The organism is Pseudomonas sp. LM13, from assembly GCF_041381355.1.
GTDB lineage: Bacteria > Pseudomonadota > Gammaproteobacteria > Pseudomonadales > Pseudomonadaceae > Stutzerimonas > Stutzerimonas frequens.
Map to the genome: position 1 here is coordinate 1 of NZ_JACBXH010000035.1, position 47,289 is coordinate 47,289.

47 protein-coding genes and 4 tRNA genes are annotated in these 47,289 nt (G+C 62.3%); 38 read left to right on the plus strand and 13 right to left on the minus strand.

Annotation, left to right across the window (positions count from 1 at the left end):
- Nucleotides 1-296 precede the first annotated feature (296 nt).
- Both HZR81_RS18315 and HZR81_RS18320 read left to right on the plus strand, forming a co-directional pair.
- Nucleotides 297-719, plus strand: a complete 423-nt coding sequence (locus HZR81_RS18315; protein WP_108242083.1) for an HIT family protein — start codon at nucleotides 297-299, stop codon at nucleotides 717-719.
- Nucleotides 720-721: 2 nt separating this feature from the next.
- Nucleotides 722-928, plus strand: a complete 207-nt coding sequence (locus HZR81_RS18320; protein WP_014597223.1) for a SlyX family protein — start codon at nucleotides 722-724, stop codon at nucleotides 926-928.
- Nucleotides 929-971: 43 nt separating this feature from the next.
- Here HZR81_RS18320 and HZR81_RS18325 read toward each other — a convergent pair whose 3' ends face one another.
- On the minus strand, nucleotides 972-1,580 hold the full coding sequence (locus HZR81_RS18325; RefSeq protein ID WP_272878167.1) for a cold-shock protein: 609 nt from the start codon (nucleotides 1,578-1,580) through the stop codon (nucleotides 972-974).
- Nucleotides 1,581-1,824: 244 nt separating this feature from the next.
- Nucleotides 1,825-2,295, minus strand: a complete 471-nt coding sequence (locus HZR81_RS18330; protein ID WP_011913917.1) for a Dps family protein — start codon at nucleotides 2,293-2,295, stop codon at nucleotides 1,825-1,827.
- A gap of 346 nt (nucleotides 2,296-2,641) precedes the next feature.
- Between HZR81_RS18330 and aspS the strand changes: the two genes are divergently transcribed.
- The 17 genes from aspS (at nucleotide 2,642) to nadA (ending at nucleotide 17,685) form a co-directional block, all read left to right on the plus strand.
- A complete protein-coding gene (gene aspS, locus HZR81_RS18335) occupies nucleotides 2,642-4,417 on the plus strand; it encodes an aspartate--tRNA ligase (protein WP_500128914.1) in 1,776 nt (591 codons plus the stop codon).
- 149 nt (nucleotides 4,418-4,566) lie between these two features.
- Nucleotides 4,567-5,316: a YebC/PmpR family DNA-binding transcriptional regulator gene (locus HZR81_RS18340; RefSeq protein ID WP_152481535.1), complete on the plus strand. Its 750-nt coding sequence runs from the start codon at nucleotides 4,567-4,569 to the stop codon at nucleotides 5,314-5,316.
- Nucleotides 5,317-5,478: 162 nt separating this feature from the next.
- Nucleotides 5,479-6,003, plus strand: coding sequence for a crossover junction endodeoxyribonuclease RuvC (gene ruvC, locus HZR81_RS18345; RefSeq protein ID WP_011913913.1), 525 nt, complete (start codon nucleotides 5,479-5,481; stop codon nucleotides 6,001-6,003).
- A 66-nt stretch (nucleotides 6,004-6,069) separates the two neighbouring features.
- Nucleotides 6,070-6,675 carry a Holliday junction branch migration protein RuvA gene (ruvA, locus tag HZR81_RS18350; RefSeq protein ID WP_500128928.1) on the plus strand — a complete coding sequence of 202 codons (606 nt, stop codon included), beginning with the start codon at nucleotides 6,070-6,072 and terminating at the stop codon, nucleotides 6,673-6,675.
- Between the two features lie 3 nt (nucleotides 6,676-6,678).
- Nucleotides 6,679-7,731 (plus strand): Holliday junction branch migration DNA helicase RuvB, encoded by a 1,053-nt coding sequence (gene ruvB / locus HZR81_RS18355; protein ID WP_063539761.1) that lies wholly within the window; start codon nucleotides 6,679-6,681, stop codon nucleotides 7,729-7,731.
- Between the two features lie 51 nt (nucleotides 7,732-7,782).
- Nucleotides 7,783-8,226: a tol-pal system-associated acyl-CoA thioesterase gene (gene ybgC, locus HZR81_RS18360; RefSeq protein WP_458992653.1), complete on the plus strand. Its 444-nt coding sequence runs from the start codon at nucleotides 7,783-7,785 to the stop codon at nucleotides 8,224-8,226.
- A gap of 2 nt (nucleotides 8,227-8,228) precedes the next feature.
- Entirely contained in the window at nucleotides 8,229-8,921 is a 693-nt protein-coding gene (gene tolQ, locus HZR81_RS18365; RefSeq protein ID WP_045632329.1) for a protein TolQ, read from the plus strand.
- Nucleotides 8,922-8,932: 11 nt separating this feature from the next.
- Nucleotides 8,933-9,373, plus strand: coding sequence for a protein TolR (gene tolR / locus HZR81_RS18370; RefSeq protein ID WP_011913908.1), 441 nt, complete (start codon nucleotides 8,933-8,935; stop codon nucleotides 9,371-9,373).
- Nucleotides 9,373-10,371: a cell envelope integrity protein TolA gene (tolA, locus tag HZR81_RS18375; protein ID WP_500128915.1), complete on the plus strand. Its 999-nt coding sequence runs from the start codon at nucleotides 9,373-9,375 to the stop codon at nucleotides 10,369-10,371. Before tolR ends, tolA begins: the two co-directional genes overlap by 1 nt.
- Nucleotides 10,372-10,418: 47 nt before the next feature.
- Nucleotides 10,419-11,669 carry a Tol-Pal system beta propeller repeat protein TolB gene (tolB, locus tag HZR81_RS18380; protein ID WP_156244066.1) on the plus strand — a complete coding sequence of 417 codons (1,251 nt, stop codon included), beginning with the start codon at nucleotides 10,419-10,421 and terminating at the stop codon, nucleotides 11,667-11,669.
- Between the two features lie 46 nt (nucleotides 11,670-11,715).
- The gene (gene pal / locus HZR81_RS18385; RefSeq protein WP_003292831.1) at nucleotides 11,716-12,219 is read left to right on the plus strand and encodes a peptidoglycan-associated lipoprotein Pal; all 504 of its coding nucleotides are present in this window, start codon (nucleotides 11,716-11,718) and stop codon (nucleotides 12,217-12,219) included.
- A 6-nt stretch (nucleotides 12,220-12,225) separates the two neighbouring features.
- Nucleotides 12,226-13,038: a tol-pal system protein YbgF gene (ybgF, locus tag HZR81_RS18390; protein WP_253748645.1), complete on the plus strand. Its 813-nt coding sequence runs from the start codon at nucleotides 12,226-12,228 to the stop codon at nucleotides 13,036-13,038.
- 119 nt (nucleotides 13,039-13,157) lie between these two features.
- On the plus strand, nucleotides 13,158-13,799 hold the full coding sequence (gene queE, locus HZR81_RS18395) for a 7-carboxy-7-deazaguanine synthase QueE (protein WP_500128916.1): 642 nt from the start codon (nucleotides 13,158-13,160) through the stop codon (nucleotides 13,797-13,799).
- Nucleotides 13,800-13,839: 40 nt separating this feature from the next.
- Nucleotides 13,840-14,514, plus strand: a complete 675-nt coding sequence (gene queC / locus HZR81_RS18400; protein WP_063539779.1) for a 7-cyano-7-deazaguanine synthase QueC — start codon at nucleotides 13,840-13,842, stop codon at nucleotides 14,512-14,514.
- 106 nt (nucleotides 14,515-14,620) lie between these two features.
- Nucleotides 14,621-14,696, plus strand: a tRNA-Lys gene (locus HZR81_RS18405).
- Nucleotides 14,697-14,896: 200 nt separating this feature from the next.
- Nucleotides 14,897-16,393, plus strand: coding sequence for a succinyl-CoA:acetate CoA-transferase ScpC (gene scpC / locus HZR81_RS18410; protein WP_500128917.1), 1,497 nt, complete (start codon nucleotides 14,897-14,899; stop codon nucleotides 16,391-16,393).
- A gap of 233 nt (nucleotides 16,394-16,626) precedes the next feature.
- A complete protein-coding gene (nadA, locus tag HZR81_RS18415) occupies nucleotides 16,627-17,685 on the plus strand; it encodes a quinolinate synthase NadA (protein WP_267934872.1) in 1,059 nt (352 codons plus the stop codon).
- Nucleotides 17,686-17,774: 89 nt separating this feature from the next.
- Here nadA and HZR81_RS18420 read toward each other — a convergent pair whose 3' ends face one another.
- Nucleotides 17,775-19,205 (minus strand): M48 family metalloprotease, encoded by a 1,431-nt coding sequence (locus HZR81_RS18420; protein ID WP_326428609.1) that lies wholly within the window; start codon nucleotides 19,203-19,205, stop codon nucleotides 17,775-17,777.
- Nucleotides 19,206-19,315: 110 nt separating this feature from the next.
- Between HZR81_RS18420 and HZR81_RS18425 the strand changes: the two genes are divergently transcribed.
- Nucleotides 19,316-19,567 (plus strand): sulfurtransferase TusA family protein, encoded by a 252-nt coding sequence (locus HZR81_RS18425; protein WP_270053494.1) that lies wholly within the window; start codon nucleotides 19,316-19,318, stop codon nucleotides 19,565-19,567.
- 20 nt (nucleotides 19,568-19,587) lie between these two features.
- Nucleotides 19,588-20,664, plus strand: coding sequence for an AI-2E family transporter (locus tag HZR81_RS18430; RefSeq protein ID WP_102840062.1), 1,077 nt, complete (start codon nucleotides 19,588-19,590; stop codon nucleotides 20,662-20,664).
- 33 nt (nucleotides 20,665-20,697) lie between these two features.
- On the opposite strand, the gene HZR81_RS18435 is transcribed toward HZR81_RS18430, so the two are convergent.
- On the minus strand, nucleotides 20,698-21,171 hold the full coding sequence (locus HZR81_RS18435) for a peroxiredoxin (protein ID WP_125868028.1): 474 nt from the start codon (nucleotides 21,169-21,171) through the stop codon (nucleotides 20,698-20,700).
- Nucleotides 21,172-21,192: 21 nt separating this feature from the next.
- Nucleotides 21,193-21,753, minus strand: a complete 561-nt coding sequence (locus HZR81_RS18440) for a glycine cleavage system transcriptional repressor (protein ID WP_102840064.1) — start codon at nucleotides 21,751-21,753, stop codon at nucleotides 21,193-21,195.
- A gap of 213 nt (nucleotides 21,754-21,966) precedes the next feature.
- Here HZR81_RS18440 and dapA point away from each other — a divergent pair, with 213 nt between their 5' ends.
- From dapA to HZR81_RS18470, 6 genes are all read left to right on the plus strand, one after another.
- Nucleotides 21,967-22,845 (plus strand): 4-hydroxy-tetrahydrodipicolinate synthase, encoded by an 879-nt coding sequence (gene dapA, locus HZR81_RS18445; protein ID WP_500128918.1) that lies wholly within the window; start codon nucleotides 21,967-21,969, stop codon nucleotides 22,843-22,845.
- 16 nt (nucleotides 22,846-22,861) lie between these two features.
- On the plus strand, nucleotides 22,862-23,962 hold the full coding sequence (bamC, locus tag HZR81_RS18450; RefSeq protein WP_500128919.1) for an NlpB/DapX family lipoprotein: 1,101 nt from the start codon (nucleotides 22,862-22,864) through the stop codon (nucleotides 23,960-23,962).
- A gap of 94 nt (nucleotides 23,963-24,056) precedes the next feature.
- Complete coding sequence (locus HZR81_RS18455) at nucleotides 24,057-24,926, plus strand: phosphoribosylaminoimidazolesuccinocarboxamide synthase (RefSeq protein WP_500128920.1); 870 nt, start codon at nucleotides 24,057-24,059, stop codon at nucleotides 24,924-24,926.
- A gap of 116 nt (nucleotides 24,927-25,042) precedes the next feature.
- Nucleotides 25,043-25,132 (plus strand) — tRNA-Ser (locus HZR81_RS18460).
- 147 nt (nucleotides 25,133-25,279) lie between these two features.
- Complete coding sequence (locus tag HZR81_RS18465) at nucleotides 25,280-27,643, plus strand: DNA polymerase II (RefSeq protein ID WP_500128929.1); 2,364 nt, start codon at nucleotides 25,280-25,282, stop codon at nucleotides 27,641-27,643.
- A gap of 70 nt (nucleotides 27,644-27,713) precedes the next feature.
- Nucleotides 27,714-28,022, plus strand: coding sequence for a hypothetical protein (locus HZR81_RS18470; protein ID WP_500128921.1), 309 nt, complete (start codon nucleotides 27,714-27,716; stop codon nucleotides 28,020-28,022).
- A gap of 53 nt (nucleotides 28,023-28,075) precedes the next feature.
- Here the strand turns inward: HZR81_RS18470 and HZR81_RS18475 are convergent, their stop codons facing one another.
- From HZR81_RS18475 to HZR81_RS18485, 3 genes are read right to left on the minus strand one after another with little or no spacing between them, the layout of a single operon-like run.
- Nucleotides 28,076-28,420 carry a YdbL family probable chaperone protein gene (locus HZR81_RS18475; protein WP_063540005.1) on the minus strand — a complete coding sequence of 115 codons (345 nt, stop codon included), beginning with the start codon at nucleotides 28,418-28,420 and terminating at the stop codon, nucleotides 28,076-28,078.
- An 8-nt stretch (nucleotides 28,421-28,428) separates the two neighbouring features.
- The gene (locus HZR81_RS18480; RefSeq protein ID WP_013983382.1) at nucleotides 28,429-28,620 is read right to left on the minus strand and encodes a YnbE family lipoprotein; all 192 of its coding nucleotides are present in this window, start codon (nucleotides 28,618-28,620) and stop codon (nucleotides 28,429-28,431) included.
- A gap of 17 nt (nucleotides 28,621-28,637) precedes the next feature.
- The gene (locus tag HZR81_RS18485; protein ID WP_500128922.1) at nucleotides 28,638-31,223 is read right to left on the minus strand and encodes an intermembrane phospholipid transport YdbH family protein; all 2,586 of its coding nucleotides are present in this window, start codon (nucleotides 31,221-31,223) and stop codon (nucleotides 28,638-28,640) included.
- A 544-nt stretch (nucleotides 31,224-31,767) separates the two neighbouring features.
- Here HZR81_RS18485 and HZR81_RS18490 point away from each other — a divergent pair.
- Nucleotides 31,768-32,115, plus strand: a complete 348-nt coding sequence (locus HZR81_RS18490) for a tetratricopeptide repeat protein (protein ID WP_208218696.1) — start codon at nucleotides 31,768-31,770, stop codon at nucleotides 32,113-32,115.
- 63 nt (nucleotides 32,116-32,178) lie between these two features.
- Nucleotides 32,179-33,651: a DNA recombination protein RmuC gene (locus HZR81_RS18495; RefSeq protein ID WP_500128923.1), complete on the plus strand. Its 1,473-nt coding sequence runs from the start codon at nucleotides 32,179-32,181 to the stop codon at nucleotides 33,649-33,651.
- A 12-nt stretch (nucleotides 33,652-33,663) separates the two neighbouring features.
- On the opposite strand, the gene HZR81_RS18500 is transcribed toward HZR81_RS18495, so the two are convergent.
- Both HZR81_RS18500 and HZR81_RS18505 read right to left on the minus strand, forming a co-directional pair.
- Nucleotides 33,664-34,911 carry an MgtC/SapB family protein gene (locus tag HZR81_RS18500; protein ID WP_500128924.1) on the minus strand — a complete coding sequence of 416 codons (1,248 nt, stop codon included), beginning with the start codon at nucleotides 34,909-34,911 and terminating at the stop codon, nucleotides 33,664-33,666.
- Nucleotides 34,912-35,016: 105 nt separating this feature from the next.
- Nucleotides 35,017-38,484 (minus strand): hybrid sensor histidine kinase/response regulator, encoded by a 3,468-nt coding sequence (locus HZR81_RS18505; RefSeq protein WP_500128925.1) that lies wholly within the window; start codon nucleotides 38,482-38,484, stop codon nucleotides 35,017-35,019.
- A 259-nt stretch (nucleotides 38,485-38,743) separates the two neighbouring features.
- Between HZR81_RS18505 and HZR81_RS18510 the strand changes: the two genes are divergently transcribed.
- The 4 genes from HZR81_RS18510 to HZR81_RS18525 all read left to right on the plus strand — a co-directional run bounded on the left by HZR81_RS18510 (nucleotide 38,744) and on the right by HZR81_RS18525 (nucleotide 41,913).
- Complete coding sequence (locus HZR81_RS18510) at nucleotides 38,744-39,304, plus strand: GNAT family N-acetyltransferase (RefSeq protein WP_063539999.1); 561 nt, start codon at nucleotides 38,744-38,746, stop codon at nucleotides 39,302-39,304.
- Between the two features lie 163 nt (nucleotides 39,305-39,467).
- The gene (locus tag HZR81_RS18515; RefSeq protein ID WP_102840072.1) at nucleotides 39,468-40,184 is read left to right on the plus strand and encodes an AzlC family ABC transporter permease; all 717 of its coding nucleotides are present in this window, start codon (nucleotides 39,468-39,470) and stop codon (nucleotides 40,182-40,184) included.
- The gene (locus HZR81_RS18520; RefSeq protein WP_102840073.1) at nucleotides 40,181-40,507 is read left to right on the plus strand and encodes an AzlD domain-containing protein; all 327 of its coding nucleotides are present in this window, start codon (nucleotides 40,181-40,183) and stop codon (nucleotides 40,505-40,507) included. The genes HZR81_RS18515 and HZR81_RS18520 overlap by 4 nt, the downstream gene beginning before the upstream one ends.
- The gene (locus HZR81_RS18525) at nucleotides 40,504-41,913 is read left to right on the plus strand and encodes an MFS transporter (protein WP_133456583.1); all 1,410 of its coding nucleotides are present in this window, start codon (nucleotides 40,504-40,506) and stop codon (nucleotides 41,911-41,913) included. The genes HZR81_RS18520 and HZR81_RS18525 overlap by 4 nt, the downstream gene beginning before the upstream one ends.
- A gap of 37 nt (nucleotides 41,914-41,950) precedes the next feature.
- On the opposite strand, the gene rdgC is transcribed toward HZR81_RS18525, so the two are convergent.
- Nucleotides 41,951-42,871: a recombination-associated protein RdgC gene (gene rdgC, locus HZR81_RS18530; RefSeq protein ID WP_102840075.1), complete on the minus strand. Its 921-nt coding sequence runs from the start codon at nucleotides 42,869-42,871 to the stop codon at nucleotides 41,951-41,953.
- A 214-nt stretch (nucleotides 42,872-43,085) separates the two neighbouring features.
- Between rdgC and HZR81_RS18535 the strand changes: the two genes are divergently transcribed.
- The 3 genes from HZR81_RS18535 to bamJ all read left to right on the plus strand — a co-directional run bounded on the left by HZR81_RS18535 (nucleotide 43,086) and on the right by bamJ (nucleotide 44,259).
- Nucleotides 43,086-43,161, plus strand: a tRNA-Val gene (locus tag HZR81_RS18535).
- A 13-nt stretch (nucleotides 43,162-43,174) separates the two neighbouring features.
- A tRNA-Asp gene (locus HZR81_RS18540) sits at nucleotides 43,175-43,251 on the plus strand.
- A 264-nt stretch (nucleotides 43,252-43,515) separates the two neighbouring features.
- On the plus strand, nucleotides 43,516-44,259 hold the full coding sequence (bamJ, locus tag HZR81_RS18545; protein ID WP_409520337.1) for a BamJ family beta-barrel-assembly machinery protein: 744 nt from the start codon (nucleotides 43,516-43,518) through the stop codon (nucleotides 44,257-44,259).
- A gap of 70 nt (nucleotides 44,260-44,329) precedes the next feature.
- Here the strand turns inward: bamJ and bfr are convergent, their stop codons facing one another.
- Nucleotides 44,330-44,800: a bacterioferritin gene (gene bfr, locus HZR81_RS18550; protein ID WP_011913876.1), complete on the minus strand. Its 471-nt coding sequence runs from the start codon at nucleotides 44,798-44,800 to the stop codon at nucleotides 44,330-44,332.
- Nucleotides 44,801-45,003: 203 nt separating this feature from the next.
- The gene (locus HZR81_RS18555) at nucleotides 45,004-45,222 is read right to left on the minus strand and encodes a bacterioferritin-associated ferredoxin (protein ID WP_063539993.1); all 219 of its coding nucleotides are present in this window, start codon (nucleotides 45,220-45,222) and stop codon (nucleotides 45,004-45,006) included.
- A gap of 267 nt (nucleotides 45,223-45,489) precedes the next feature.
- Between HZR81_RS18555 and HZR81_RS18560 the strand changes: the two genes are divergently transcribed.
- Together HZR81_RS18560 and HZR81_RS18565 are read left to right on the plus strand one after the other, a co-directional pair.
- Entirely contained in the window at nucleotides 45,490-46,683 is a 1,194-nt protein-coding gene (locus tag HZR81_RS18560; RefSeq protein ID WP_500128926.1) for a GGDEF domain-containing protein, read from the plus strand.
- A gap of 41 nt (nucleotides 46,684-46,724) precedes the next feature.
- Nucleotides 46,725-47,264 carry a YaeQ family protein gene (locus HZR81_RS18565; RefSeq protein ID WP_500128927.1) on the plus strand — a complete coding sequence of 180 codons (540 nt, stop codon included), beginning with the start codon at nucleotides 46,725-46,727 and terminating at the stop codon, nucleotides 47,262-47,264.
- Nucleotides 47,265-47,289 lie beyond the last annotated feature (25 nt).

The window sequence follows — 47,289 nt, forward strand, 5'->3', positions numbered from 1 at the left end:
CTAGTGCAGCGCTAGAGCAAGCTGTGTGACGCCTATTGCGGCGTTTTGAAGCCATTGCAGCGCCCGCTGCTCGATCTTTTGCAAAAAGCGGACCCAAATGCGTTTTTGAGGCTTTTGCGACGCTTCATGGCATCCAGTGCAGCGCTGTTGCACTCTCAGAGTGCATGTTCTGATGGTGCGGCCCCATCTTCGCGCAGGCAGGTCAGGGTTGTTAGCTTTCCTGTCTGGAGTATGCTTCTGAGTGTTCGGGTAGTGCAGTCCCGCACTGCTTCACAATCAGGTCGAAGGGGAGTGTCATGTTCGTTCTCGATTCACGTTTGGAGCAGGACACCCTGCCGCTCGGGGACTTCCCGCTGTGCCGGCTGCTGTTGATGAACGATGCTCATTATCTGTGGTTCATTCTGGTTCCGCGGCGCGAGGAGATAAGCGAGTTGTTTCAGCTCGATCCGGTCGACCAGCAGGCGCTGTGGCGAGAAACCACCGCGCTGGCCGAAACCGTCAAGGATACCTTCGGTGCGGACAAAATGAATGTCGCCGCGCTCGGTAATGTGGTTGCACAACTACATATGCACGTCATCGCCAGGCGTCGGGACGATGCGGCCTGGCCGGCGCCTGTTTGGGGCAAGCAGCCGGCGCAACCCTATACCGAGGGTCAGGTAGCGGTGATCAGGGAAAAGCTGCGGTTGGTACTTACCGGCGATTTTCGTTTCGAGGAATGATGATGGATCTGGAGTCCCGTGTAACAGACCTGGAGGCGCGGTTGGCCTTTCAGGATGACACCATTCAGACGCTCAACGATGTGCTGGTCGAGCAGCAGCGACTGGTGGAGCGTCTGCAACTACAGTTGGGTGCGCTGGCGAGACGACAGGAGGAAATGCAGAGCTCGCTGGATGCGGGCGAAGATGAGGCACCGCCGCCTCACTATTAATTATTGCGAGCGAGATTGGCTGGTCTCGCTCGCGGGGACCGTCTCAGCGGGCCGAATCTACGGTGACGACATCCTCGGCCTGCAGGCCCTTGTCACGCATCATGATAGTGAATTCCACGCGCTGGCCTTCCACGAGAATGCGGTGGCCCTCGCCGCGAATTGCGCGAAAGTGCACGAATACATCGTCACCGCTATCCCGGGAAATAAAGCCGAATCCCTTCGATGTGTTGAACCACTTCACGGTGCCCGATTCGCGCCCGGCTGCCGGCAGGGGGCTCGCTTTCTGGTGCGCGGGTTTTACCTTTGTCGGGCGTTCCTGAGGCGTGGCAAGGTGGAGCAGGACGGCAATCAGGGCGAGCAAGAGGCTGGCGAGGGTGGCCGGCTGGCCTGCGATCTGCGGAAAGGGGGCGAGCAGGATGGTTGCTTGCAGGGCAATGGCGACCAGTAGGAGTGCCGATGTGGCGATGATGACCGGGCGGGTTCGGCTGTCGTCCAGTTTGGCAGAAGGAGCGAACTGGGCGTTCAGCAGGCCGAGCATCAGCAGGCACAAGGCGTCGGGCTGCAGGAGAAGCGGCATTCCGCCGCGTAGACTGGGTACAAATGACAAAAGCAGGGCAATGACGCCCGCCAGGACATGAACGATCTTAAGCATTCTTGGTATGGCTCACGGTTAATAACACGACAGGAAGAAGCCGCAGGCCAGGATGCTCGTGGTAAACGTTGTTCGCTCAGGGCTGAAACTGCTCTGGAGGAACCGCGCGGGCTGGCTTGCAGCGCGGCGTATTTAACAGCAAAGGCGAAGGGGGCTCAAATGAGCGTGCGGCGCGGGGCTGCGTCGCATAGAGAGCGCATGTCGGATGTGGGGACAGGGCACGCAGGTGCCCTGTCGTGAAAAATTATGCCGACAGGAGGCTGCGCAGCATCCAGGCCGTCTTTTCGTGGCTTTGCATGCGCTGGGTCAGCAGGTCCGCGGTGGGCTCGTCATTGACCTTGTCCAGCAGCGGGAAAATGCCTCGCGCGGTGCGGACTACCGCTTCCTGGCCTTCAACCAGCAGTTTGATCATTTCCTCGGCCGACGGAACGCCTTCCTCTTCCTTGATCGAGCTCAGGCGGGCGTAGGCGGCATAGGTGCCGGGCGCCGGAAAGCCGAGGGTGCGGATGCGCTCGGCGATATCGTCGACCGCGACAGCCAGTTCGGTGTACTGGGTCTCGAACATGGTATGAAGCGTGTTGAACATCGGCCCCGTCACGTTCCAGTGAAAGTTGTGGGTCTTCAGGTAAAGCGTGTAGGTGTCGGCAAGCAGGCGGGACAGCCCTTCGGCGATAGCTGCACGATCCTGTTCGGCGATGCCAATGTTGATTTCCATGTGTTTCTCCTGGTGGATGGTTCAGGCCTTAGTTATGCCAGAAAACGACGCGCTGTTGTGAAGCGATAGGTTTCTGGTCCGATGCTCATGGTTGGAAGGCGTCGACCGATTCTGGGTTCCATGACCGGCCTGATGGGCTGCCGGTGAGGGCAACGGCTGCGCCGCGGTGATTATGTCGATATAATCCCGCGCTTGTGCCTGGCAGCATCAGCATGTGCTGCAGCGCCTGGCGCCCTAGGCGGTATCGCATACGGTACAGCCGCTTGCGCAGAGCAGTGACGGCGCCATTAGCCGGTCCCAGCTCTGGCGCCCCATCGAATTCAAGATACGAGAAGCGAACCTCACCATGATGCGCAGCCACTATTGCGGCCAATTGAACGAAAGCCTGGACGGTCAGGAAATCACTCTTTGCGGCTGGGTACATCGCCGTCGTGACCATGGCGGGGTGATCTTCCTCGACGTTCGCGATCGTGAGGGTCTGGCCCAGGTGGTCCTCGATCCGGATCGTGCCGAGACCTTCGCCGCGGCAGACCGCGTGCGCAGCGAGTACGTGATCAAGGTGACCGGCAAGGTGCGCCTGCGTCCGGCCGGTGCGGTGAACCCGAACATCGCTTCCGGCGCCATCGAGGTGTTGGGTTACGAGCTGGAAGTGCTGAACGATGCGGAGACTCCGCCGTTCCCGCTCAACGAGTACAGCGATGTCGGTGAAGAAACTCGTCTGCGCTACCGCTTCATTGACCTGCGTCGCCCGGAGATGGCCGAGAAGCTGAAGCTGCGCTCGCGCATCACCGCCAGCATCCGTCGCTACCTGGACGAGAACGGCTTCCTCGATGTCGAAACGCCGATCCTCGGTCGCCCGACGCCCGAGGGTGCTCGCGACTATCTGGTGCCGAGCCGCACCCATGCCGGCAACTTCTTCGCCCTGCCGCAATCGCCGCAGCTGTTCAAGCAGCTGCTCATGGTGGCCGGCTTCGATCGCTACTATCAGATCGCCAAGTGTTTCCGCGACGAAGACCTGCGTGCCGATCGTCAGCCCGAGTTCACTCAGATCGATATCGAGACCAGCTTCCTCGACGAGGCGGACATCATCGGTATCACCGAAGGGATGATCCGCAAGCTGTTCAAGGAAGTGCTGGATCTGGAATTCGGCGAATTCCCGCACATGCCGTTCGAAGAGGCCATGCGCCGCTATGGCTCGGACAAGCCGGACCTGCGCATCCCGCTCGAGCTGGTGGATGTTGCCGATCAGCTCAGTACAGTCGAGTTCAAGGTATTCTCCGGTCCGGCCAATGATCCGAAAGGTCGCGTGGCCGCCCTTCGGGTGCCGGGTGCCGCAAGCATGCCGCGCAGCCAGATCGACGACTACACCAAGTTCGTCGGTATCTATGGCGCCAAGGGCCTGGCCTACATCAAGGTCAACGAGCGCGCCAAGGGCGTCGAGGGCCTGCAGTCGCCGATCGTCAAGTTCATTCCGGAAGACAACCTCAACGTCATCCTCGATCGCGTCGGTGCGGTCGATGGCGATATCGTCTTCTTTGGTGCCGACAAGGCCAAGATCGTCTCCGAGGCGCTGGGCGCGCTGCGCATCAAGCTCGGCCATGACCTCAAGCTGCTGACCTGCGACTGGGCGCCGCTGTGGGTGGTCGACTTCCCGATGTTCGAGGAAAATGACGACGGCTCGCTGTCCGCGCTGCATCATCCGTTCACGGCGCCGAAGTGCTCGCCGCAGGAGCTGGAAGCCAACCCCAGCGCTGCGCTGTCGCGCGCCTACGACATGGTGCTCAACGGTACCGAGCTGGGCGGCGGCTCCATCCGCATCCATCGCAAGGAAATGCAGCAGGCGGTATTCCGCATTCTCGGCATCGACGAGACCGAGCAGGAAGAGAAGTTCGGCTTTCTGCTCGATGCGCTGAAGTTCGGTGCGCCGCCGCATGGCGGTCTGGCCTTCGGCCTGGATCGTCTGGTCATGCTGATGACCGGCGCGCAGTCGATTCGCGAAGTCATCGCCTTCCCGAAAACCCAGAGTGCTGCGGACGTCATGACCCAGGCGCCGGGTGCGGTGGACAACAAGGCATTGCGCGACCTGCACATCCGTCTGCGCGAGCAGCCAAAGGCGGAATAAGCGCTACCCGAAGCCTGGTCATGCCAGGCTTCTTCGTCTTGCGGCTCCGGCCGTGCAGACGTTACGGCGATAGCCGTTCCCGGCCAGCGATACAGCGGCGGGCGTGATGGCTATCGGATTTCTGATTCAGTCGAAGAATGGAGTGAGTTATGGCTGGTCATTCCAAATGGGCCAATATCAAGCACCGCAAAGAGCGCCAGGACGCCAAGCGGGGCAAGATCTTCACCAAGCTGATCCGCGAACTGACCGTGGCGGCCAAGCACGGCGGCGGTGTGCCGGCGGATAATCCGCGCCTGCGCCTGGCTGTGGACAAGGCGCTGACGGCCAACATGTCGCGCGACGTCATCGATCGCGCAATCGCTCGCGGTGCCGGCTCGAACGAAGCCGACAACATGACCGAGCTGAGCTACGAGGGATACGCACCGAGTGGTGTGGCAATCATCATCGAGGCCATGACCGACAACCGCAACCGCACCGCTGCCGAAGTGCGCCATGCCTTTAGCAAGAACGGTGGCAACCTCGGTACTGACGGTTCGGTGGCCTACATGTTCGATCGAAAGGGACAGATCAGCTATGCGCCGGATGTCGACGAGGACGCGCTGATGGAAGCGGCGCTGGAAGCCGGTGCCGACGACGTGGTCGCTCAGGAAGACGGCTCGGTCGAGGTCTATACCAGCTTTTCCGACTTCCTTTCGGTCAACGAGGCACTGACCGAGGCCGGCTTCAAGGGTGACGAGGCGGAGGTGGCGATGATCCCGTCGATCACGGCGCCGATCACCGATGTCGAGACCGCGCAGAAGGTTCTGCGCCTGATCGATGCGCTGGAAGATCTGGATGACGTGCAGAACGTTTATCACAACGCCGAAATTTCCGACGAGATCATGCAGCAATTGGGCTGAGTCGCATCGGCGAATGAAAACCGGAGGTCGCAGCCGCACTTCCGGTTTTTTTATGGTCCGGGGCAATGCCAGTCGAGCATCTGGATGTGATGCCGCCGGTGGCGTCGCGGCAGGTGCCTCCGTATACTCGCCACTGGATAAATAGACAGCACGGCCAAGGGCATGACGCTGATTTTGGGTATCGATCCCGGCTCTCGGATTACCGGTTACGGCGTCGTGCGCGACACCGGCCGCGGTTGCGAGTACGTCGCCTCGGGCTGCATTCGAACGGGTAGTGGAGAGCTGTCTGAGCGCTTGCGTGCCGTGTTTAGTGGGGTGAGCGAGGTGATTCGCACCTACGGGCCGGTGACCATGGGCATCGAGCAGGTGTTCATGGCCCGTAATGCCGATTCGGCGCTCAAGCTGGGTCAGGCCCGGGGTGCTGCCATCGTTGCGGGAGCCGAGGCGGGCCTGCAGATCGCCGAGTACACTGCGACGCAGGTCAAACAGGCCATCGCCGGCACTGGCGGCGCGGACAAACAGCAGGTGCAGATGATGGTCATGCACCTGCTCAAGCTGCTGGAGAAGCCGCAGATCGATGCGTCGGACGCCTTGGCCATTGCCCTGTGCCATGCGCACCACCGGCAAAGCCTGGTCCCGCACGGGTTGATCGGTGCCAAGCGGCGAGGCGGGCGGCTGCGGCTGTAGCCGTATTTTGCTGGCGGGAATAATTCGATGGCTTCGGCACTCGACGAAGACGTGGAGGAAACGAGTTTGATCGGACGATTGCGCGGCACCTTGGCGGAGAAGCAACCGCCCCACATGATTCTCGACGTCAACGGCATCGGCTATGAAGTCGAAGTCGCTATGACCACTCTGTATCGCCTGCCGGCGGTCGGCGAGCCAGTGACCCTGCACACCCATCTGGTGGTGCGCGAGGATGCGCAGCTGCTTTACGGGTTCGCCGAGAAGCGCGAGCGTGAGCTGTTCCGCGAGCTGATCCGTTTGAATGGGGTCGGACCCAAGCTGGCGTTGGCGTTGATGTCGGGGTTGGAAGTCGACGAGCTGGTGCGTTGCGTCCAGGCGCAGGATACCTCGGTGCTGGTGCGCATTCCTGGCGTAGGCAAGAAGACCGCCGAGCGACTGCTGGTCGAACTGAAGGACCGTTTCAAGGCCTGGGAAAGCATGCCGGCAATTGCCCCGTTGGTAGTTGAACCTGGCAGCAAAACGGCAGTCTCAAGCGCCGAGAATGATGCGGTCAGCGCTTTGATCTCCCTGGGCTTCAAACCTCAGGAGGCCAGCCGGGCAGTGGCCGCCATACAGGAAGAGAATTTGAGCAGTGAAGAAATGATCCGCCGCGCCCTCAAGGGGATGGTGTAAATCATGATCGAAGCGGATCGTATCGTCACGGCCAGCAGTCGCGAGCGTGATGAGCAGCTGGATCGCGCCATTCGCCCCCTGCGGCTGGCGGAATACATCGGCCAGCCGGTCGTGCGCGAGCAGATGGATCTATTCATCCGCGCCGCGAAAGGGCGCCAGGAGGCGCTCGACCATACTCTGATCTTCGGTCCGCCCGGGTTGGGCAAGACCACCCTGGCGAACATCATTGCCGAAGAAATGGGCGTGTCGATCAAGAGTACTTCTGGTCCTGTCCTCGAGCGGCCGGGCGACCTGGCCGCTTTGCTGACGAACCTGGAAGCCGGTGACGTGCTGTTCGTCGACGAGATCCATCGCCTCTCGCCGATCGTCGAAGAGGTGTTGTACCCGGCGATGGAAGACTTTCAGCTCGACATCATGATCGGCGAGGGGCCGGCGGCGCGTTCGATCAAGCTCGATCTGCCGCCCTTCACCCTTGTCGGCGCCACGACCCGTGCCGGCATGCTGACCAACCCACTGCGCGACCGCTTCGGTATCGTCCAGCGCCTGGAGTTCTACTCCACCGAGGATTTGGCGACGATCGTCAGCCGGTCGGCCGGTATCCTCGGCCTGCCTACCGAGCCGGAGGGCGCTTTCGAAATCGCCCGTCGTGCGCGCGGCACGCCACGGATCGCCAATCGCCTGCTACGCCGTGTCCGCGACTTCGCGCAGGTGCGCGGCAAGGGCGAGATCACCCGGCAGATCGCCGACCTGGCGCTGAACATGCTGGACGTCGACGAGCGAGGCTTCGATCATCAGGACCGGCGCCTGCTGCTGACGCTGATCGAGAAGTTCGACGGCGGTCCGGTGGGCATCGACAGCCTTGCTGCGGCAATCAGCGAGGAGCGACACACCATCGAGGATGTGCTCGAGCCGTACCTGATCCAGCAGGGCTACATCATGCGCACGCCGCGCGGTCGCGTAGTGACACGCCATGCCTACCTGCACTTCGGCCTCAATCTGCCCAAACGCATGAATGAGACGCCGACGCCGGACTTGTTCGACGGCGACATGGTTTGAAGAAAATATTGTTCTGTTACCCGATTGGCATTTACAGGGCCGAGCACTAGTATGCGCGCGCAAGCCGGAGCTGAAATCTTCACCCACCGCTGTCGAGTCTATTACGAGGACACCGATGCGGGCGGTATCGTCTATTACGTCAACTACCTCAAATTCATGGAGCGAGCTCGTACCGAGCGGTTGCGCAGTCTGGGATTCGCCCAGTCGCAGCTTGTCGGTGAGGACTTGCTGTTCGTCGTGCATTCTGTCGAGGCGCGTTATCGAGCGCCGGCGCGCCTGGATGACGAGCTGCTGGTGAGCGCCGAGGTGGTCGAGCTTACCCGTGCCAGCCTGCGTTTCCGTCAGCAGGTCCGGCGTGCGGTCGATGATGTTCTGCTGTGTGAAGGGCAGGTCCTAGTGGCCTGTGTACGTGCCGAAAGTTTGAAACCCCGAGCCATCCCCGAGGCGCTTCGTGCTGCCTTCGCCGGCTCGGGTCTATCCCCTGCAGGAGAGTAAGCGTGGAAGCCAACGTCGATCATATGTCCATGTGGAGCCTGATCAGCAATGCCAGCTTCGTGGTCCAGCTGGTCATGCTGATCCTGGTGGCCGCTTCGGTGACCTCATGGATCCTGATTTTCCAGCGCGGCAACATGCTGCGCGCTGCGAAGCGATCACTGGACGCCTTCGAAGAGCGCTTTTGGTCGGGTATCGACCTGTCCAAGCTGTATCGCCAGGCTGGCAGCAATCCCGACCCCGATTCGGGTGTCGAGCAGATCTTTCGTGCCGGTTTCAAGGAGTTCTCGCGCCTGCGCCAGCAGCAGGGCGTAGACCCGGATGCCGTGATGGATGGTGTCAACCGCGCCATGCGTGTCGCCATTTCCCGCGAAGAGGAAAAGCTAGAACAGAGCCTGCCGTTCCTCGCCACTGTCGGCTCCACCAGCCCCTATATCGGTCTGTTCGGTACCGTCTGGGGCATCATGAATTCCTTCCGTGGATTGGCTCAGGTGCAGCAGGCGACGCTGGCCACTGTCGCGCCCGGTATCGCCGAAGCCCTGATCGCCACGGCAATCGGTCTGTTCGCCGCAATTCCGGCGGTGATTGCCTACAACCGCTTCTCGGCTCGTGGCGAGATGCTCATCGGCCGTTACTACACCTTCGCCGATGAGTTCCAGGCCATCCTGCACCGTAAAGTTCACACCACCGAAGACTGAGGCCCACGGCCATGGCCAGAATCCGCAACAGACGCAAGCCCGTCGCCGAGATGAACGTGGTGCCCTACATCGACGTGATGCTGGTGCTGCTGGTCATCTTCATGGTGACGGCGCCGATGCTCAACCAGGGCGTCAAGGTCGATCTGCCCAAGGTCAGCAGTGAGGCCTTGCCGCAGGACAACGACAAGCAGGTGCTGACCATCTCCATCAAGGCCGACAAGACCTATTACTGGAACGTCGGCAGCGAAGTCGATACCGAGAGCAAGGGTAACGAAGCGGTTGCGCTGGAAGACATGACTCGCGCGGTCGTGGCGATCATGCGTCAGCGTCCGGATACCCAGGTGTTCATTCGTGGAGACCGCGCCGTCGATTACGGTGCGGTGATGGCTGCCATGGGTGGCTTGCAGGAGGCCGGCGTGGGTAACGTCGGCCTGATCACCGAGGCACCTTGATGCAGCAGCGCGACTCTTCGTCCTCGCAGAGCTACTTCTGGCCGACCGTGCTTGCGGTCGGCCTGCATGTCCTCATCTTTGGCATGCTGTTCATCAGTTTTTCCATGACACCTGAGCTGCCTCCGTCGAAGCCGATCGTGCAGGCGACGCTATATCAGCTCAAATCGCAAAGTCAGGCGACCACGCAGACCAACCAGAAAATTGCCGGCGAAGCGAAGAAGACGGCTGCCAAGCAGTTCGAAACCGAGCAGATGGAACAGCGCAAGGTCGAGCAGGAAAAGCAGGCGGCCGCTCGCGCTGCGGAACAAAAGAAGGCCGAGGAGGCTCGAAAGGCCCAGGCGGCGAAAGCAGCGGCCGAAAAGGCGGCTGCGGCGAAGAAGGCCGAAGCGGCCAAGAAAGCCGAGCAGCAAAAGCAGGCCGAGATTGCCAAGAAAAAGGCTGCCGAGGAGGCTGCCAAGAAAAAAGCCGCTGAAGAAGCGAAGAGAAAGGCTGCCGAAGAAGCGAAGAAGAAGGCGGCGGAAGAGGCCAAGAAAAAGGCAGCAGCCGAGGCGGCCAAGAAAAAAGCCGCTGAAGAGGCGAAGAAAAAGGCCGCAGCCGAGGCGGCGCGCAAGGCTGCAGAAGACAAGAAGGCGCAGGCGCTTGCCGAGCTGCTGTCGGATACTACCGAGCGCGAGCAGGCATTGGCCGATACGCAAGGCGATCAGACTTCCGGCAATTACGATGACTTGATCAAAATACGTGCTGCGGAGGGGTGGAGCAGGCCACCTTCGGCACGCAACAACATGACTGTTCAGCTGCAGGTCAACATGCTGCCCGATGGCACCATCACTAATGTCAGTGTTTCACGCTCGAGCGGGGACGTACCGTTTGACAACTCCGCGGTCGCCGCGGTGAAGAACATCGGCAGGTTGACTGAGATGCAAGGGCTCAGCCCGCAGGAATTCCAACCCTACCGATCATTCAAAATGACATTCACGCCTGAGGATCTTGCGTTGTGATCAACTCCCTACGAGGTCTACTTGTCCTGTTGTGCTGCCTGGCAGGCATGGCAGTGGCGCAGGAGAAAAACATCGTCGTGACCAGTGGTGCCGATCGGGCGATTCCGATCGCCGTGGTTCCGTTCGGCTGGCAAGGTGGAACCGTCTTGCCGGAAGACATGGCCGAGATCATCGGCAACGACCTGCGTAATTCCGGCACCTTCCAGCCGATACCGCGGCAGAACATGATCAGCATGCCGAGTCGCGGTAGCGAGATCATCTATCGCGACTGGAAAGCGCTTGGGGCGCAATACGTGATGGTCGGCAACATCGAGCCGGCGGGTGGGCGTTTGCAGGTTCGCTACGAAGTGTTCAACGTAGCCACCGAGCAGCAGGTCATGAGCGGGACGGTTGGTGGTGCCACCGACCAGCTGCGCGACATGGCGCATCACGCTGCGGATCAGGCCTTCGAGAAGCTGACCGGCATCAAGGGCGCGTTCTCCACTCGCCTGTTGTATGTGACGGTCGAGAGGCTGGGCGGGGCGAATACTCGCTATACCCTGCAGCGCTCCGACTACGACGGCGCGCGAGCGGTGACGCTGCTGCAATCGCGCGAGCCGATTCTTTCGCCGCGTTATTCCCCGGACGGTCGTCGTATCGCTTATGTGTCCTTCGAGCAGAAGCGCCCGCGTATTTTCGTGCAGCACATCGATACCGGTCGGCGCGAGCAGATCACCAACTTCGAAGGCCTGAATGGCGCACCGGCGTTCTCTCCGGATGGCAATCGTCTGGCGTTCGTGCTCTCGAAAGACGGCAATCCCGAAGTTTATGTGATGGATCTGGGCTCCCGCCAACTGCAGCGCCTGACCAATCATTATGCGATCGACACCGAACCGTTCTGGGGCGCTGACGGTCAGACCATTTACTTCACGTCCGATCGCGCCGGAAAGCCGCAAGTCTACAAGCAACGGTTGGGTAGCAATTCGGCCGAGCGCGTGACGTTTGTTGGCAACTACAACGCCAATCCGAAATTGTCGGCTGACGAGAAAACGCTGGTCATGATCCATCGCCAGGACGGTTACACCAATTTCAAGGTCGCTGCGCAGGACCTGCAGCGCGGCAATCTGCGCATACTCTCGGACACCAGTCTGGATGAGTCGCCCACTGTTGCGCCTAATGGCACCATGCTAATCTACGCCACCCGCCAGCAGGGCCGGGGAGTCTTGATGCTCGTGTCCATCAATGGACGCGTTAGGCTCCCGCTTCCTACTGCTCAGGGCGAAGTCCGTGAGCCGTCCTGGTCCCCTTACCTGAACTGATGCGGTATCAACGCTTTTAACCAAAACACACCTGGGGTTGTTACAAATGGAAATGCTGAAATTCGGTAAGTTCACCGCTCTGGCTCTGGCCATGGCTGTTGCTGTCGGTTGTTCCTCCAAGGGCGGCGACGATTCTGGCGAAGGTTCGGGCGCGATCGATCCGAATGCCGGTTACGGCGCTGACTCCGGTGCCGTTGACGGCAGCATGAGCGAAGAAGCCGCTCTGCGCGCCATCACCACCTTCTACTTCGAGTACGACAGCTCCGACCTGAAGCCGGAAGCCATGCGCGCTCTGGACGTTCACGCCAAGGACCTGAAAGGCAACGGCGCTCGCGTCGTTCTGGAAGGTCACACCGACGAGCGTGGTACCCGTGAGTACAACATGGCCCTGGGCGAGCGTCGTTCCAAGGCCGTTCAGCGCTACCTGGTTCTGCAGGGCGTTTCCCCGGCTCAGCTGGAACTGGTTTCCTACGGTGAAGAGCGTCCGGTTGCCATGGGCAACGACGAGCAGTCCTGGGCTCAGAACCGCCGCGTCGAACTGCGTAAGTAATTCGTCATGCGCAAGTACCGCCACGCTCTGACTTTTACAGTGCTCGGCCTGCCGCTGATGGCGGTGGCTCAAGTGCCGGTTGTGGATTACGAACAGGGTGCCGCCAGTGGCGGGTCCGGTTATTCCACAGCCGCGCCGAGTGGTGGTGGTGCCTATGCCGGAGGTGGAGCTGCTGCTCCATCTTCGGCGCAGGGCATGCTCTTCATGCAGCTGCAGCAGATGCAGGAAGAGATCGCGCAACTGCGCGGCATGCTCGAGGAACAACAGAATCAGATCCAGCGCCTGCAACAAGAGGGGCTGGAACGCTATCAAGATCTGGATCGGCGTCTGTCCAGCGGGCCCGCAGCTTCGCCTAGCCAATCGGCCCCGTCGCGCGAGCCAGCTGCTACGGCAAGTACCGGTGCGTCCGCCGCCTCAACCGGGCAGTCGCAGGGCGCTTCGGGTGACCCGGCACAAGAGAAGCTCTATTACGACGCCGCATTCGACCTGATCAAGGCGAAGGATTTCGACAAGGCCAGCCTGGCCTTTGCTGCATTCCTGCGCAAATATCCGGAGAGTCAGTACGCTGGCAACGCGCAGTATTGGCTGGGTGAGGTCAATCTGGCCAAGGGCGATCTGCAGGGCGCTGGTCAGGCTTTCGCCCGCGTCAGCCAGGCGTATCCGCAGCACAGCAAGGTGCCGGACTCGCTTTACAAGCTGGCCGATGTCGAGATCCGCATGGGCAATCGCGACAAGGCCCAGGGGATCTTGCGCCAGGTCATCGCGCAGTACCCGAATACGTCCGCGGCGCAGTTGGCACAGCGCCAGCTCAATCGCTGAATTCGCCTGCGTTAACGAACGAAACCCGCCCACAGTGCGGGTTTTTTCGTTAGAATCGCCGCCCCTATTTCCCGCAACGGAGGCGGATGGCCTGTTTAGCCGTCACGCCCGTAGCTGATATGACCCTGCGAATTACCGAGATTTTCTACTCGCTGCAGGGGGAGACGCGCACCAGTGGCCTGCCCACGGTGTTCGTTCGCCTGACCGGCTGTCCCCTGCGCTGTCAGTACTGCGATACCGCCTATGCGTTCAGTGGCGGAGAGGTCATGACCCTCGATGCAATCGTCGAGCGTGTCGCCTCCTACAATCCACGTTACGTCTGCGTAACCGGTGGCGAGCCGCTGGCTCAGCCCAACTGCGTGCCACTGCTGCAGCGGCTTTGCGATGCCGGTTATGACGTGTCATTGGAAACCAGTGGTGCGCTGGATATCTCCGAAGTGGATGTGCGGGTCAGTCGAGTGGTTGACCTGAAAACACCAGGCTCCGCGGAAGTTGGACGCAACCGCTACGAGAACATCGCGCACCTCACCCGTAACGATCAGGTCAAATTCGTCATCTGTTCCCGTGAGGACTACGATTGGGCCGTATCGAAGTTGATCGAGTTCGGGTTGGAGCGCCGGGCCGGTGAGGTCCTGTTCTCGCCAAGCCATGGTCAGGTCGATGTGCGCGCACTGGCGGACTGGATCGTCGCGGACAATCTGCCGGTGCGACTGCAGCTGCAGTTGCACAAGATCATCTGGAACGATGCGCCTGGCCATTGAGCATGGCGCCCATCGATCGTTTTGAAGGTAAAACGCGGAAATGAACGAGAAGAAAGCAGTCATCCTGCTCTCCGGTGGGCTTGATTCGGCGACCGTCGTGGCCATGGCGCGCGCCCAGGGCTATGCCTGCTACACCATGAGTTTCGATTACGGCCAGCGCCATCGAGCGGAGCTGCAGGCGGCCGAGCGAGTCGCGAAGCAGCTGGGGGTCGTCGAGCACAAGGTCATCGGGCTGAACCTCAACGGCATCGGCGGCTCGGCATTGACCGACGCCAGCATCGATGTGCCGGAAGTGCCCGGTGAGGGAATTCCCGTGACCTACGTACCGGCGCGCAATACCGTCTTCCTGTCGCTGGCGCTTGGCTGGGCCGAAGTGCTGGAGGCTCGCGACATCTTCATTGGCGTCAATGCGGTGGACTATTCCGGTTACCCCGATTGCCGCCCGGAATTCGTCTCCGCCTTCGAGCGGATGGCCAATCTTGCCACCAAGGCCGGCGTCGAAGGGCAGGGGTTCCGCATTCAGGCGCCGCTGCAGAATCTCAGCAAGGCGCAGATCGTCCAGGAGGGAAGCCGGTTGGGCGTCGACTATGCGATGACGGTCTCCTGCTATCAGGCGGATGAAGACGGTCGCGCCTGCGGCAAGTGCGACAGCTGCAGATTGCGGTCGGCTGGTTTTGCCGAAGCCGGGCTGACAGATCCGACGCGCTATTTCTGAAGTTGGGTTTCCGGTAGGGCGTTCGCTCACGCGACTGCTACGGGTGAAACTTTTTTAAAAAAAAGTTTGTTTTCATCAATCAAATCAGTATCATGCGCACCGCATCGGGTCGTTAGCTCAGTTGGTAGAGCAGTTGGCTTTTAACCAATTGGTCGTAGGTTCGAATCCTACACGACCCACCATATCGCTCCCCTTGGAGCAGAGAAGCCGGAGGCCAGCAGGTCATCCGGCTTTTTTATATCCGCAGTTTTTTGCCGCTTCGCTTGAGTCATACATCTGTCCATAAACAGCGTGTTTCTCTACGACCTTAGTAGATGGCTCAAGCGTTTTTAAACGTAATAGACTGCGGCCCCCCTGATTTGTCCGTTGGTTCGAGGCTCAAATGTATTCTGATCGCATCCGCTTGTCCTCTCTGCAGAACAAGGTCATGAGCGCCCACGAGGCTGCTTCCCTTATTCGCGACGGCATGACCGTTGGCATGAGCGGCTTCACCCGTGCGGGTGAAGCCAAGGCCGTACCTCTTGCGTTGATTGACCGTGCCAAGGACGAGAAGCTGCAGATCAGCCTGGTGACCGGTGCCAGCCTGGGTAACGATCTCGATGGCAAGATGGCTTCTGCCGGCCTGCTGGCCCGCCGCATGCCGTTCCAGGCCGACCCGGTACTGCGCAAGGCGATCAACGCAGGTGAGGTCATGTTTATCGACCAGCACCTGTCGCATACCGTGGAGCAGATGCGCAACCATCAGATCAAGCGTCCCGACGTCACCATCGTCGAAGCGCTGTGCATCACCGAGCAGGGCCACATCGTGCCGACCACCTCCGTGGGCAACTCGGCCAACCTGGCCATGTTCGCTGATCAGGTGATCATCGAGCTGAACCTGGCGCACAACCTGAACCTGGAAGGCCTGCACGATATTTACTTCCCAGGTGAGCGTCCGAACCGTGGCCCGATCCCGTTGACCAAGGTCGATGACCGTCTCGGCAGCGCAGCCATCCCGGTCGATCCGGCCAAGATCGCCGCAATCGTGATCACCAATCAACCTGACTCCTACTCGACCGTCACGCCGCCGGACGAAGAAACCCAGGCCATCGCCAATCACCTGGTCGAGTTCTTCAAGACCGAAGTGGCTGCCGGTCGCATGGCAAAGAACCTCGGCCCGATGCAGGTCGGTATCGGCAACATCGCCAACGCCGTTATGTGCGGTCTGATCGACTCGCCGTTCGAAGACCTGGTGATGTACTCCGAAGTACTGCAGGACTGCACCTTCGAGCTGATCGACGCCGGCAAGATGACCTTCGCTTCCGGTTGCTCCATCACGCTTTCCGAGCGTTGCAACGATCGCGTGTTCGGCAACCTGGAAAAGTACAAGGACAAGCTGGTGCTGCGTCCGCAGGAAATCTCCAACCATCCGGAACTGGTGCGCCGCCTCGGCATCATCGGCATCAATACTGCGCTGGAGTTCGACATCTACGGTAACGTCAACTCCACCCATGTGGGCGGCACCAAGATGATGAATGGTATCGGTGGCTCGGGCGACTTCGCGCGCAACGCTCACCTGGCTATCTTCGTGACCAAGTCGATCGCCAAGGGTGGCAGCATTTCCAGCGTCGTGCCGATGGTCGCTCACGTTGACCATACTGAACACGACGTCGAGATCCTGGTGACCGAGCAGGGCCTGGCTGACCTGCGTGGCCTGGCACCGCGCGAGCGTGCCCGTGTGATCATCGACAACTGTGTGCATCCGTCCTACCGCGATGTGCTGAACAAGTACTTCGAGGATGCCTGCCAGAAAGGTGGCCAGACCCCGCACCTGCTGCGCGAGGCCATGCAGTGGCACATCAACCTGGAAGAACGCGGTCACATGCTCAAGGGTGAGTGATCCAAAGAAACCGCCGGCGCACAGCCGGCGGTTTTCGTTTGCGGCTGCGAAAACCACCCCCGCGCCCGATGCTTTCCCTTTTGCCAATGCATCGGCTAGTATTCCTGCCCCGTCGAATGGCAGGAGCCTCGCCCGAATCCTGCTCCTCCCGTCTTATCGACAAGCCCGACGTTACCGATGCCGCTGTGCTACCTGGCGCTTCGTGCAATCCCGTGTTGGCAGGACCCGCAACCATGACGCAGATACCCGAACGCATCCTTGTGCAGGCACACCTGGCGGCCAAGCAACCCCAGCCGCTTACGCCTGAGCAGGAGGCTATGTTGCGCAGCGAGATCGCTGCCGAGTTGAAGCGCCAGAATGCGGTGCTGGTGGCGCATTACTACACCGATCCAGTGATCCAGGCGCTGGCCGAGGAGACAGGTGGTTGCGTTTCCGATTCGCTGGAAATGGCACGTTTCGGCAATGAACACCCGGCGCAGACGGTCGTGGTGGCCGGCGTCAAGTTCATGGGTGAAACGGCGAAAATCCTCAATCCGGAAAAGCGCGTGCTGATGCCCACTCTCGAGGCGACTTGTTCGCTCGATCTGGGTTGCCCGGTCGAAGAGTTTTCCGCGTTCTGCGACCAGCATCCCGATCGTACGGTGGTGGTGTATGCCAATACCTCTGCAGCGGTGAAAGCACGTGCCGACTGGGTGGTGACTTCCAGTTGCGCACTGGAGATCGTCGAGAGCCTGATGGATAACGGCGAGAAAATCATCTGGGCGCCGGACAAGCATTTGGGCAATTACGTCCAGCGCGAAACCGGTGCGGATATCCTGCTCTGGGATGGCGCCTGCATCGTGCATGAGGAGTTCAAGGCCAAGCAGCTGGCCGACATGAAGGCGCTGTATCCGGATGCGGCAATTCTGGTCCATCCGGAGTCGCCGCAGGCGGTTGTCGAGCTGGCCGACGCAGTGGGTTCCACCAGCCAGCTGATCAAGGCCGCGCAGACCCTGCCGCAGCAGACCCTGATCGTGGCAACCGACCGCGGGATCTTCTACAAGATGCAGCAGCTGTGTCCGGAGAAGATCTTCATCGAGGCGCCGACGGCGGGGCAGGGCGCGACCTGTCGCAGCTGTGCGCATTGCCCGTGGATGGCGATGAATACCCTAGAGCGCACCCTGGAGTGCCTGCGTACCGGAAGCAACGAAATCTTTGTCGACCCGGCACTGATTCCTCGGGCGGTTAAGCCGCTCAAGCGAATGCTCGATTTCACCCAGGCGGCACGGTTGAAGCAGGCCGGTAACGCCTGAGTCCACATTCTGCGGTGAACCAAGGCCACGCTTCGTCGAGCGTGGCCTTTTCGTTGGTGCAATGTGCGTGGATGACGGCGCTGCGCTGATCAGCGCAGCATGTCCTCGACCATGCGCTTCTCTTCGATCAGCTGCTTCTGCCTGGCGTCGATTCGCGCGCCAATCTGGAAATTGCTGGCTCGGCGCTTGGCAAGATCGAGTTGCTCGATCGCCTGGTCGTAGTCGCCGACCAGCGCGAAGTATTCGGCGCGCGCCTGATGCAGGCCGACGATGTTTCCGCTCAGTCCCCGGACCTCGGCGACTTGGTACCAGATGTCCGGGTCCCGGTGGCGCTGCTCTGCCAGTTTGTCCAGCTCACGCTCGGCTTGTTGTGTCTCGCCCCGTTCCATCAGTAGATCGATGTGCATCTGGCGCACCGGGTAGTTACCCGGATACAGCTGGAGCAGGCGCTGCAGACGGGTCTGAGCGTGCTGCAGGCGATTGGCGGTGATGTCGAGTTCGACCTGTGCGAGATTGTAGGTGAGGTCGTCCGGTGCCTTGGTCAGTAGCGGCGCCAGGCTGTTCGCCGCATCGGCGAGCTGTCCGGCCTTCATCTGCGCCAGCGCCAGCCCGTAGCGGGCCGCGTCCATCTCCGGATTCTCATCGAGCATCGCACGGAAACGTTTGGCTCCGACACCGGGCGTGCTTTCGAACTTGAGTTGCGTGCGCGCCCGCATCAACTGGTAGCGCAGGCTGTCTTGGGTGCCGCCTTGTGCGTATTGCTCGGCTCGGTTGGTGGTGTCGGCGATGCGCGATTCGCTGACCGGGTGGGTCAGAAGGAACTCCGGCGGCTTCTGGTCATAGCGATACTGGCGCATCAGCCGGCCGAACATCGAGGGCATGGCGCGTGGATCGTAGCCGGCGCGTTCGAGGTTGACGATGCCAATGCGATCGGCCTCCTGCTCGTTCTGTCGGGAGAAGCGGCGCTGTGCCTGGATGGCCGCGGCCTGGGTGGAGACGATCGCGGCAATGCCCGCATCGCCGGCACCGGCTGCAGCCGCCACGACGCCAGCGAGCATGGCGGCCATCATCGGCAGCTGCATGCGCTGCTGGGCTTCCAGGCCGCGAGCGAAATGCCGCTGTGAAAGGTGGGCCAGTTCGTGCGCCATCACCGACGCATACTCGGCTTCGGTTTGTGCATGGATAAACAGCCCGCCATTGACGCCGATAATGCCGCCCGGTGCCGCAAAGGCGTTGAGCTGAGGGCTATCGAGCAGGACAAATTCGAGGCGCCGATCCTGCAGCTGACTGGTTTCAGCCAGGCGGTACACGCTGCTTTCCACGTAGTCCTTGAGTTGGGGGTCGGAAAGTTGCTTGACCTGGCCACGCAGCAGGCTGAGCCAGGCGCGTCCGAGCAGGTGTTCCTGTTCCGGGGAGACGATGCCCGAGCTGGCATCGCCCAGCGAAGGCAGCTCATTGGACAGGCTTGGCTGGGCGAACAGGCAGGCGAGCGTGAGGAAGGCAGGGCGCAGCAGTTTCATCCAGGCGGGCTCTTAGAAATCAGAGCAGCTACTGTAGCCTTGACCTTGGCCGGCTGGCCAGAGCCCTGCTGGGCTAGGTATGCTGCCGGGCTTTTCCATGGAGGCTCATGATGTCTGATGCACTCTCGCAGGCAATTGCCTTCGACGCCGAACTCGATGCCGTCGGGCTTGATTGCCCGATGCCCCTGCTCAAGGCCAAGCTGGAGCTCAATCGCCTGGCCAGCGGCGCCGTCCTAAAGGTTACGGCGAGCGATCCGGGCTCGCAGCGTGATTTCCGCAGTTTCGCCAGGTTGGCCGGCCACACCCTCGTCCACGAAGAGGTCGAGGGTGACCTGTATCGCTACTGGCTGCGCAAGGCCTGACGTCCGGTACGGGGGTTCACATGCTCAAGGTTTTTCGTGGCTGGATGCAGCGTTACTTTTCGCACGAGGAAGCGATCGTCCTCGCGGTACTGCTGTTTCTTGCATTCGCGGTTGTTCTGACGCTTGGCAAGATGTTGGCGCCAGTGTTGGCCGGTTTGGTGCTGGCGTTCCTGATGCAGGGATTGGTGGGTGCCATGGAGCGTCGGCGGGTGCCGCATCTTCTCGCGGTATGGCTGGTGTTTCTGATGTTTATCGGCGTGCTGGTGGTTTGCATGCTGTTTATCGTGCCGCTGCTCTGGCAGCAGGTGCTGACGCTTTTCAACGAGCTGCCACGCATGCTGGTGGAGTGGCAGACGCTGCTGTTGCTGCTGCCGGAGCGCTATCCGCAGTTGATCACCGAAGAGCAGGTGTTGCGTGGTATCGACTTCATGCGTGGCGAGATCGGTCGCTACGGCCAGTTGGTGCTGACGTCGTCGTTGTCGAGCCTGCCGTTGCTGATCGGGCTGATGATCTATCTGGTGCTGGTTCCGATCCTGGTGTTCTTCTTTCTCAAGGATCGCGAGCAGATCAGCGACTGGATCAAGGGCTACCTTCCGCGCGAGCGTGGTTTGATCACTCAGGTCTCTCAGGAGATGAACCTGCAGATCGCCAATTACATTCGGGGCAAGGCGATCGAGATCCTGATCTGTGCCGTGGTGTCGTACGCGGTCTTCGCGGCTCTGGGGCTCAACTATGCCGCGCTGATGGCGATGCTGGTCGGCGTCTCGGTCGTGGTGCCCTATATCGGCGCGACGGTCGTGACCATTCCGATCGCACTGATCGGGATATTCCAGTGGGGGCTGGGAGATCAGTTTTTCTACCTGATGGTGGCTTACGCGATCATCCAGACGCTGGATGGCAACGTGCTGGTGCCCCTGCTGTTCTCCGAGGCGGTGAATCTGCACCCGGTGGCGATCATCTGCGCCGTATTGCTGTTCGGTGGGCTCTGGGGTTTCTGGGGGGTATTCTTCGCGATCCCGCTGGCCACCCTGTTCAAGGCCGTTCTGTATGCCTGGCCACGCGAGGCTGCGGCGGTCGTGGTCGAAACGGGCGAATGAGCGACGCGGCGGCTGCGGGCCGCCGCCGTTGCATCAACCTTGATTCAGTGACTGAGCGGCCTCCAGCACCGCCTCCACGTGACCTGGAACCTTCACGCTGCGCCATTCGCGGCGCAAGACCCCGTTGCGGTCAATAAGGAAGGTGCTCCGGTCGACGCCCAGATATTCCTTTCCATAGAGTTTCTTCAGCTTGATGACGTCGAACAGCTGGCAGAGCTGCTCGTCCTTGTCGCTGATCAGCTCGAATGGGAAGCCCTGCTTGGCGCGGAAATTCTCATGGGTTTTCAGGCTGTCGCGCGATACCCCGAAAACCAGGGTGTCGGCTGCCAGGAAAGCCTGGTGATGGTCGCGAAACCCCTGACCTTCGGTCGTGCAGCCCGGGGTGTTGTCCTTCGGATAAAAGTACAGCACGACCTGCTTGCCGGCGAATGTTTCGGGGCTGACGACCTGGCTGCTGGTTGCCTGCGCCTGGAAGTGCGGAACGGGATGATCGATTTCGACGGCCATGTTGGCTCCTGTACTGGGACCTTACGGATTCTGCGGGCGCCACGGCTCGATCAGTGCGTCGAGATTGAGCGCATCGGCGAAGTCTAGAAACTGGTCGCGCAGCCAGCTGATCTGGGTGCCGGCGGGCAGCGTCACCGTCAAGGTGGCGTTGAGCATGGTGCCGCCGGTCTGCGGGGCCTGGTAGGTGTCACAGGTCAGGCTTTCCAGTTCGACGCGATGATCGATGAAGAACTGGCAAAGCTCGTTGAGGATGTCCGGACGATAGACCGCGCTCACGTAGGCTACATACGGCAGGGCTTGCGGGCGGCTTTCCAGCGCCTCGCTGCGGACCACATTGGACGTGAACGCATGCTTTTTCGACAGGCCCGGCAATCCGGCTTCCATGCGGGCCAAGGCATCCCAGCTACCGGCGACTTCGAGGACCAGTGCACTGCAGGCACCATGGCGCGTCAACCGCGTACTGACCACCGCGCAGCGGTTCTCGTTGGCGGCTCGGCAGAGCACATTGGTCAGCTCCATGGGGTTGGCGCCGAGGGCGCTGATGACGAGAAATTGTTCGCGAGGTAGAGGGGGGGTGGACATGCAGCGTTCCTGGCGGTGGTGAATCGGTCGGCCAGCCAAGCCGAAAACGGCTAAGGGTAGCGAAAAGCGCCTTCGGAGGGAATGCGTAACGCCACGCGGCCGCTGGCAGCGGCGGAGCCTGCCACTGTGTCAGACCAGCGCTCAGGCTACTCGCAAAGCGCCGGGGAGCCTTGTACCATTACGCCTCTTTTCGAATCCGGCAGGAGTGGTTGCATGATTGCGGGCAGTATGGTGGCGCTGGTCACGCCCATGGATGCGCAAGGCGGTCTGGACTGGGACAGCCTGAGCAAACTGGTGGACTTCCATTTGCAGGAAGGCACCAATGCAATCGTTGCTGTCGGGACCACCGGCGAGTCGGCTACGCTCAGCGTCGCCGAGCACATCGAAGTCATCCGGCGTGTCGTCGACCAGGTCAATGGCCGCATTCCAGTGATCGCCGGAACGGGCGCCAACTCCACCAGCGAAGCAGTAGAGCTGACCGAGAACGCTAAGGCTGCCGGCGCCGATGCCTGCCTGCTGGTGACGCCCTACTACAACAAGCCGACCCAGGAAGGCCTGTACCTGCATTTCAAGCACATCGCCGAAGCCGTGGCGATTCCGCAGATTCTCTACAACGTGCCCGGTCGTACCGTTTGCGACATGCTGCCGGAGACCGTAGAACGTCTGTCCAAGATATCCAACATCATTGGTATCAAGGAGGCCACGGGTGACCTCAAGCGCGGCCAGGAAGTGCTGGATCGCGTCAGCAAGGACTTTCTCGTGTACTCGGGTGACGATCCCACTGCCGTCGAACTGATGCTGATGGGCGGCAAGGGCAATATCTCCGTGACCGCAAACGTCGCGCCGCGCGCCATGAGCGATCTCTGCGCCGCTGCGATGGCCGGTGATGCCACCACTGCTCGCGCCATCAACGAGCACCTGATGCCGCTGCATCGCGCGCTGTTCCTGGAAGCCAATCCGATTCCGGTCAAATGGGCATTGCACGAGATGGGCCTGATGGGTAACGGCATCCGTCTGCCGTTGACCTGGCTCAGTCAGAGCTTCCAGGAACCGCTGCGCCAGGCAATGCGCCAAACCGGCGTGCTGGCTTAATAACAAAGGAATACGCATGAAGCGACTGGCCGGACTCTCGACCCTTGCCCTGATCATGTCCACCACCAGCGGCTGCGGCTGGCTATGGGGCGACGAAGGATATTTCCGTGACCGTGGCAGCGACTATCTGTCGGCACGCCAGACAGCGCCGATGCAGGTCCCTGTCGAGGGAAAGACCCGGCCGCTCGATCCGCTGTTGCCAATCCCACAGCAAGTCGCCGATACCAGCGCGACTGGCAAATATGAAGTGCCACGCCCCCAGCGTCTGGCCGTTGCCGCCGATACCAGCGATTTCAGCGTGCAGTCCTCTGGCGAAACGCGCTGGCTCGTGGCGCAATATGCGCCGTCGCAGGTTTGGGTCGCAGCCCGGCAGTTCTTCACCGACAACGGCTTCAGCATCGCTGAGGAGCGGCGTCAGACTGGCGAGTTCGTCACCGCCTGGCAGACCGCCGCCGACTTGAACGATGAGCTGGTTCGCGATCTGGGTATTCAGGATGGCGAGACCCGCGTGCGTGTCCGGGTTGAGCCCGGCGTGCAGCGCAACACCAGTGAGATCTTCGTGGTTAGCGTCAAGCGTCCGGCTGGCAGCAGCGCCGATGTCGCCTGGCCGGAAACCTCCAGCAACAAGGAACTCGATCGGGTACTGCTTGACGAACTGCAGGCCAGTCTGGATCGCAGTTCGCAGCAGGGCGGTTCCGTTTCACTGCTGGCCGAGCGCGACTTCGATGCGCCTAGCCGTGTCAATCTGACCGAGGATGGAAGCGGCAATCCGACGCTGCAGCTGGACAGCGATTTCGACCGGGCGTGGTCCAGCATTGGTCGTGCCTTGCAGGCCGCCGATGTGCGCGTCGAGGACCTTGATCGTAGCCTGGGCGTGTATTACGTGAACCTCAGTGAGGGTGCCGACGATCCGGATGACAAGCCTGGCTTCTTCAGCCGGCTATTCGGTGGTGCTCCGGACAAGGACGAGATCGAGGCACGTGCCGAGCGCTATCAGGTGCGGCTGACCCGTGCTGGCAACGGAGTGCAGGTGACGCTGGACAAGAGCATCGATACCGTTGCGCCAGCGGACGTCGCCCGTCGGGTGCTCAGTCTGATCAAGGACAACCTGGGCTGACTGCGAGCTGCCCCGTTACACGAACACGGATAGGCGAAACCCATGGTTTCGCCTGTTTCGTTTCTGCTGACCTGCCAACTGCGGAAATTTGCGTATGACCATTCCCACCGCCCTCAGCCTGAAGAAGATCTACTCGGGCAAGGTTCGCGACCTTTACGAGATCGACGAAAAACGCATGCTCATGGTCGCCACCGACCGCCTGTCGGCCTTCGACGTGATCCTTGCCGAGCCGATTCCGGAGAAGGGCAAGATCCTTACCGCCATCTCCAACTTCTGGTTCGACAAGCTCAAGGGCGTGATCCCCAATCACTTCACCGGCGACAAGGTCGAGGACGTGGTGCCGGCTGACGAGTTGCCGCTGGTCGAAGGGCGTGCTGTTGTCGCCAAGCGTCTCAAGCCGGTTGCGGTGGAGGCCATCGTGCGCGGCTATATCGTCGGCTCAGGGTGGAAGGAATATCAGAAGAGCGGCACCGTCTGTGGCATCCAGCTGCCCGCAGGCCTGAAGGAAGCTGCCAAGCTGCCGCAGCCGATCTTCACCCCCTCGACCAAGGCCGCGGTAGGCGACCACGACGAGAACATCTCCTTCGAGCAGTGCGAGGCGATCATCGGCAAGGAGCTGGCTGCGCAGGTGCGTGACGTGTCTATCGCGCTCTACAGCGCAGCCGTCGAGTACGCCGCCACCCGCGGAATCATCATCGCTGATACCAAGTTCGAGTTCGGCCTGGATGAAGACGGCACGCTGACCCTGATGGACGAGGTACTGACGCCCGACTCCAGCCGTTTCTGGCCTGCCGACAGCTATGAAGAGGGCAAGAACCCGCCGAGCTTCGACAAGCAGTTCGTCCGCGACTGGCTGGAGTCCACCGGCTGGAACAAGCAGCCACCGGCGCCTGCCGTGCCCGCGGAGGTCGCGCAGAAAACCGCCGACAAGTATCGCGAAGCACTGACGCGGCTGACCGCCTGAAGGGTGCAGGGCGGCCGGAATCGACTACCCGGCCTTGCAAGCGGCTGAAAAACGGTAAAAAATCTGTGCAGTTGGGGTTCGACAAAGCCGATCCAGCTGCTATGATGCGCGCCGCTGGAGAGATGCCGGAGTGGCCGAACGGGACGGATTCGAAATCCGTTGTACCTTCGCGGGTACCTAGGGTTCAAATCCCTATCTCTCCGCCATTACATGTAGCCTGAACCCCTGTACTCGCGAGAGTGCGGGGGTTTTTGCTTTTCTGGGTTGGCGTTTACCGTGCGGGGCATCGGTATGCGATACGACCTGCCCGGGAGAGGACGGGCTTGCTGTTCATTCAGGTGCCGGGGAGGCTGATGTCGCAGTTGCAGCAGGGTTTCATCCTGACCCGCCACTGGCGAGAGACGCCTGCGGGTACCGAGGTGAGTTTCTGGCTCGCCACCGACAGCGGGGCGCGACGGGTGTGTGTGCCGTACCGGCATTCGGTCGCCTTCTTTGCGCAGGAGCGGCGCGCTTTCGTCGAGTCCATGCTGCGACAAGAGCCTGACATTGAGCTGCGGCCGCTCGACCTGCACGACTTCCATCATCGCCCGGTCATGGGGCTGTACTGCCGGTCGCATCGCCGACTGATGGACTGCGCGCGGCGGCTGCGCGATGTCGGTGTGGATGTCTACGAGGCGGATATCAGGCCGCCCGAGCGTTACCTCATGGAGCGCTTCATCACCGCACCGGTGTGTTTCGAGGATGGCGCCGATCGCGATGACGCCTCACCCGTGCAGCTCAAACCCGCGGCGGACTATCGTCCGAGGCTCAGGCTGGTCTCGCTGGACATCGAGACCACGGCCCGTGGCGATCTGTATTCCATTGCCCTGGAAGGCTGCGGCCAGCGTCAGGTCTATATGCTCGGCCCGGAAAACGGCGATGCTTCGGCCGTCGATTTTTCTCTGGAGTACTGCGAAAGCCGAAGCCAGTTGCTCGAACGGCTGAACACCTGGTTCGCCGAACACGACCCGGACGCGATCATCGGCTGGAATCTGGTGCAGTTCGACCTGCGGGTACTGCATGAACATGCGCAGCGCTTGCAGGTGCCGCTGCGCCTGGGGCGCGCCGGGGCGACGATGGAATGGCGCGAGCATGGCGCACGCAGTAATCACTTCTTCGCCGCGGCCGAGGGCCGGCTGATCATCGACGGTATCGAGGCGCTGCGCTCGGCGACCTGGAGCTTCCCCTCGTTCAGTCTGGAGAATGTCGCCCAGACCTTGCTGGGGGAGGGCAAGGCGATCGACAACCCCTACCAGCGCATGGCGGAGATCGACCGTATGTTCGCCGAGGACAAGCCGGCGCTGGCCCGCTACAACCTCAAGGATTGCGAGCTGGTGACGCGCATCTTCGCCCATACCGAGCTGCTGACGTTTCTCCTCGAGCGAGCCACTGTCACCGGCCTTGCGGCAGATCGCAGCGGCGGTTCGGTGGCGGCGTTCGAGCATCTTTATCTGCCGTTGATGCACCGGCAGGGCTTCGTTGCGCCTAACCTGGGCGCGTGCCAGGGTGAGGCGAGCCCGGGCGGTTTCGTGATGGACTCGCAGCCGGGGCTATACGAATCGGTGCTGGTGCTGGACTACAAGAGCCTGTACCCATCGATCATCCGCACCTTCCTCATCGACCCCGTGGGGCTGATCGAGGGGCTGCGCCAGCCGACCGGCGAGGCATCGGTTGCAGGCTTTCGCGGGGCGCGCTTCTCGCGCACCCGGCATTGCCTGCCGGCCATCGTCGAGCGCGTCTGGGAAGGGCGCGAGGCGGCGAAGCGCGAGCACAACAAGCCGTTGTCACAGGCGCTGAAGATCATCATGAATGCCTTCTACGGGGTGCTCGGCTCCAGTGGTTGCCGCTTCTTCGACCCCCGGTTGGCATCGTCGATCACTCTGCGTGGCCACGAGATCATGCGCCGCACGCGGGAACTGATCGAGGCCGAGGGTCACGTGGTGATCTATGGCGACACTGACTCGACGTTCGTCTGGCTGGGCCGGGCGCATTCGGATGAGGCGGCCGAACGCATCGGTCGCGACCTGGTACAGCGGATCAACGACTGGTGGCGTGGGCATCTGCGTGACGAGTATGGCTTGAGCAGTGCCCTGGAGTTGCAGTACGAAACGCACTTCCGGCGCTTTCTGATGCCGACGATCCGCGGCGCCGAGGAGGGCAGCAAGAAGCGCTATGCCGGCCTGGTCACGCGTGCCGATGGCAGCGATGGCATGGTGTTCAAGGGGCTGGAGACGGTGCGCACGGACTGGTCGCCGCTGGCGCAGCGCTTCCAGCAGGAGCTGTATCAGCGCATCTTCCATCGCCAGCCGCACCAGCATTACGTGCGTGAGTATGTGCGCCGAACCCTGGCTGGCGAGTTCGACAAGCTGCTGGTCTACCGCAAGCGCCTGCGTCGCCGGCTGGACGAATACCAGCGCAACGTGCCGCCGCATGTGCGGGCGGCGCGCCTGGCCGACGAGTGCAATGATCGTCTTGGTCGGCCGCGGCAGTACCAGCACGGCGGCTGGATCAGCTACCTGATCACCGTTGCCGGGCCTGAACCGCTGGAGGCGCGCGCCTCCGCCGTCGATTACGACCACTACGTGACGCGCCAGCTGCAGCCAGTGGCCGACGCGATCCTGCCCTTCGTCGGCGACGACTTCGCCTCGCTGATCGACGGGCAGCTGGGGTTGTTCTGACTGCTGGCCAGGCGTCATCTCCGGCGGCGAGGGGTCGAAGGGTTGTCTCTTTCCTTGCCGAGGCCCGCGCATGTTCCTTGTCCAGTTGCTGTTGCCGCTTTACGACAACGATCAGCAGGCGTTACCGAAACAGTTGTTCCGCACCGTGAGCAATGAGCTGATCGAGCGCTTCGGTGGATTGACCACCTACAGCCGTGCGCCGGCCAATGGCTACTGGCTGGAGGACGGCGAGAACGCGGTGCGAGACGAGACGGTGGTCTACGAAGTGATGGTCGATGAGCTGGACCGGGACTGGTGGGCGCAGTACCGAGCCGATCTGGGGCGCAGGTTTCGGCAGAAGTCGCTGGTGGTCAGGGCGCACAGCCTGACGCTACTGTAGGCGTCGATGGGCGGTGGGAGCGATGGCCAGGCAGGCCCGGCCATCGTCTGAGGTCACTTGCGGACCCAGTTGCCGTTGAGCTGGATGATCTGGCCGGGCGGCGTCTTTTCGATGGCCTTCTTGCCCGCGATGGCTTCGACGTCGCTGACGCTGATGCCGTTCTGCTTGGCGACGCGGTGATACTCGGCGCGGCGCGCCTGGTTGATCTGGCTGGCGATGTCCTCGGCGTTCTGGCTGGAGCGCACCACGCCCAGGTAGCCGTCGGGCTTCTCACCGAGCACGCCACTGGCCTTGGCTTCGCCCAGGGCGGACATGGCTTCGTTGAGGGTCATGGCCGCGGCGGGCAGGGCCAGCAGGAGCGCCAGGAGCAGGCTGGTCAGTTTCAGATAGGCTTTCATGGTCGTCCTCAGAACAGTCCGCTGTCTTGGTTGATGATCGAGTCGAGCTGCTTGTCCACGCGGATATAAATCTCGTGCTCGATCTTCACGTTCAGGTTGATATTGATTGGCTCGTTCGGCACGGCCAGTTCCACCCGCGGTGTACAGGCGCTGGCGAAGAGACCCAGCAGCACAATGGTCAGCGTATGGCGCAACCGCATGGCGGTTTCTCCTGTGTCTATTGCGGGTCTGCATTGCCTTGCCGGAGGCGTTCCTGCACCCGCCGTTGAATGGTTTCGCTTACCCGGTCGCTCAGCTGCAAGCTGGTCAACAGCGCCGGAATGTCCTCTTCCAGATTGATCGAGAAGTTGATCGGCCGACCACCTTCCAGGGCCGGGTTGCGGCCGTTCAGACGCAGCCCGAGGTTCAGCTTGCCGCGCCCATCATAGCGGACGTCGCTGGTGAGCAGATCATAGTGAAAATTGTGCAGGGCTTCGGTGACGATCTTCATGGCCGGATTCGCCTGGCCGAGGGCCTCGATCTTCGGCGAACGAAAGCGCAGCACGCCGCCCGGTCCTCGCGCGGCGAGCTTGCCATCCTGCACGCTCAGCCCTGCGGCGCTGCGCTGCACGTCGAAGCTGCCATCGATCAGGCCACTGCCGCTGAGGCCTTCGGTCGGATAGGCGGCGAGCACGTCGCCTAGTTGCACGCCCTCGAGCCGGGCGCTGAGCCGTTGCTGTGGTGCCGCGAGGTCAAGGGCGCCGGCCGGCAACCAGAAGCGTCCACCGAGGATCCGGGTTTCTGCGATCTGCCAGGTCAGGCGTCCCTTTGCCGGCAGGTCGATCGCGGCCTCGTAATGCCCGCGCAACAGCAACGGGCCGAAGGTGAAGCCGGGGTTGAGCTCGGCCAGCCGTAGTTCGCTGATGTCCAGTAGTAGGCGGTCGCGCTGCAGGCGGGCGGTCAGGCGTGCATCGAGTCCGGAAATCTCGCTGCGGTCGAAGATGCCGGCCAGGCCTCGCGCTTCGAGCGTCAGATTTGCAGTTGGTTTGCCATTGCCAGCGGGCAGCGTCAGCTTGCCGTCGCCCGACAGGCGACCACTGCTGAGCTCAAGCGACGCCGGCCATGCGGCCAGGCTGCCGGCGATCGGGTTGCCGGCGCGCAGGAAAATTTCCTGCAGCTTGCCGCCGACCTGCAAGGGTCCGTTCCAGCGCTGCTCGAGGTTAAGCGCCATTGTCAGTCCGGCATCGTTGCTCACGGAGCCATTGGCGTTCAGCGCTGTACTGTCGGCTTTCAGCTGGCCGCTCCAGCGCCAGCCCTGGGCGAGCAGCAGCGGGTGTTCGAGACGACTCAGGCGCAGCTCCAGCGGCCCTTCGGCACGCCAGGCGGTTGGTTGCTCAAGGTTGCGCTCGATCTGCAGTGCCAGTGTGCGTGGCAGCGTCGCGCTCAACTGACTGGCGACGACCTCGCCCGTGGCGAGGCGGGCCAGCTTGGCTTGGGATGATTTCTGCAGCTGCAGCTCGACCTTCTGGAGGTCGGCACGACCAGAGAAATCCAGAGTGGCGTCGAGGTTCTGCAGCGTCAGGGCGTCCAGCTGCAGCCGCGTGCTGCGTGTCTGTAGGCGGGCCTGCTCGATGTCCAGCGAATACGGGGGGGAGGTCGCCAGTCGCATGCGCGCCTGCAGGCTGGACGGTGCGCCGCCCTGGGCGTCCAGTCGAAGTTGCACGGGTAGCTGCCCTCGCGTCACCTGAGTGGCAATTGGCTCGACGCTGATATTCAGCTGGCTTGGGCGTAGCGCGGCCGGCACGTCCGTCAGCAGGGTGGACGCTGGACGCAGTTGTAGGTTGGCTTTCAGTTCGGTGGGCAACCACAGTCCATCCTGCCCTCGAGCGGCCAGGTCGAGGTCGCCCTGCAGCTCCCCGAGGCCTACGATGGGCCAGGCGGCCGGGATGTGCGCAGAGAGGCGCAGCTCGCCGGCTGCGTTCGGCCAGTCGTAGGTACCGCCGACGGTCTGCGCCAGGGCCAGTGCCCAGCCCGCACCGATGCGCATGTCGGTTGGCATATCTGGCAGGGCGGCGGTTGGCGTGGCCGTCCACTCGCCGAGCCAATCCAGGAGCCAGGGTGCCTCCGGTAGGTTGCCCATGGAAAGGGTGCCGTCCCATTGCAGCGTCTCGCCTGAGTGCTGCAGCCGGTTGCGGGCTTCCAGTCGTGGTTGGTCGTCGATAGCCAGCGTGGCCAGAACGAGGCTTTCCGCTGGCCCAGCGCTCTGTGCATCGATGATCAGTGAAAGCCTATGTTCGTTGCGTCGCAGGTCGAGGCGGCCAGCCAGCGGCAGCAACGATTCGCCCTTTCGCTCGAACCGCAGTGCCCCCCGTTCGTCGCAGCGCCCCTTGGCGCAGGGCAGGCTGACCCGCAGATCCGCTATGGTTAATCGCTGCGGGAGCCTGGCGGCCCATCGTTCGTACTGCTCGAGATTCGTTGCTGGCGGCTCGCTATCGCCGGCGGAGGTAAATGAGCGGATGTCCAGCTCAAGCTGTTCGATATGCAGCAAACGAGGCGGTAATGGGTGAAAAAGGCTGGCTAAATCCAGTGTGATGTTGGTGGCCTCGGTAGCCAGGCTGGGGCCGTTTTCAGGCGCTTGGATATAGCGCACGCGTTTTGCCGAAATACCGCTGGATGAGAGCCGCAGCCCTTGCCAGTCCAGCTGCTCGATGCCCTGTTCGTGTTTGAACGCCTGCCACTGATGCCAGGCGAACGCGGCGAGCACCAGGAGCAAGGCGAGCAGCCCGACGCACAGTAGTAAAACGGTTCTCCACGGTTTGGTCATGGCTGCATCCATAAAGCGAGGGCTACAGCATAGCCGTAGAACGGCCGTGGCGACCGTGCGCCGGCGAGGTGCACCGCAGGACACCAAGATTACGAAAAAGTTCGTTCCTGTAGCGCTGCAACCCTTGTGGCAAGCCGCTTTGCGTCCAGTGCGCTGAACTTGTGCACATTTGGGAAAGCCGTCTGTCAAGCGCTTATGACAAACTGTCGCAAACGCCTGGAATCCATAGATCGTTAATAACCAATTGAAAAATAAGCAATTTTTTCATTGGTGAAAAAAGCGTCAGTTTAACCGCAGCCCCCATGAGACGCGGGATCGAGAGATTTGTCTGCTGTTTGTCCACCGAGTTATCCACAGCTTCTGTGGATTACTAGGGTGTGTGATATGGATCTAATTTTTTCGCTTTTGACAAGACTTTAACTCTGTCGAAAAAGGAGTAGAGTGCGCGGCCTTATCCATCCAGCCCTTGATGTGCATGAGACCGCGTACTTCTGTTTCCGCTAGTCAGATCCCTTCCGCTTCCCCGTCGCGTCTGCCGCTGCGTATGGCGCTCTGGCTGCTCGACAGCCAGCGGCTGGGCAGCAAGCAAGGGGTCAAGCGGATTGCCGGCCGGTTGCTCAAACAGCCGGCGCGCGAGGGTGTGGTCGAAGCACAGAGTCGCCTTGGTCGCTTGCTGTGTTGCGAGTGCGATGGCCAGCGTGACCGCCGGATCGGCCTGGAACTGCTGCGTCAGGCGGCTCGCGCCGGAGACTGCGAGGCGCAGCTGGAGCTTGGCCGGTTGTACAGTCAGGCCGAGCACGCTGAGCCCGCCAAAGCACGGCAGTGGCTCGAACAAGCTGCGGCTCAGGGGTCCCAGGAAGCCCTGCGCTTCCTTCAGCGCGTCAAGGGCTGACCGGCTCGCCTGACCGGCCTCCTGCGGCTGGTTATACTGCCCGGCATTTCGCCGGAGCCTCTCATGTCGTTCGATCCCCTTCATCTATTGGTTGGCTTGGCGCTCGGCCTGATCGCCCTGGCCGGGCTCTGCCTGTCCCTCCAGCGGCGCCTGGCTGCTGGTCGCGCCGAGCAGGCAGCCCTCGATGAGCGCCTCCGTCAGGCGGTGCTCGCCGAGCAAGGTCTTGCGGCTCAGCTCGACGGCTGCAGGGGCGAGCTTGCCGAGTTGAACAGCATTCGATCAGCACAGCACGCCGAGCTGGCGGCGTTGCGTCGTGAGATCGAGTTGCTGCGGGCCCAGCGTGACGAGGATCTTGAAAGTATCGCCGACCTGCAGGCCGAACGTGACGCGCAGCAGGACGAGCTGCGACGCCTGAGCGCGGCCCATGCCGGCCTGGATGCCGAACTGCGCGAACAGCAGAACTCGCATCAGCAGCGTCTCGCTGATCTTCAGGCTGCCCGTGACGAGCTGCGCGCACAGTTCGCCGAGCTCGCCGGCAAAATCTTCGACGAGCGCGAACAGCGCTTCAGCGAGTCCAGTCACGAGAGGCTGGGGCAGCTGCTGGAGCCGTTGAAAGAGCGCATCCAGACGTTCGAGAAACGCGTCGAGGAAAGCTATCAGAACGAGGCGCGCGAGCGCTTTTCCCTGGCTCGCGAGCTGGAACGGTTACAGCAGCTGAACCAGCGGTTGGGCGATGAAGCGACCAACCTGACGCGCGCGCTGCAGGGCCAGAAAACCCAGGGCAACTGGGGTGAACTGGTGCTGGAGCGAGTGCTGGAACATGCAGGCCTGGAGAAGGGCCGCGAGTACCAGACGCAAGTCAGTCTGAAGAGTCCCGATGGCGAGCGCTTTCAGCCGGACGTGCTGATTCGCTTGCCCGGTGACAAGCAGGTGGTGGTGGATGCGAAGGTCAGCCTGACCGCCTATCAGGCGCTGACCTGTGCCGAAGACGATAACAGTCGTGCCTTGGCGCTGAAGCAGCATGTGCAATCTCTGCGCAGCCATTTGAAAGGGCTGTCGGTGAAGGATTACCAGCGTCTGGATGGGCTGCACAGCCTGGATTTCGTCTTGCTGTTCGTTCCGATCGAAGCTGCGTTCGCGGCGGCCTTGCAGGCCGACCCGGCGCTGTTTCAGGAGGCCTATGGTCGCCATGTGGTAATCGTCAGCCCGACCACGCTGCTGGCCACCCTGCGGGTCATCGACAGCCTCTGGCGGCAGGAGCGGCAGAGCCAGAACGCGCGTGAGATCGCCGAGAAGGCCGGGGCGCTGTACGACAAGTTCGTCGCCTTCATTCAGGACCTCGACGAAATCGGCAGCCGGTTGCAGCAGCTCGATCGCGCCTACCTGGCAGCGCGCGCCAAGCTCAGCGATGGGCGCGGCAATCTGGTAGGGCGCGCCGAGCAACTCAAGGCGCTTGGCGCTCGGGCCAGCAAGCGCCTGCCGGGCGACTGGCTGGAGCGGGCCGGTGCCGAAGCCGTTGGCGAGGCGGGCGACTAAGCGCCGGCTGGCTCAGCCTAGCAGCAACACCGCAAGCGCTGTCAGCAGGCCAGCGAACATGATCGGCAGCGTGCGCAGGGCCAGCTCGCGGCCGCCTATCACCGCGATCAGCATGGCCTTGACCAGGCTATTGCTCAGCGCCGCAAACACGATACCGCGCGCCGCCACCTCGTGGCTGAGTCCGTCGCGTGCCTTGCTGGCCAGCGACAGGGTAATCGCATCGACATCGGTCAGGCCCGCCAGCAGCGAAACCAGGTAGATGCCGGCGTCGCCCAGCCAGCGCCGTGCGCCTTCGACCAACAGAAGAATCAGCACGAGCAGGGCGGCGAAGCGCAGGGCCGGGCCCAGCTCGAACGGGTTCCTCAGCAAGGGTTCGGGATTGTCATCGGTGGTTCGCGCGGCGCGCAGATAGTAGAAGAGCGCGCCGACGGCGTAGATGGCACCAGCACACGCCAGCGGCAGCGTCAGACCGGACAGCAGCAGCGGATTGACCAGCCCCACCTCCAGCAGCACGCGCGGAAACATCAGCGCCGAAGTCGCCAGCAGGCCGGCCGCCAGAGCGGCGCGCAGCTTCGGTGCGTCAAGCCGGGCCAGCGTGATGGTCATGGCCGTGGAGGAGACGATACCGCCAAGCAGGGCGGTCACCAGCAGGCCATGACGAGTCCCGAGGACACGAATAGCGACGTACGCGGCGAAGCCGATACCGGCGATCAGCACGACCATCATCCAGGTCGTGTAGGGATTGAGCGCTTGCCAGGGGCCGTAACCCTGATTGGGCAGCGTCGGCAGCAGGACGACGGAGATGAACAGCATCTTCAATGCGCCGCCCAGCTCGGCCTCGCTGAGCCGCTTGAGTGCTTGGTGCAGGCGCGCCTTGAGGCTGAGCAGCAGGGCCACGACGATCGCACAGGCCGCTGCCAGCTGCCGGCTTTCCGCCACGGCCAGACTGCCGAGGACGAAAGTCAGCAACAGGGCGACCTCGGTAGTCATGCCGTGATCGCCGCTGCGCCGGGCATCGATCACGTAGCCGGCGATCACCAGCAGCGCCAGCATGCAGAACATGGCGACCCAGGCGATTGCGCCTAAATGGCTGGTGCTGGTTGCGGCGAGCCCGCCGAACAGACCGGCCAGGCCAAAGGTACGGATGCCGGCGACCAGCTCCTGGCCGGGACTCTCCCGGCCACTCCAGCTGCGTTCGGTACCGATCAGCAAGCCGACGGCCAGAGCCGTGGCGAGATTCAGAAATAGCTCGATTGTCATCGCTCACCTAGCGGCGCTGTCAGCAGATTGCCAGCAGTGTAACCGGCCGTGCGGCAGAGCGCTCGTGGCGCGGCAGGTGGCCTGGCGCCCACGGGCCCGATTCGCTCAGCGCAGGGTCAGGTGGCGGCTCATTAGTGCACGCAACGCAGCGGGTTTGACCGGCTTGGCCAGGTAGTCCAGGCCGCTGGCATGGATCGCCGCCACCAGCTCCGGGCGACCGTCAGCGCTGATCACCACGCCAGGTATCGGCTCGCCAAGACGAGTGCGCAGCCAGGCCATCAGTTCGGTACCGGTCTGGCCTTCGTCCAGGTGGTAGTCCACCAGCACCAGTTGCGGGCGGATGTCCTCGGCCAGCAGCGCCTCGCAGTCGGCGCGGTTGCGGGCGGTCCAGACCTGGCAGCCCCAGCGCGTGAGCAGGCTGTTCATGCCGACCAGGATACTGTCCTCGTTATCGATGCACAGCACCTGGGTGCCGGTCAGCGCGCTGAGCTGCGGCTCGCCGCGCTTGACTGCCGGGCGGGGCTGGCTGACCGAGCGCGCGATCGGGACGGTGACGCTGAACACGCTGCCCTTGCCGGGCCAGGAACGGACCTCCAGCGGATGGCCGAGCACGTGACACAGGCCGTCGGCGATTGCCAGGCCCAGTCCCAGGCCCTTCTCGGCGCGCGTCTGATGGCTGTCCAGTCGCTTGAACTCCTCGAAGATCACTTTCAGCTTGTCCTGTGGAATGCCCGGGCCGCGGTCCCAGACTTCCAGCCGCAGCGACGATCCCTGCCGGCGTACGCCCAGCACCACGTGACCCTTGGCGTAGCGGAACGCATTGGTCAGGAAGTTCTGCAGCACCCGTCGCAGCAGGCGTATGTCACTGTCCACGCGCAGCTTGCTGCCGTGCACTCGCAGGGTGATGCCTTGCTCGCGGGCGAGTGCCGTGAATTCGGTGCTCAGCGTGTCGAACAGCGTCGCCAGCGGGAACGGATTGCGATCCGGAGTGACTCGGCCGCTTTCCAGGCGTGAGATGTCCAGCAGGTCGGTGATCAGGTCCTCGGCCGAACGCAGCGAGCTGTCCAGATGCTGGATCAGCTCCTGCGCCTCCTTGGGCAATGCGCTCTGCTGGTGCGACAGCGCCGCGGAGAACAGCCGGGCCGCATTGAGTGGCTGCATCAGGTCATGGCTGACCGCAGCGAGGAAGCGGGTCTTCGACTGGTTGGCGGCTTCGGCGGTGCTCTTGGCTTCGATCAGTGCCTGGTTGAGCTGCGACAGCTCCTGGGTGCGCTCGCTGACGCGCTGCTCGAGCCCCTCGTTGGCGTCTTTCAGCGCGCGTTCGGCCTCGCGGTAGGCGGTGATGTCGCTGAAGCTCATGACGAAGCCGCCGCCCGGCATCGGGTTGCCGATCAGCTCGACGACGCGGCCGTTGGGGAACAGCCGCTCCGAGGTGTGAGCGCGGCCCTGGCGCATCCAGTACAGGCGCTTGGCCACGTGAGTATCCGGATCGCCGGGACCGCACAGTCCGCGTTCGGCGTTGTAGCGGATGATGTCGGCGATCGGGCGGCCGATGTAGACCAGCCCGTCCGGATACTCGAAGAGTTCGAGATAGCGGTGGTTCCAGGCCACCAGGCGCAGCGACTGGTCGACCACGCTGATGCCCTGGGTGATGTTTTCGATCGCGCCCTGCAGCAGTGCCCGGTTGAACTGCAGCACTTCCGAGGCTTCGCCGACGATGCGCACCACGTCGTCGACCTGCATGTCGCGGCCTTCGAGGGCGGCCTTGACCACTGCACGGGTGGAGGAAGCGCCGAGCACGCCGGCCAGCAGGCGCTCGGTATGTGCGATCCATTGGCCATCGGCCTGCAGCTTGGGCGAGAAGTCCTGGCCATGGCGGCGGGCGAAGCGATGGAAGCTCTGTTCGGCCCGCTCGGCGCCGACGAAGCGGGAGGCGAGCATCAGCAGGTCTTCGACCCGTACGGCAAGCAGGCGGCGGCCGCCAGTCGGCGAGGCGATTTCCTGGCCGATGAAGCGGCTTGCCTGCCAGTGTTCGGCGACATGTGTCTGACTCAGGATCGACACCCAGAAGAACAGCGTCGCATTGCCCACCAGCGACAGGGTCACGCCCAGGGTCAGTGCGCTGAGGCCGAAGCCCAGGCCGCCGTTGTACATCCAGCTCAGGCCCGGGAACATTTCCAGCGGCCAGCCCAGCAGAGGAACAATCAGCGTATAGAACCAGATTGCCGCGCCGGCGGTCAGGCCGGCGAACACGCCGCGACGGTTGGCCTGCTTCCAATACAGCGCACCAACCATCGCCGGGGCCAGCTGAGTGATGGCGGCGAAGGCGATCTGGCCGATTGTAGCCAGCGATGCCGTGGAGCCGAGCAGGCGGTAGCTGACATAGGCGAGCAGCAGGATCACGACGATGCTGATGCGACGTACCGAGAGCATCCAGTGACGGAACGCCTCGAACGGGCGCTCCGTTTCCTGTCGACGTAGCAGCCAGGGCAGCAGCATGTCGTTGGAGACCATGGTCGACAGCGCCACGCTGGCGACGATGACCATGCCGGTCGCCGCCGAAGCGCCGCCGATGAAGGCCAGCAGCGCCAGCCACGGATGCAGTTCGGCCAGCGGCAGGCTGATCACGAAGGAGTCAGGAGTGACGCCCGCCGGCAGCAGCATTTGCCCGGCAAGCGCGATCGGCACGACGAACACGGCGGCCAGCACCAGGTAGAGCGGGAATACCCAGCGCGCCAGGCGGAAGTCGCGCGGCTCGATGTTTTCCACTACCGAAACGTGAAACTGCCGCGGCAGACAGACGATCGCCATCATCGCGACGGTGGTCTGGACCAGCATGGCTGACCAGTTGACGTTCTCGCTCCAGAAGTCGGCAAGTTCGGGGGCGTCGTGGGCGCGGTTGAACAGGTCGCCGAAGCCGTCGAACAGGCCGAAGGTGACGAAGGCGCCCACCGCCAGGAATGCCAGCAGCTTAATCAGTGATTCGAAAGCGATCGCCAGGACCATGCCTCGATGGTGCTCGGTGACATCCAGGTTGCGCGTGCCGAAGAGAATGGTGAACAGCGCCAGGACGATCGAGACGATGAGCGCGGTGTCGCGGGTGCCGGTTCCTGCAGCCTCGATGTTGATGCCGCTCAGCACGTTCACCCCGAGCACGATGCCCTTGAGCTGCAGCGCAATATACGGCAGCACACCGACCAGGCAGATCAGCGTGACGACCACTGCGAGCAGCTGCGACTTGCCGTAGCGTGCCGCGATGAAGTCGGCGATGGAGGTGATGTTTTCCTGCTTGCTGATCATGATCATCTTCTGGATCACGTGGGGTGCGAACAGCAGCAACAGAATCGGGCCGAGGTAGATCGGTAGGAACGCCCACAGTTGCTCGGCGGATTGGCCGACCGCACCGAAGAATGTCCAACTGGTGCAGTACACCGCCAGCGACAGGCTATAGACCCACGGCCGCAGGCGGTGTGACAGGGAGGCGTTGTTGCGGTCGCCATAGAAAGCGATGGCAAACAGAATGGCCATGTAGACGAGGGCGACCGCAGCGATCAGCCCGCCTGACAGCGTCATGCAAACTCCAGAAGCAAGGGGGTGCCGGACCGGCATCGGCGTGCCGTGGCGGGCGCCGAATTTAATCAGTCCTGGCGACTCATTAGTATGGTGAATTCGTGAAGTTTCGCAGCATTGGCGTGCCCGTGTACGGTGTTGCTACCAAGGTCGCATGTGTCTAGCACGGGCATGCCGGCCGTCCTTTAACTACCGCATCACGCGCGCTGCTGAAGTTGCCCGGCAACGGCCAGCCATCCACAAGCCTTTACAGGAGATCGCCATGTTCAGCCCACTTCCGGTAACCCTGCAACGCGGAGCGCTGCGTCTGGAGCCGATGGTGGACGCGGATATCCCCGAGCTGGTCGCCCTGGCTGAGAGAAACCGCGCCGAGCTGGCCTACATGAATGGCCCGCTGCGCCCGGATTGGTATCGCCAGGCCGTTGCCGAGCAGCGCGACGGCAGGGCTGTGGTATTCAGCATTCGGATGGCCGAGCGCCTGGTCGGCACCACGCGCTTCGCTGACTTCGTCAGCGGCCTTCCGGCCGCCGAGCTGGGCTGGACCTGGCTCGACCAGGCGGAGCATGGCAGCGGCTTGAACGCCTCGATCAAGTTCCTGCTGTTGCGCCATGCATTCGAGGAGTGGCAACTGGTCCGGCTGCAGTTGAAGACTGCGGCCAGCAATCTGCGCTCCCAGCGCGCGATCGAGAAGCTCGGCGCACAGCGCGAAGGCCTGCTGCGCAACCATCGCCGGCTGGCGGACGGCCGGCTCGACGATACGGTGCTGTACAGCATCACCGACCGCGAATGGAGCCAGGTCCGGCAGCGGCTCGCAGCCGACTGATCTCGGGCGCCGCTCTGGATCGCCTGTTGCCGCCAGTTCGGTTATCGTGCGGTGCTTTGTCGCAACAGTCCGCTCGATCGACCGAAGCCTTTCGTCGTGCCATGCCCGTAGAGTCGGTGGTGCGGCGTATGGTTCGTCGACGCGAGGCCTACAAGGAGTTCCTATGTCCCGCTCGCAAGAGTTCGCCCACGGTTGCCGTGACATCCTGCCGCTGATTCTCGGGGCGATCCCCTTCGGCGTCATTTTCGGCACGCTGGCGGTGGGGGCGGGCCTGACGGGCTGGCAGGCGATGGGGATGTCCACGCTGGTATTCGCCGGCTCCGCGCAGTTCATCGCGATCACCCTGATCACCGGTGGGGTCGGCGCGGCGGTAGTGCTGCTCACCACATTCGTTGTGAACCTTCGTCACGCCTTGTACAGCGCCGCCTTGCAGCCGTTCGTTCGCCATCTGCCTGGCCGTTGGCGTGCGCCGTTGGCGTTCTGGTTGACGGACGAGGCATTCGCTGTGGTGCAGAATCGCTATGCGCGCGACGACGCATCGCCCTACAAGCACTGGTTCTTTCTCGGGGCGGCGTTGACCATGTACGTCAACTGGCAATTGTCGACGCTCGTGGGGATCGCCTTTGGCCAGGCCGTGCCGGATATCGCCAGCTGGGGACTGGACTTCGCCATGATTGCCACCTTCATCGGCATTGCCGTGCCGATGATGCGTACCCGCCCTCAGGTGGCGTCGGCAGTGGTCGCTGGCGGCGTGGCGCTGCTGACCTGGGAACTGCCCTACAAGCTCGGGCTGATTGCCGCCGCGCTGGCGGGCATCGTCATCGGCGTATGGCTGGAGCGACGGGCCGAAGCCGCGGCCCGACCGCAGGGGGCGCTATGAATACGTGGCTGCTGATCCTAGGCATGCTGGCGATCACCTTCGTGATCCGCTACAGCTTCTTTGCCTGGCCAAATCTGCGCTTTCCACGCGCCATCGAGCAGGGCCTGCATTACGTGCCGGTGGCGGTGCTGACCGCGATTGTGGTGCCCGGCATGCTGATGCCGGACGGGCAGTTGGCGTTGAACTGGGACAACGCCTATCTGCTGGCCGGGCTGCTGGCCATCGCCATCGCCGCGTTCAGCCGCAACCTGCTGGCGACCATCGCCGGCGGTCTGCTGAGCTTCTTCGTGCTGCGCTGGGCGCTCGGGCAGTTGCCGATATGAGAGGCGAGTCAGCCAAACGCGCCGCGCGATCGGCGTCGGCCAGGGACGAGCAAGCGCCACGCTCGCAGTTCCGTCTGCTTGGCAAGCGCCGGTTTCTGCCGTTCTTCTGTACCCAGCTGCTGGGTGCATTCAACGACAACGTGTTCAAGCAAGCCCTGATCCTTGCGATTCTGTTCAAGCTCGGCACGGCCGCCGACAAGAGTCTGCTGATCAACCTCTGCGCGTTGCTGTTCATCCTGCCGTTCTTTCTCTTTTCCGCGCTGGGCGGACAGCTGGGCGAGCGCTTCGAGAAGGCCGCGCTGATCCGCCGGATCAAGTTCGCCGAGATCCTCATCATGCTGGCCGGTGCGCTGGGTATGCTGCTGGGCAACTTGCCGCTGCTGCTCTTGGTGCTGTTCTGCATGGGGACCCAATCGGCGCTGTTCGGCCCGGTCAAGTATTCGATCCTGCCGCAACAGCTGGCCGAGGACGAACTGGTCGGCGGCAATGCACTGGTGGAGATGGGAACGTTCCTGGCCATTCTCGGCGGCACCATCGGTGCGGGTGTGCTGATGGCGAGCGACGCCTATGCGGAGTGGGTGGCGCTCAGCGTGGTGCTGATCGCCTTGATCGGGTATCTGGCCAGCCTCGCGATTCCCGCTGCGACGGCCGCCTTGCCAACATTGCATATGGACTGGCGCGTGCTGCGCCAGTCATGGCGAATCCTGCGGCTGGGCTTCGGCCAGCAGCGCGCCGTGTCCCGGGCGATGCTGGGCAATTCTTGGTTCTGGTTTCTTGGCGCAACCTACCTGACGCAGATCCCGGCGTTTGCCAAGGACTATCTCGGCGGCGATGAAAGCGTGGTCACGCTGATCCTCACCCTGTTCTCGGTGGGCATCGCGCTGGGGTCGCTGCTCTGCGAACGACTGTCCCGGCATCACGTGGAGATCGGCCTGGTGCCATTCGGGGCGATCGGTCTGAGCCTGTGCGGGGTGCTGCTTTGGTGGCATGCCGGCGAGCATCCGTTGCCTGCGGCCAGCGTGGACTGGCTGACCCTGCTTGGTGAGCCTTCCGCCTGGTGGATACTGGCGGACATCCTCGGGCTGGGGATCTTCGGCGGCGTTTACATCGTCCCGCTGTATGCCCTGATCCAGTCACGCAGTGTGGTGCACGAGCGCTCGCGGGTGGTGGCGGCGAACAACATTCTCAATGCGCTGTTCATGGTCGCCTCGGCGATCATCGCGATCGTGCTCTTGGTCGTGCTGAAACTGTCGATACCGCAGCTGTTCCTGGTCGTCTCGCTGCTCAGCGTACTGGTCTGCGGCGCGCTGTTCATCGATGCACCGGAGTTCATCGAGCGCTTCCTGCTCTGGGCATTGGGGGATCGGCTGGGAGGGAAATTGCTGGTGCAGCTCGGATTGCGCTGAGGCGGGGAAGGGGGCGCCGGGCGGCGCCCCCTGCGGGTTAGATGCCCTGCGGAACCTCTTCGCCACCGAACGCTTCGAACAGCGCCGGCAGAAATTCGCGGAAGGTCATCATCATCAGCAGGAAGCTGGCGTCCTGCTGGGCGAGGGCATCGTCGCCACCATCCTGTTCGGCCTGGTCCTGCAGCAGCTCCTCGAAGCGCAGGCGCTTGATGATCAGCTTGTCGTCCAGCACGAAAGACAGCTTGTCCTGCCAGGCCAGTGACAGCTGGGTGACCTGCTTGCCGGCTTCCATATGCTGCTGGATCTCGTCGCTGGTCAGGTCCTGGCGCTTGCAGCGCACCACACCGCCATCTTCGTGGGTGTCGCGCAGTTCGCACTCGTCGAGCACGAAGAAGTCCTCAGCGGCTTTCTGTGTCTTGACCCAGTCGGTAAGCGTGGCGCTGGGCGCGATCTTCACCGTCAGCGGGCGCACCGGCAGCGAGCCGATCGCTTCACGCAGGGTAGACAGCAGGTCTTCGGCCTTCTTCGGGCTGGCCGAGTTGACCAGGATCAGACCGCGCTCGGCATCGATCGCGGCGAAGGTGCCGGACTTGCGAATGAAGGCGCGTGGCAGGAAGGCCTGGATGATCTCGTCCTTGATCTGGTCGCGCTCCTTCTTGTAGACCTTGCGCATCTGCTCGGCCTCGATTTCGTCGACCTTCTCCTTCACCGCGTCCTTGACCACGCTGCCGGGCAGGATGCGTTCCTCCTTGCGCGTGGCGATCAGCAGGAAACCTTGGCTGACATGCACCAGCGGGGCGTCTTCGCCCTTGCCGAACGGCGCGACGAAACCATAGGTGCTTAGCTCCTGGCTGGCGCAGGGGCGGGCGGGTTTGGCGGCCAGTGCAGCTTCGAGCGTCTCCGCATCTAGCGCGACATCCTGGGTGAGACGGTATACGAGCAGGTTGCGAAACCACATGGCGGGGTAGATCTCCGGAAAGCAAAGGGGTGCATTATTCCTGCCTGGCCAGTTCAGGCCAACCCTGCCGGCGGTTAATGCGCAGCAGGTGGGGAAAAACGGCTGGTAAACCGGGTGTTTCCTAAGTCTTTGGAACTTCTGCAATTTTTTTTTCAAAAGGGGGTTGCCAAGGTGCGGAACCCTCTCTAGAATGCGCCCCACTTCGAGAGCAAACGGGTGATTAGCTCAGCTGGGAGAGCATCTGCCTTACAAGCAGAGGGTCGGCGGTTCGATCCCGTCATCACCCACCACTCGAGGTTTAGCGCAGCGGTAGTTCAGTCGGTTAGAATACCGGCCTGTCACGCCGGGGGTCGCGGGTTCGAGTCCCGTCCGCTGCGCCATATTCGCTTCACGGGAATACTGAACGCCCTGAAGCAACGAAGAAAACGGCCTAAGAGGCCGTTTTTTTTTGCCCGCTTTCTGGCGGTCCGGATCGCTGCCCCGGTTCATTCATCGCCCCGCGCAGAAATGCTACGCGCTTCCTTTCTTTGCCATCTCTTTACGATCGTTGCCGGGAGGCGCGGTAGCCAGTGTCCGGATGCACTGATAAGCTCGGCCATTCGTTATCGATATGCCTCCAGCGTAATTAAGGAAACAGCATGAGACTGAGACATCAACGTTTGGCACCTGCGGTTGCGCTGGTCGGCCTGGTACTTGCCGGCTGCGATTCGCAGACCAGTGTCAAACTGGACACTCCGGCGCAGAAGGCGTCCTACGGTATCGGCCTGAACATGGGCAAGAGCCTTGCGCAGGAGGGCATGGATGATCTCGATTCCCAGGCTGTAGCGCAGGGTATCGAAGACGCCATCGGCAACAAGGAGCAGAAGCTCACCGATGAGCAGCTGATGGAAGCCTTCACGTTCCTGCAGACGCGCGCCGAAGAGCGTATGGCCGAGATGAACGCCAAGGCGGTCGAGGCCGGCAAGAAGTTTCTCGAAGAGAATGCCAAGCGTGAGGGTGTGAAGACCACAGAATCCGGCCTGCAGTACGAAGTCATCAAGTCGGCCGAGGGGCGTCAGCCGACTGAGAACGACGTAGTGACCGTTCACTACGAAGGCAGCCTGACCGATGGCACCGTTTTCGATAGCTCGATCAAGCGCGGCAGTCCGATCGACCTGCCGGTTGGCGGTGTGATTCCTGGCTGGGTCGAAGGCCTGCAGCTGATGCACGTCGGCGAGAAGTTCAAGCTCTATATCCCGAGCGAGCTGGCCTACGGCGAGCAGAGCCCGAGCCCGCTGATTCCGGCCAATTCGGTGCTGGTATTCGATCTCGAACTGCTGGACATCAAAGGTGACGAGGCCGAGGAGTCGGCTGCCGAGCAGCCTGCGGAGGCCCCGGAGCAGCAGTAAGCTAAATCGCTGGAAACGAAAACGCCCCGATCTGATCGGGGCGTTTTGTTTTGCGACCGTGCTTGGTGGATCAGTCGTCCATTTGCGACTGCAGGTAGTTCTCCAGGCCGACCTTGTCGATCAGGCCCAGCTGGGTTTCCAGCCAGTCAATATGTTCTTCCTCGGACTCGAGGATGTCTTCCAGCAGCTCCCGGCTGCCGTAGTCGCCGACGCTTTCGCAGTAGGCGATGGCGACCTTCAGATCCTGTACGCCGCCCTGTTCCAGCTTGAGATCGCACTCGAGCATCTCGCGGGTGTTCTCGCCGATCAGCAGCTTGCCGAGATCCTGCAGATTCGGCAGTCCTTCGAGGAAGAGGATGCGCTTGATCAGCTTGTCGGCATGCTTCATCTCGTCGATGGATTCGTCGTACTCGTGCTTGCCGAGCTTGCCGAGGCCCCAGTCCTCGTACATTCGCGCGTGCAGGAAGTACTGGTTGATGGCTACCAGCTCGTTACCGAGGATCTTGTTGAGATGCTGAATGACCAGCTTGTCGCCTTTCATGGAGTTGTCTGCCTGGGCCGGTGGAAATAAATGCAGTCTGGGCACGCCAGGTCGAGCTGTCAAACCGTAACACTGTGCTAAGTGCTTGAATCAGAAAGCCAAAATCCAATGAGAATGGTTGCGTTCTGCGTCGCTTTAGCAAGCCTATGATTTGCGGGCAAAAAAAAGCCGGGTTCGCCCCGGCTCTTCTGGAATCCGTTTGTTCAAGCCTGGGCGAAACTGGCAGGGAAGGCGAGGGAGGCCTGGGCATTCTGTACGTCGCTGAGTGTTTCGCGCACCACCTGCTTGGCGACGCAGGCGCATTTGCCGCATTGGGTGGCCACGCCGGTGGTCTCGCGGACCTCACGGTAACTGCAGCAGCCATCGTAGATGGCATCGCGAATCTGACCGTCGGTGACGCCTTGGCAAAGACAGACGTACATAAACACTGCTCGCTGTAGTTCGTTGATGCGGGTGATGCTAATCAGAATGAGAATAGTTGTCAAAGATCGTTCGTCGGCTTGTTGTCAGGGAGTGGGGAAAGAAGGGCTGCTGCGCTGCATTGTGCTCATGCATCCGAGCGACGCCCTGGCGCCCGTCGGTGCTTGCTGGCTTCTTGCCTCAGGCGCCGCGTAAACTGCCGTCCTCTTTGATCCCGCCTTTATCCGAGCCCAGTGAAGGATGCGGGGCTATTCCTGCGGAGCTGCACTGTGCATCTGGACGTTCCCACCCTGACGCTGGTGGACATATATGTGCTGCTCCTGCTCGGCGTACTGGTATTCTGCGCCTGGCGTAGCGGGCAGCGGGATTCGACGCTGGGTTGCACCTGTCTCATGCTGCTGTTCGGGACCGTCTCTACGGTGCTTGGCTCTCTGCGAGGCCTCGGTATCGACGTGGTGCCGATCGTGCTCGGCAACATCGCCCTGCAGCTGGCGCTGGCCATGAACTGGACGGCGATGCGCACCTTCGCCGGCCGGCGGCCTTATCTGCCTGGCATCGTTGCCGGGGCGCTGCTTTGGGGCGGGCTGTGTCTGGTGCCGGCGTTTTACTCGTCGCTGACTGCTCGGCTACTGCTGGCTTCGGCGCTGACGGTCATCTATACCGCGCTTGCCATGTTCGAACTCTGGCGTAGCCGGCTGCAAATATCCGTGTCACTGCGGCCCGCCATCGGGTTGATGATGTTCCATGTGGCGTTCTATCTGCTGCGCATGGTGGTGGACCGCGGCCAGCCGTTCGGTGACCCGGAGGCGGTGAGTTTCTTCGCCTTCGTGATCTTCGAGACGTTGCTCTATGCCATCGGAATTTCCTTCGTCACCCTGGCGATGGTCCGTGAGCGCGCCGAGCAGCAATATCGGCACGCCTCGCTCAGCGATCCGCTGACCGGCATCGGCAACCGGCGTTCGTTCATCGATGCCGGACAGGCTTTGCTCCAGCGTGGGCGCCTGCGTGGTGAACCGGTGGCTTTGCTGCTTTGTGATCTGGACTTCTTCAAGCGGCTCAACGACACCTTCGGTCATCAGGCTGGTGATCGCGCGCTGATCGATTTTGGCCAGGTGATCGCACGACGAATGCGGCGGCAAGATGTGTTCGGGCGGATCGGTGGTGAGGAGTTCGCCTGTCTGTTGGCCGATGCCGACGCGCTTGTCGCTCGCGAGGTGGCCGAGCGTATCCGTGCTGAGTTCGCGGCCATGCCCTTCGCCGAGCAAGGGCGGTTGAGCGTCAGCATCGGTGTGGCGGCTACCACCTCGCGTTACGAACTCGATGAGCTATTGGCGCAGGCTGATAGGGCGCTTTACGTGGCCAAGGCTGCGGGCCGCAATTGCACCCGCCTGGCCTGCGAAGATGGTGGGGCGCTGGTCGAGACTGCCACCGCTGCGCGGGGCGCGCCGAGGGTCGAGCTTTGAGGTAGACTGCCTGCCTTTTTTCCAACACGAAGCCCGCCAAAATGGCCCTGCAAGCTACGCCTTACAAAGTCGAGCTGAACCTCACGGACTTGGACCGTGGCGTCTATGAGAATCTGCGCTTCACCGTTGCCAGGCACCCTTCGGAAACCGAGGAGCGCCTGGGTGTGCGTCTGATCGCTTATGCGCTCTGGTATAGCGAGCAGCTGGCGTTCGGCCGCGGGCTGTCGGAAGTGGATGAACCGGCGCTCTGGGAGAAGAGCCTGGATGGCCGCGTCCTGCACTGGATCGAGATCGGTCAGCCGGACGCCGAGCGCCTGACCTGGTGCTCGCGGCGCGCCGAGCGAGTCAGTCTTTTGGCCTACGGCAACCTGCGGGTCTGGCAGGGCAAGGTGGTCGAGGCGGTTAAGGGGCTGAAGAACCTTTCCATCGCCACGGTCGGCTCCGAGTCGCTTGCCGACCTGGTGAAAGACCTGCCGAGAAGCCTGCAATGGGGGGTGATGATCAGCGACGGTACGCTGTTCATCACCGACGAGCGCGGGCAGTTCGAAGTGTCGCTCAGCTGGCTGCTCGGCGAGCGCTGATGGCATGACCTGTTCGCCGCGTTGA

Coding starts and splice junctions, on each gene's coding strand:
- HZR81_RS18330 (WP_011913917.1), bottom strand. CDS start 2,295: ATGGAAATCAACATTGGCATCGCCGAACAGGATCGTGCAGCTATCGCC.
- ybgF (WP_253748645.1), top strand. CDS start 12,226: ATGCGCAAGTACCGCCACGCTCTGACTTTTACAGTGCTCGGCCTGCCG.
- HZR81_RS18490 (WP_208218696.1), top strand. CDS start 31,768: ATGGCGCTCTGGCTGCTCGACAGCCAGCGGCTGGGCAGCAAGCAAGGG.
- HZR81_RS18315 (WP_108242083.1), top strand. CDS start 297: ATGTTCGTTCTCGATTCACGTTTGGAGCAGGACACCCTGCCGCTCGGG.
- HZR81_RS18495 (WP_500128923.1), top strand. CDS start 32,179: ATGTCGTTCGATCCCCTTCATCTATTGGTTGGCTTGGCGCTCGGCCTG.
- ybgC (WP_458992653.1), top strand. CDS start 7,783: ATGCGCGCGCAAGCCGGAGCTGAAATCTTCACCCACCGCTGTCGAGTC.
- pal (WP_003292831.1), top strand. CDS start 11,716: ATGGAAATGCTGAAATTCGGTAAGTTCACCGCTCTGGCTCTGGCCATG.
- dapA (WP_500128918.1), top strand. CDS start 21,967: ATGATTGCGGGCAGTATGGTGGCGCTGGTCACGCCCATGGATGCGCAA.
- HZR81_RS18525 (WP_133456583.1), top strand. CDS start 40,504: ATGAGAGGCGAGTCAGCCAAACGCGCCGCGCGATCGGCGTCGGCCAGG.
- tolA (WP_500128915.1), top strand. CDS start 9,373: ATGCAGCAGCGCGACTCTTCGTCCTCGCAGAGCTACTTCTGGCCGACC.
- tolR (WP_011913908.1), top strand. CDS start 8,933: ATGGCCAGAATCCGCAACAGACGCAAGCCCGTCGCCGAGATGAACGTG.
- ruvB (WP_063539761.1), top strand. CDS start 6,679: ATGATCGAAGCGGATCGTATCGTCACGGCCAGCAGTCGCGAGCGTGAT.
- ruvC (WP_011913913.1), top strand. CDS start 5,479: ATGACGCTGATTTTGGGTATCGATCCCGGCTCTCGGATTACCGGTTAC.
- HZR81_RS18340 (WP_152481535.1), top strand. CDS start 4,567: ATGGCTGGTCATTCCAAATGGGCCAATATCAAGCACCGCAAAGAGCGC.
- HZR81_RS18430 (WP_102840062.1), top strand. CDS start 19,588: ATGCTCAAGGTTTTTCGTGGCTGGATGCAGCGTTACTTTTCGCACGAG.
- HZR81_RS18555 (WP_063539993.1), bottom strand. CDS start 45,222: ATGTACGTCTGTCTTTGCCAAGGCGTCACCGACGGTCAGATTCGCGAT.
- HZR81_RS18510 (WP_063539999.1), top strand. CDS start 38,744: ATGTTCAGCCCACTTCCGGTAACCCTGCAACGCGGAGCGCTGCGTCTG.
- HZR81_RS18440 (WP_102840064.1), bottom strand. CDS start 21,753: ATGTCCACCCCCCCTCTACCTCGCGAACAATTTCTCGTCATCAGCGCC.
- HZR81_RS18425 (WP_270053494.1), top strand. CDS start 19,316: ATGTCTGATGCACTCTCGCAGGCAATTGCCTTCGACGCCGAACTCGAT.
- HZR81_RS18455 (WP_500128920.1), top strand. CDS start 24,057: ATGACCATTCCCACCGCCCTCAGCCTGAAGAAGATCTACTCGGGCAAG.
- scpC (WP_500128917.1), top strand. CDS start 14,897: ATGTATTCTGATCGCATCCGCTTGTCCTCTCTGCAGAACAAGGTCATG.
- HZR81_RS18485 (WP_500128922.1), bottom strand. CDS start 31,223: ATGACCAAACCGTGGAGAACCGTTTTACTACTGTGCGTCGGGCTGCTC.
- queE (WP_500128916.1), top strand. CDS start 13,158: ATGACCCTGCGAATTACCGAGATTTTCTACTCGCTGCAGGGGGAGACG.
- HZR81_RS18470 (WP_500128921.1), top strand. CDS start 27,714: ATGTTCCTTGTCCAGTTGCTGTTGCCGCTTTACGACAACGATCAGCAG.
- HZR81_RS18475 (WP_063540005.1), bottom strand. CDS start 28,420: ATGAAAGCCTATCTGAAACTGACCAGCCTGCTCCTGGCGCTCCTGCTG.
- HZR81_RS18325 (WP_272878167.1), bottom strand. CDS start 1,580: ATGCTTAAGATCGTTCATGTCCTGGCGGGCGTCATTGCCCTGCTTTTG.
- HZR81_RS18565 (WP_500128927.1), top strand. CDS start 46,725: ATGGCCCTGCAAGCTACGCCTTACAAAGTCGAGCTGAACCTCACGGAC.
- rdgC (WP_102840075.1), bottom strand. CDS start 42,871: ATGTGGTTTCGCAACCTGCTCGTATACCGTCTCACCCAGGATGTCGCG.
- HZR81_RS18520 (WP_102840073.1), top strand. CDS start 40,181: ATGAATACGTGGCTGCTGATCCTAGGCATGCTGGCGATCACCTTCGTG.
- HZR81_RS18480 (WP_013983382.1), bottom strand. CDS start 28,620: ATGCGGTTGCGCCATACGCTGACCATTGTGCTGCTGGGTCTCTTCGCC.
- tolB (WP_156244066.1), top strand. CDS start 10,419: ATGGCAGTGGCGCAGGAGAAAAACATCGTCGTGACCAGTGGTGCCGAT.
- HZR81_RS18465 (WP_500128929.1), top strand. CDS start 25,280: ATGTCGCAGTTGCAGCAGGGTTTCATCCTGACCCGCCACTGGCGAGAG.
- HZR81_RS18435 (WP_125868028.1), bottom strand. CDS start 21,171: ATGGCCGTCGAAATCGATCATCCCGTTCCGCACTTCCAGGCGCAGGCA.
- HZR81_RS18505 (WP_500128925.1), bottom strand. CDS start 38,484: ATGACGCTGTCAGGCGGGCTGATCGCTGCGGTCGCCCTCGTCTACATG.
- queC (WP_063539779.1), top strand. CDS start 13,840: ATGAACGAGAAGAAAGCAGTCATCCTGCTCTCCGGTGGGCTTGATTCG.
- bfr (WP_011913876.1), bottom strand. CDS start 44,800: ATGAAAGGCGACAAGCTGGTCATTCAGCATCTCAACAAGATCCTCGGT.
- nadA (WP_267934872.1), top strand. CDS start 16,627: ATGACGCAGATACCCGAACGCATCCTTGTGCAGGCACACCTGGCGGCC.
- HZR81_RS18515 (WP_102840072.1), top strand. CDS start 39,468: ATGTCCCGCTCGCAAGAGTTCGCCCACGGTTGCCGTGACATCCTGCCG.
- HZR81_RS18320 (WP_014597223.1), top strand. CDS start 722: ATGGATCTGGAGTCCCGTGTAACAGACCTGGAGGCGCGGTTGGCCTTT.
- bamC (WP_500128919.1), top strand. CDS start 22,862: ATGAAGCGACTGGCCGGACTCTCGACCCTTGCCCTGATCATGTCCACC.
- HZR81_RS18420 (WP_326428609.1), bottom strand. CDS start 19,205: ATGAAACTGCTGCGCCCTGCCTTCCTCACGCTCGCCTGCCTGTTCGCC.
- HZR81_RS18500 (WP_500128924.1), bottom strand. CDS start 34,911: ATGACAATCGAGCTATTTCTGAATCTCGCCACGGCTCTGGCCGTCGGC.
- aspS (WP_500128914.1), top strand. CDS start 2,642: ATGATGCGCAGCCACTATTGCGGCCAATTGAACGAAAGCCTGGACGGT.